We start from the raw sequence: 47,668 nt of genomic DNA on the forward strand, positions 1-47,668 counted from the left end.
ACGCAAGCGGCTGTCATAGACTGATTTGTCCAAAGCAGACGGATTTGACTGTTCCCATTCCTTCCATGCTTCTTGGAAAAGCTCTTGGTTGCTATGCCAAAATTGACCTACTTCGGGGGCTCTTTGCAGCATTGCTACGCGCGCAGGGCGCTTGACAGCGCGTGTTAGCTCAAGTGCATTTTGTGTCATGTCGTTTTCAACTTTTCTGTGTTCAAGCCTGTTACTTTCGACCTGATAGATAATGATATGCCAAACCGATACAAACGGTGACATTTGGATAACAGAATTCGTAATTTCTATATAATGAGAGTTTAGGCGGTTATTACTGCGCCCAAGCGGCTGATTTGCCGATATGCTGGATGAGGTAGTCCATGAAGACGCGGACTTTTGCTGAAACGACGTTGCTTTTCGGGTAAATCAGCCAGAGCGCTGGATTGTCCGTGAGCGTGTATTCAGGCAAAATCCGCACGAGCGCCCCTTTTGTCAATTCGCCGTGCACGGCCCAAAGCGAGTTGATCGAGATGCCTGCGCCGTGCAGCGTTGCGCGCGTTTGGGTCAATCCGTCGTTCACAATCAGCCGTTGGACTGCGTCTCGTGGAGTAAACGCGGCTCTGGTCCCATCGGCAGACACCAACTCTCGTGGCTCAATGTCCCGAAATGCAACCAGACGGTGGGCCGAAAGATCACACGGCTTGGCTGGTGTACCGTATTTTTCCAAATATTCCGGAGCGGCACATAAAACCCTTGTGTCGTCAGCCAACTTACGCGCTGTCAGACTGCTATCTGCCAAAACAGAATTACGCAGAGCTAAATCATAGCTGCCCTCAATCAAGTCGAACTGCGAATCCGACAAGTGCAGATCAAGGGTGAGGTCTGGATAGGTATCCATGAAGGCCGGCAAAAGAGGTGCAATGTACATTTGGGCAAAGGTGCTGGGTGCCGCAAACCGCAGTGTACCGCTAACCTCAGCCTTGCCTTTGCCAAAAGCGGCTAGGGCGGCTTCCTCTTGAGCGATCATCTCTCGGGCATGGGGTAGAAAGTCTTGTCCCTCCAAAGATACCGACACTTTGCGCGTCGATCGATGAAGGAGTTCCGCACCAAGCAGGTTTTCGAGTTTTGCCAGCCGCGCACTTGCGACAGCCGGTGCCATGCCAAGGGTACGCCCTGCAGCGCTGATGTTCAGCGTTTCAGTGGCAAGGACAAAGAGGCGGAGGCTTTGCGTGTTCATATTTTATAGATTTCCGGAATACTGAATTCCATTATTGCCCGTTTATATACCTGAGAGAAGGTATAGGTCAAAGGCTGAGACAGATTGGAGACTGTGATGACCAAGAAAGCGACAGTAAATTACCACGTGCACAAACCCCAGCGTCAGGCATTCGAGCTGGATGCCGGCGGCATTGTTGGCAACCTTATTGCGCCGGAACTGGCCCCGACAGAGGTACAAGTACGGGATGCACGCACGCTACATTTTGATGATTCATTTCATGACGAAGCGGTCGCGTTTGCGCTGGCCCCAACAGAAGTAGTGTTTGCGGAAAGGAGCAACGATTGGCAAACTGTGTATGACGCAGAACTTACTGCACTCCTAACCCGCAAGCTCGATGCACAGGAGGTCATCGTCTTTGACCATACCATTCGTATTGACGACCCGGGAGCAGTGCGCAAACCCGCTCGGAACGTTCACAGCGATTACAGTGTGGAAGGTGCAGAACAACGGCTGATCGACATTTTGGGTGCAGGCAAAGCGGCAAAATGGAGCACGGGCCACTACGCCTTCATCAACATCTGGCGGCCGATTGAGACCCCGATCAACTCGGCCCCACTGGGATTTGTCCTGCCATCAAGCGTTGCACCTGAAGACTGGATTTTGCTCGATCTGATCTACCCTGACCGGAAAGGTCAGATCATGGGCTTGGCGGCAAACCCAGATCATCAGTGGATTTACATGTCTAAGATGACGCCGGATGAGGTCGCGTATTTCAATATCTTCGACAATCAAGGACGGCCCTCCGTCGGCCATTCCGCGTTGGATATGGTTGAAGACCCCAACATCACGGCCGTGCGCAAAAGCATCGAAAGCCGCACGTTGGTGCGCTTTGCCTGACACCATCAGGTCCACGAAACACAAGTAATGAAAAGAGATTCCTATGACCAAGACAATCCTCATCACCGGGTCAACTGACGGCATCGGCCTTTTGACAGCACAAAACCTTGCACAGACGGGACACAAAATCCTGCTTCACGGACGCGGTGCAGCCAAACTAGAAGCTGCAGCAGCCAAGGTCGGCGGTGATGTCGAGACGTTTGTCGCTGATCTATCGCGCATGGCCGACATTCAAAACTTTGCAGCCGAGGTGCGCGAAAAACACGATCATCTTGATGTGCTCATCAACAATGCCGGTGTGCTAAAAATTGCGGACGCCAAGACCGAGGCCGGCTATGACGCGCGCTTCATGGTGAACACCTTCGCGCCCTATGTGCTGACCCGTGCGCTATTGCCGATCATTCCGAAAGACGGGCGGATTGTGAACCTGTCTTCTGCCGCCCAAGCGCCGATTGATCTGGTCGCGATGCGTGGGGACAAGCAACTTGGACACAGTGATGCATATGCACAAAGCAAGCTCGCCATCACGATCTGGACCCGCGAATTATCAAAAGAACTTGCAGACGGGCCGGTTGTTGTCGCCGTCAATCCCGGATCCTTACTCGCTTCAAAGATGGTCAAAGAAGGCTACGGCATCGCAGGCAACGACCTTTCAATCGGAGCGGATATTCTGTGCGAGGCAACCCTGGGCACATCCTTCGCGGATGCTTCGGGCAAGTATTTTGACAATGACAGCGGCCGGTTCGCACAGCCTCATGCGGCGGCATTGGACGCGGCCCATTCGGCGCAGGTGATGCAAGGCATCGAAGATGCTTTGAAATCACTGAGCTGAACCTAGAGAGGCACATTTAGTCTCGGGCTTCTCACTACACCTAAACCTGAAACCCCAACCCGTCCGGCGACATGCGTTGTCCGGACACAAGAAAGGGCTGTCCAAATGAAATATGAGAACTTTCAAACCTTTGACATCAAGGTCGAAGAGGCCATTACGACTGTGTCCTTCGACTTTGGAACTGCAAACGTCCAAGGCCAAGAAATGTTGGCCGACCTCAACAGTCTCGCTACGCGGTTGGAACGGGACCGTGAGACGAAAGTCGTTATTTTTCAGTCTGCTAACCCTGAGGTAAGGTTGCGGGGGTAGGAATGATTTCGCCTTAGAACTAGTGGTGCTCGGCGAATGTGCTGTGCTGGTTCACGCTGCACCTCCGATCCAGGCGTTATTCATGACGTCAATGCCCTCAGACAGCGGTCCGCCTTTTCAAGAGCCTTGTCTGCCAAGGCCACAATGGCTCCCTGCGCCTGGCTGTCTTTGCTGCTTGCTTCTTTGTGCATGAACACCAGAGTGGTCAAAAGGCCCACAAGCCTTATTGCATCGGTGTGCAGGTCTCGCATCGATTCATAATGGGGATTTTGTTCCATATTGGGTCCTTCCAGTTTTTGGCGCCCATCTGGGACTGATTGCTGACATCGCGTGATTTGGGGTTTTTTTAGCCGCGGTATGCGTAAGCCATTCCGTCAACAGCTGTTGTCTGGAAGGTGGCACAGAGCGCATGGCTTTAGCGCCCACGTCCCATAGGGGAGCGAAACTGACGCGTATACCGCTATGCGCATCACTATCAAATGGCAGAACAAGAAAAGTCGGGAACTATGCCGGAGCCCTTAATGAATGCCTCGGTGCCATGATTTGCGAAGAGACCGTGATCTCTCACGAACACAGTCTTCAAACCGGCAGCTGCTCCTCCCAGGATATCCGTATGCAGCGTATCGCCAACCATCGCAATACGCTGAGGGAGGATCCCCGGTAGTAATTGTTTCGCGTCATTGAAAGCGTTGGCAAAGGGTTTTCCAAAAAATACGGGCATCACATTTAGAGCATCAGCCAGATGATGAGCATAGTAGCCAGGTTCCTTACTGAGCCCCGACTCACGGGGGGCAACAAGGTCAGGATTGGCAATCACAACCGGTCGTTGGCGATGTTGTATCGCGGCGTCGAGAGAGGCTAGAATTTTCGGGTTCAGCGCGGCACTAGACAGAAAGAGGAAACCATCAACGTCTTGGCCGGACCAATGTTCGACCCGCGCAGGTATGTCGGTGAACCGGTCCTCTGGTGCAGCGATTGCTCCCCAGCGACCTTCAGGAAGAACCGCATCCAGTCGGGACACAGCAACGTCGCGGCTGGAAACAACCTCATCAGCCGTAAAGTCGAAGCCAAGTGTGCGATAGCGATGCACCGCCGTTTCCCGTGTATAACTTGCGGCATTTGTCAGAACGATCAGGCGTTTACCGCGCATGCGCAGCTCACGGACGCAGGCAACCGCACCGGGAATAGCTGTTTCTCCCACGTTCAGAACGCCAAAGCTATCGAGCAGGAAGGCGTCGAATTGGTCCGCAATGTCCAACAGACCTGAGCACTCGCTGGTCTCTGTCGGAAACACCGCTTGCGGCATACGGTGACGAATGGATTCGTACCGGTCGAATGCGTCTTGCGTGCCCCAAGTGTTGTTGTAACTCATTCAGACAAAACCGTGTTGTTGGGTTTTGCCGTGCAAGAATGACAACGCTTGTTCAACGGCCAAATTCAGCCAATTAGTCATTGGGCGCCAAAAAAAGAGCCCGTCACCGAAACCAGATGCTTTGTTGATAGGGTTTCCCATGGTACGAGCGAGCCCTTTGTTATCGGCGCATTTTGTTGCCGTCTCCAGGGCCATGGCCACATTGTCCAGCTTTTGTTCGGTGGGCGAGAGGCCAGGTCGCTCTCCTTTACCAACAGATGTGACACCGGCCCGTGATTCCACCCACAGACCTGCGGTTTTCTGGATAACGCGTTTCGGGTTCACGATCGCGCTCAATAGACTGTATGACGCCCAGATCTCGCGCGGCAAATCTGTGGAGAACGCGGCGGGTGCCGCAGCTTTTTCCAACCGTTCGCGCCCGAGCTCTGCATAGTCAGAACCTAGCAGCGCAATCTCAAAGCTGCCGATGTTGGATGGTCTTGCGGTTGCGAAAGCGCGCGAAACTCCTTTGGCGTCACAGATCTTGGTCCAAAGGCCGTTATACACACCAAATCTCCTCATACGCTGGAATATCCACCTTCGATCATCATCAGGGCCCCATTTACCAAGTCAGATGCAGGAGACGCCAGGTAGAGCGCCATATCGGCAATCTCGACTGGCTCGCCAAAACGGCCTAGAGGCGTAGCCGCGATCATCGGACCGGACTTCTCAGGTGGGCTCCAGATCTTACGCCCCATATCTGTCATGACCACTGTAGGGCAGATCGCGTTGACTTGAATGTTGTGCGGGGCAAGTTCCGTCATCAAGGATTTAGTCAGTGCGTTCAACCCACCTTTGGACGCGGCATAGGCCGCATGGTCCGCTAGCGCGATGACCCCGGTCTGGGATGAGATGTTGATGATCTTCCCCGCTTTTGCGGCAACCATTTCAGGTGCAAATCCCTTGGCCAAAAGAAAGGGCGCGCGCAGGTTAATGGCCATTGTGCGGTCCCAATCCGCCGGATCGAAATCGAGGACGGAGCCAACAAGTGCAACGCCAGCCGAGTTTACCAAAATATCAACTCGGCCATGTATGGAATTGGCTTCTGCGACCAGCTCGTCGCACCCTTCCAGCGTAGAGATATCGGCCGGGATTGCAGCGCAACCGGTCTCGTCGGAGAGCGCGTCCAGCCGTTTTTGGGATTGTCCGGTTGCAATGACTTGTGCGCCCGCTTGCGAAAAGACCCGTACGATCTCGGCGCCTATGCCCGAAGAGGCTCCAGTCACCAATGCAACCTTTTCCGTAATCGAAAACCGGTCCTGCCACGTCATCTCTTACTCCAAATTCGTATGGTTGGCACGCATTGCATCCGGGCTCAGGCCCATCGTTTCCCGCAGATGCAACACGACCATCTCAAAAAACAGGAATTGCGCAGCTTCAAAGAGCGACCCCATGGGCAACACGGATTGAGCGGCACCTTGGTCGTTCGCCATTGTCTGCGCCTCCAGATACACGACGTGATCGACGCTTTCGGGCGCGGTGCCGTCTGGTTTTGCCGTCACGCACATCGTCGATGCGCCCGCGGCTGAGGCGACGCCGATCAGCCCATCGACAGTGGAAAACTGGCCCGGACCGGCGCTGACAATCAGCAAGTCGCCTTGTCCGACAGGCGGCGTGGTCATATCGCCCACGACATGCGCGTCCAACCCTAGGTGAAACAGGCGCATACACAGGGATTTCATCATCAAGCCCTCGCGCCCAACACCATACAAGGCGATGCGTTTGGCAGCCAGGATCGGGGCTGCCATGCCCTCGACTTGCTGCGGGATGGCGCGTTCCAACACGGCTCCGACTTCAGCGATGGCACTCGCCACTGCGTTCTTGAGAGTCATGAACTGGCTCCAAATTTGTCAGGAGATAACGCGGGTAACACGGCTGTGAATGCCGTTTCGGTTTGCCCAATATCATGCAAGAGATCAAAGATTGTGTAACGACGACGAATGAAGGCTGCGGCGAAGAGGGTGGTGCGCAAATGCTCAGGCGAGACGCCAATTTGAGAGGCATAGGCCGGCGCACCGGCCCGATGCAGCATGTCTGCCATCGCACGATGTCGATAGAGACGAGTTGTCAGTCTCTCCCGTAAGACCGGCCAGACATCGCGCAAGGATTCTAACCGGGCTGCATGAGCCTCGGGGAGTGCGTGTTTTGCAGCCAACTCCGCTTTCGCCTTCTCGGCGATTTTGGGGTCCGCAATCGCTTTGCAGAGCTGTGCGTTTCGGGTCGCAAGGTCAGGTGCCCGGTTTAGAGCATCATGGATGTTGATCGCGCCCAAGTCTTGTTCCAGTAACCAGTCAAACAGGGCCAACGACACAACGCACCCGACCGAGACGGCTGCCCCATGGCTGACTTTCTGGCCTTGATAACTGTGACCTTCCATCTCCCACATATGAGCGATCTGGTGATCGGCACCGGATGCGGGACGCGAACTGCCGTGGGCTTCCATCGCAAACCCGACCGCGGTCAGCCCTGTAAAGAGGCGTGCGATACAGTCCGGATCACCGGATTGGATACCCTCCGGCCCAGCCAACCAACCTGTCAGATGATGCTGCACCAAAGGCCATGCGATGTCGTCTATCGGCTCGATACCGAGAGCATCTGACAACATCCAGTCGCCGCCCGCTGGTACCTTGCCAGCCAGATCGCCGTATCCCCAAGCGTTCATTTCGGCTGGGGCTGCGGCAATGACGTCGAGATCTGCGAGCATGGCCACCGGCGCGCGTGTCGGGATGGTGACCTTAAACCCATTTTCGGTCAAAGGCGCTCCGGCACTGGTATAGCCATCCATCGAAGCGGCGGTTGCAATCGTGACATATCGGCGGTTGGTCCGAAACGCAGCGTATTTGGCAAGATCATTGATCACACCCGATCCGACTGAAACCGGAAAGAGGTTCTGGTCTTCTGCCAACGCGGCTCGAAATGGCTCTGCTTCTTCCACGGAAGCTTTAGGCAATGGCTCGATCGGTAAGATATGCGTTCGAACAGCGAAGCCAGCGGCCTCAAGCGCGTCGACAACCGGACGGCCCGCCGCCGTAAATCCCGCCTCGTCTGCACACACCAGCACACGTGGCATAGAGGTCATTCTTTGGACGAGTAGGCCGGACTGGTCCAATGTCCCCGAGCCTATGATTACCTCATCCGTCACTTCAGAACGTGCGACAGCGGGCGCAATCAAACCATCCATCTGGGACGTCCACAGTGTCATCCGCCTGTCCTCATGTGAGCGTCCGTCCTTGGGCGTCAAAGTGGTGCAATCTGTTTTCGCGGAAGGTCAGGTGAACAGAGTCTCCTGCGTTCAACTTATCCTCGCCATCGGTCTTGACAACGATCTGGGTGTCGTTCCGGGTCATCACGTAAAGATAGCTTTCGCTCCCGAGTTTTTCCTTTACCCGGATGGTGCCGGCGATGCCCGTATCGCCGAGTTGAACATGTTCCGGCCGTATACCAATCTTGATCGCCTTTGTGGGGGGGCTGATGGCCGTCCCCAGATCCTGGCCAATTGTCAAAATGTTCATTGCAGGGGATCCAATGAAACCTGCAACAAATTCCGAAGCTGGTGTGTGATAAAGATCCATGGGCGAGCCAACCTGCTCGATCTGGCCCGCGTTCAGCACCACAATCTGGTCTGCCATGGTCATGGCTTCAACCTGATCATGGGTCACGTAGATCATGGTTGCGTCAAGCTCCTTGTGCAACGCCTCAAGTTCAATGCGCATTTGCACCCGTAATTTCGCATCGAGATTGGAGAGCGGTTCGTCAAAAAGGAAAACCTTGGGGTTTTTCACTATGGAGCGCCCTATCGCGACTCGCTGACGTTGACCGCCGGACAGCTGCCCCGGCTTGCGATCGAGCAATTCAGATAGCTGCAGAACGCGGGCAGCCTCCTTAATTCGAACCTTGCGTTCGTCCGGCGCGATGCCGTTGACCTTCATGCCAAATTCCATATTCGCGCGGACCGACATGTGCGGATAAAGCGCATATGACTGAAACACCATGGAAAGATCGCGGTCGGCGGGTTCAATGTCGGTGACATCCTTGCTGTCAATTGTGATTGTGCCGTCGCTGACCGATTCGAGACCCGCGATCGTACGCAGCAAGGTTGATTTGCCACAGCCTGAGGGACCGACAAAGACAACAAACGCACCGTCTGCCACTGAAAGAGACACGTCCTTCAAAGCATGCAGGCTACCGTAATACTTATTGATTTTCGAAAGCTCTACAGTGGCCAATTCTGCATTCCCTTTGTTTGGCCTGCTTTGGCCCAAGTCGACCTTGCGTCACTTTCTGTTTGACATACACCAAGGATTTACAATTGTATGCAGGATGAACCAAAAGTATGTCAACCATTTCTGAACAGGGAGGTCACCATGAAATTGAAGACACTTATGACATCAACGGCGTTGGCTGCGACGCTTGCGACGGGGGCATTGGCTGACGGCCACGGATGGAGCCTAAAGGATGCGGCAGCACCCTATGCGGGAACCACCGTGGACGTGGTGTTTTTGCTACGCCCGGGCTACGAAGCGATCGAAGCCATGCTGCCGGCGTTCGAGGAGGAAACCGGCATCAAGATCAACATCATCAAGCATCCGTATGAGAATGCATTGGGCGAACAGGTCCGCGACTTTGTTGCGGGAGGGGATCTCGATATCGCCCTGATCGACTTGGTTTGGATCGGCAACTTCGCCGAGAATGAATGGATCGTGCCACTGGCCGACGTACAGTCAAAATTCCCTGACGCGGTTGACCCCGACCTCGATATTGATGACTTCTTCCCGCTGGTTCTGAATGCCTTTGGGGGATGGAACGATACGGTTTATGGGCTGCCGGTTGATAACTACTCGGGTCTATTGTTTTACAATAGCTGCATGCTCAAAGATGCCGGTTTTGATGGGCCGCCCGAGACATGGGCGGATTTGAAAGACGTCTACGGCCCGGCGCTGACGAAAGACGGAAAATATGCTTATGCATTGCAATCCAAGCGCAACGAGACGCAATCCGCCGACAGTTTTGCGCGGGTGATCTGGCCGTTTGGTGGCTCCTTTCTTGACTCTGACTTCAAATCAAACCTGTTGAGTGATGAAAGCCAGGCAGGTCTGAAGTTCCGTCAGGATTTGATGCAATACATGCCCGACGGAATCGTTGCCTACGACCATGCCGAAACCGTGAACGGCTTTGCCCAAGGCGATATAGCGATGATTACCGAGTGGTCCGCATTTTACTCCACTGTCGTCTCTCCTGAAACATCCGCGATAGCAGATTGCGTCGAGATTGCACCCGAGCCGACCGGTCCTGCAGGCCGCAAACCGGCGCTTGGTGGGTTCTCCATGGCGGTTGCAAGCCAAGCGGACGAGGCAGAGCAGGCCGCCGCTTATCTGTTCATTCAATGGGCCACGTCGAAAGCAAATGCGCGTGAGTACCTTGAGCGCGGTGGTGTACCGGCACGTCAGTCGGTCTATCAGGAAGCCGGTTTGGAAGAGTTCAAATTCGTGCCTGCCCTGGTCGAAAGTTGGCAGGACGGTGTCCCGGAATTCCGACCGCGCTTTGCGGAATGGCCTGAAATCACCGAGATCGTTCAAGAGTGGGGCACCAAGATGATGTTGGGAGAAGTCACAACAGAAGAAGGTGCCACTGAAATTGGAGATCGAATGGAAGCTGTTCTGGAAGAAGCAGGCTACTATTCGGGTGAAAAACCGCTCGCTCAATAAGCGAGAGCTGTTTACACTGTCCGGGGCCGTGATGAGCGGCCTCGGGCATTCCAGGTCAGGCCGGAAGGACCCCTCATGCGCGACAAGGTCTCGCGACGCACAATCTTCGCATTCATCGGGCCCGCCGTCGTGGCACTTGCAGCCATTGGCATCGTACCGTTGCTTTATGCCGCCTGGACCTCGTTGCACTTCTTCAACCTGACCAAGCTCAAGAAGGTCAAGTTCATCGGCCTCGAGAACTATTGGGATGTCCTCACGGATGAGGTGTTCTGGCAAGCCATGGGGCGGACATTCTTCCTGCTCGGTACCGCTCTTCCACTTCAGATCGGACTTGGGATGGTGATCGCACTGGTGCTGCATCAACCCGGTCTCACCGTGCTCAAAACAATGGCCCGCTTGAGCCTCGTTTTACCAATGGCGACCACTTACGCTGTGGTTGGCCTGCTTGGCCAGGTCATGTTCAATCAGAAATTCGGCGTCGTAAACCAACTGATGGGTGGCGCCAATATCAATTGGATCGGCGACAGCTCTAACGCTTTTGCCATGATCATCTTCTGGGATGTGTGGCAATGGACACCCTTTGTTGCGCTCGTTCTTTTGGCCGGTTTGACCATGGTGCCCGATGAAGTCGAAGAAGCCGCACGGTTGGAAACGAAAAGCCGTTGGACGGTACTGCGGTACGTGCAATTGCCTTTCCTTGTGCCGGGACTTGTTGCGGTGTTGATCCTGCGCACAGCGGACACACTGAAACTCTTCGACATGGTGTTTACACTGACACGCGGCGGACCGGGGGCGTCAACCGAGTTCATATCTTTGATGATCCAACGTGTCGGTTTTCGTGGCTTTGACCAGGGATTGGCCTCCGCACAAGCGATCATCTTGTTGATCATCACAATTGTTCTGGCGCAGATCTACATCCGCGTCTTCTACAAGGAGGTCTGAGATGGCAACCGCTGCGCAAAGACCGCTCTGGGGGCAGATTGTCCTGCTCAGCCTCATCCTGCTAATCTGCGTGTTTCCGTTCTACTGGATGGTCACCACATCGCTGAAAACCCACATTGTCGCCCTGCAATCCCCACCAGCGTGGATCTTCGAGCCAACGCTCAACAACTACCGCGAAGCTCTATTCGAGGACGGTGTTCTGAGGACATTGATCAACTCGTTGGTGATCGCTGTCTGCACCACTTTACTGGCGGTGCTATTGGGGGTGCCTGCAGCCTTTGCCCTCGCGCGTTTCGAGTTTCGGGGCAAGAAAGATCTGTGGTTCTGGTTCATCACCAACCGAATGGTCTCGCCCATCGTGCTGGCTTTGCCGTTCTTTTTGATCGCGCGCAATCTTGGCATGCTCGACAAGCACATCACGCTCATCCTGATTTATCTGACTTTCAATTTACCTATCGTGATCTGGATCGTGACCGATCAATTTCGCGGTATTCCTTACGATCTTGATGAAGCAGCCCGTCTTGAGGGGGCATCGCAGTTTACGATCATGACCAAGATTTGCTTGCCCCTGGCGATGCCCGGTGTCGCTGTGTCGTCAATCTTTGCGTTCATCTTTTCGTGGAACGAATTGATGTTCGGCCTGATCCTGACCCGTTCAGAAGCTAAGACCGCTCCTGCCATGGCAGTGAGTTTCATGGAGGGCTACAACTTGCCTTATGGCAAGATTATGGCGACTTCGACCTTGATCGTCATTCCGGTCTTGATCTTTGCCTTGTTGGCGTCAAAGCAGCTTGTGCGCGGTTTGACCATGGGAGCCGTCAAATAAGGATCGCCGTAAATGTCGCGCCAGTCAAAAACCGAAATCCTCGACGCAAACGAGCAGCTTCTGGTGCGGCTGGCCTGGGCCTGCGAGGTGCAGGGCATGACGCAAGCTCAGGCAGCGGAGCAGTTCGGCGTCACACGCCTCCGGGTCAACAAGTCTCTTGCAGAGGCCAGGGAGCGGGGTATCGTTCGCGTCACAATAAACTCTTCATTCGGGCCTTGTATTGAACTCGAAGAGACGCTGCGCAATCGGTTCGGATTGGATACAGCGACCGTCGCACCAGTGGGCGGTGAGGATTTTAAGCTATACACCGTGCTCGGCGCGGCTTTGGGCCAGTTTCTGAACCGTTTGCTGGAACGCCCTGAGATTAAGCTCTTCGGCATGTCTTGGGGCAATACCTTGAACATGGCAACACGGTACATGGAGCCGATGAACCGTCCAGACCTTGAGATCACATCGGTGATGGGCGGACTGACCAAAGGGTCGGACGTGAACAGCTATGAGATCACCACGCGGTTGGCGGATCTTTGCAATGCGCAGCACAGCTATTTCACTGCGCCTGTCTACGCCGCGAGCATGGCATCGCGCGAAATCCTGGAACAGCAGCAAGAATTCAAAGGCTCTATCGAAAAAATTCGTGCCGCGGACGGCCTTGCTCTCGCGGCAGGGGACATGAAAAACTCGCTTTTGCTGGCTGATGGTCTGCCGCAGGATATTGAGCCCACCGAACTGGAGAGCGTCGGGGCTGTCGGGGATATAATGGGTTATTTTCTGCGCGCTGACGGCGGTCTTATCGACCATGAAGTCAACGAACGCGTTCTTGGGATCAAGTTGACCGACTTGGACGATCTGGCAAACGTGATCGTCGCCGCGGGTGGTGTGCAAAAAGTGCCGATCATGCGCGCAATATTGTTGCGCGGCTGCGTTGATCACCTTGTGACGGACGAGCACACCGCGCGCGGTCTGATAGCGGTATCGCCATGATCTTCGCCGGCATTGATCTGGGCACGTCGGGGATCAAGATTGCGCTGGTCAATGAGGATGGCCTGTGCCTTGCCTCAGCGGCACGACCTTCACCGGTTGATATTCCCCAAGTCGGGTGGAGCCAGCAGGACCCCGATCAATGGTGGGCCCTCAGTCAGGACATCTTTGACGAACTGGCCACATCCCATCCGGACAAGATGGCCCGTCTTAAAGGAATCTCGCTATCGGGTCATATGCTCGGGCCCGTGCTGCTGGATAAGGCAAACCGACCCACGACGCCGTGCATTCTTTGGAACGATCAGCGCGCCATTTTGGAATGCGCCGAGTTGTTGGAGAAAGTGCCGGATATTGGTTGGCGCACGAACGGGCACCCGGACCCGGGTCTTGGTGCACCCAAGTTGCTTTGGTTGGCAAAACATATGCGTGAGGCGTTGGACGCGGCGGATGTGCTGATGTTGCCCAAAGACTATGTCGCCCTGCAACTAACCGGCGAAAGAACGACAGAGTACAGTGATGCATCCGGGACGATGCTCTTGGATTGTGCCTCATCAAAATGGGACGATGAATTGCTAGCTGCCGCGGGCTGGGACCGGGCCCGCCTGCCGCAACTGTTGCAGTCTTGTGACGTGGCCGGGCAGTTGAAACGCGACCTTTGCCAACGTTGGAAGACACCCCAAACGGTCTTGATTGCCGCTGGCAGCGGGGACAACTACGCGGCGGCGCTCGGTGTCGGAGCAGCAGTATCTGGGAACGCGGCGCTCAGCATTGGAACTTCAGGCGTTTTGTGCGCTGCAGATGACGTTTTTCACCCCGCGCCAGCGAAAGCTATTCTGACTACGCCGCATGCTGCGCCGGGCCTGTTTTTGTCGATGGGCGTGGTCATGTCTGCCACACAGTCGCTTGACTGGCTGAGCCGACTGACATCCGTTTCTGCGCCTGATCTGGCAGCGATGGCCGAAGTCCGCGCAGCAAAAGGAATTGCAGATTTGCCGGTGTCGCGGCCCTCGATTACGGGGGTGCGCACACCTGACAACAGACCCGACGCCCAAGCCTTTATCGGCGGCTTGACAGCCGGACATGATGCATCGGACATGGCCTATTCAATTCTTGAAGGCGTGGCCATGCAATTCTACGCAGCCTACACCGCGCAAAAAGCGGCCCAGGTTCCGATAGACACCATCGCCGCGGTTGGGGGCGGCACGCGTTCTGTGTTTTGGGTGTCGCTGATTGCGACGCTTTTTGACACTGAGATCAACATCCCCGAACAAGGGGATATCTCTGCCTGCCTTGGAGCTGCGCGCATGGCGCAGGCCGCAGTTGATCCTGCCAATCGCGATGCGATCTTATCGCGAAGGAATAAGACCAAAGCCACTGCAATCCAAGTGGCGTCCCTGCGAGAGCCACTCCTTGAAAGGTATCAACAGCATCGCACATTGCCATTTTCAGTCGCCTGAAAGAGGCCGTCTGTTTTTATCCATCCTTGGAAAAATCAATCGATCGTTTCCTTCGATTGTCGGTCGGTACGTTCCGCGTTCAAGCCGACGAGGGAATGCCGCCAAAGATGGGTAGGAACAATTTACTCGATTTCGACGCGTTGGCGCAAACCACCCGTGACCCTGTCATAGATCAGGATTTCATCTGAATCCGTGACAATCGCAAACCAATCGGGGCCTTGGGTGAAAGAAATGGGTTTTGCACCGTCCGGCAATTCGATCTCTGTTGGCAAAGTTGGTGGTTGGTCGTTGAAGCGGGTGACAATCAAGATGATGATCAGTAGAACTCCGCCAATCATCGTCGCGGTCAATACTGTCACCAACCGTCTCAGAAACCGCAGATTTGCGGGTTCAACACCGTCTTCTTCAGGTCTTACATCCGGATCTTTCATGTCACTTCGCCACATCCAATTCAGCATCGACGAAGCACCGCCGCCGCGCCTTGATAAGGCGCTCGCGCGTGATGTTCCAGTGGAGGCTGCGCTGTCGCGTACCCGATTGGGACGATTGATTGAAAATGGTCATGTTTCTGTGGGCGGCGTCGTCATTCGAGACCCCAGATCGCGCGTCCAAGCGGGCGCTCAGGTTTCAATTACAGTGGAAGATGCACAAGACAGCCACATTTTGCCCGAGCAGATCCCTCTGAATGTAATTTTTGAAGACCATGACCTGATTGTTCTCAACAAACCTGCTGGCATGGTTGTTCATCCGGCGCCCGGTACGCCTTCTGGTACACTGGTCAATGCGTTGCTAGCGCATTGTGGCAACGATTTGTCCGGTGTCGGCGGCATGAAAAGGCCCGGTATTGTTCACCGGATCGATAAGGAGACCTCTGGCCTTTTGGTCGTTGCCAAATCGGATGCTGCGCATCACGGATTGGCAGCGCAATTCGAAGCGCATTCGGTGGAGCGCTATTATCGGGCGCTGGTCTACGGAGTCCCGGATGCGAACGATCCGCGATTGCGCGGTGTCAAAGGTGCAAGTTTTGAAGCCGGTAACATCTTGAAAATTACAACACAGTTGGCGCGCCACAAGACCGACCGCCAACGCCAAGCAGTGTTGTTTCATGGCGGGCGTCACGCCGTAACGCGAGCGCGAACGGTTGAGCGTTTCGGATCACCCCAAGTGATCGCGCTTCTCGAATGCTGGCTCGAAACCGGTAGGACGCATCAAATCCGCGTTCATCTGAGCCATGCTGGTCATGGGCTGGTTGGAGACTCCACCTATGGTGGCAAACGCAAATTAGCCGCCAAGGCGCTGCCAGAAAATACATCGGATGCCGTGCGCACTTTCCCGCGCCAAGCCTTGCATGCGGCTGTCCTGGGTTTTGATCACCCAATAACCAAAGAAAAAATGCGTTTTGAGGCGCCGCTTCCCAAGGATATGAGCGGAATGCTGGAACTGCTGCGCGGGCTGACATAAATTGCAAGCCTGCGTGAATGCACTGACATATGAGAGGTTAACGCTAGCTCACACCGTCAAGCATTCGTTAATCCTAAACTTGTAGTAATTCCCTTAACTTTTTCCAGGCACAGACTTGAACCGATCAGTTTAGTGCCCATATCGATGTTAAGCCCTTAAACATTGGGAGGCGCACATGGCTAATTATGCAAATTTACCGGCCCCTACACCGGAAGGCGGATTGAACCGCTACATGCAAGAAATTCGTAAATTCCCTCTTTTGGAACCCGAAGAGGAGTACATGCTGGCAAAAGCATGGGTCGAAAAAGAAGACACCGCTGCGGCGCACCGAATGGTGACGTCTCACCTGCGATTGGCGGCAAAAATCGCCATGGGATACCGGGGTTACGGTTTGCCTCAGGCAGAGGTGATTTCAGAAGCCAACGTCGGTTTGATGCAGGCGGTGAAACGGTTTGATCCTGAAAAAGGTTTCCGTCTGGCGACCTACGCAATGTGGTGGATTCGTGCTTCAATCCAGGAATACATCCTGCGGTCTTGGAGCCTCGTAAAGCTGGGCACGACTTCGGGTCAGAAGAAACTTTTCTTCAATCTGCGCAAAGCCAAGAACAAAATCGGCGCACTGGAAGAAGGTGACCTGCACCCTGACAATGTGGCGCGCATTGCAACAGATCTTGGAGTGACGGAAGCAGAAGTTATCTCAATGAATCGGCGGATGTCGGGCGGTGACGCTTCGCTGAACGCCACAGTTGGTTCTGAAGGTGAAGGCACCATGCAATGGCAGGACTGGCTGGAGGACGAAGATGCGGACCAAGCTGGTGACTACGAGGCGCGCAATGAGTTGGAAACACGCCGCGAATTGCTCGCGGATGCCATGAACGTTCTGAACGAGCGTGAAAAAGATATTTTGACGCAACGTCGTCTGTCCGACAAATCCGTCACGCTCGAAGATTTGAGCGCTGAATACAATGTCAGCCGCGAGCGGATTCGACAGATTGAAGTGCGCGCATTCGAGAAGCTTCAAAAGAAAATGCGCGATCTCGCAAAAGAAAAAGGCATGTTGGCATCTGCCTGAATTAAATTTTGTAATGTTAATCCCCGGAGGCTTCGGTCTTACGGGGATTTTTTTCTTGGGACATCCGCTATTCGCAACTGCCGTTGATTGCGCTAACCTGCCAAGAAATGGGAGGTGATTTCAATGAAACCATTGCGTTGGGGCATATTAGGTGCGTCGAATTTTGCGGCCAATTTCATGGGCCCAGCAATCCACGCGGCAAAAGGGGCTGAGTTAGCTGCGCTGGCGACGACTGACCTTAACAAGGCCGCGCCATTTCAAGCTTTCGCGCCCGGATTGAATGTCCACAGTACCTACGATGCGCTTTTGGCAGATGAAACGGTGAATGCAGTTTACATTCCTCTGCCCAACCATCTGCATGTCGAATGGTCGCTGAAGGCACTGAAGGCTGGCAAACATGTTCTTTGCGAAAAGCCGATGACCATGCAAGCCAGCGAATTCGATCAACTGATGGCGGCACGCGACGCATCCGGGTTGTTAGCGGCAGAGGCATTCATGATCGTGCATCACCCGCAGTTCGTACGCGCAAAGAAGCTTCTGTCAGAAGGCGCAATCGGCAATTTACGTCATGTTGACGCTGTGTTTTCCTATTTCAATACTGATCAATCCAATATCCGAAACCAATCCGCTGCCGGTGGCGGTGGATTGCCCGACATTGGTGTCTATACATTCGGGTCCGTACGGTATGTGACAGGACAGGAACCCCAATCGGTGCCTTTTGCCCATATCGACTATGAAAACGGTGTGGATACTTTCGTCCAGATGGCCGCGACTTTCCCTGGTTTCACCTATTCCGCAGTGATTTCGATGCGCTTGTTCAACCGCCAAGAGGTTGTCTTCCATGGAGATGAGGGCGTGTTGCGCATGACGTGCCCTTTCAATGCCGCCGTGCACGATCAGGCGGAAATATGTTTGGAGACCGGTGGCCAAATCCGGATCGTGGAACGATTCCCGGGCGTGAATCACTATGTGTTGCAGGTGGAAGCTTTCGGCGCATCGGTCGCAGGCAACACGCCCTATGCGTGCCCGCTGGAATTCAGCCAAGGCACGCAACGGATGATGGACATGACTTTTGAAGCAGGGGGTAGACCGGGCTAAGCCCTAATCTTCCATCGCTTCCAATTCGTCGATGAAGCCTGAGATCATCGACAGGCCCTTGTCCCAGAATGCCGGGTCAGACGCATCCAGTCCAAAGGGTGCGAGCAATTCCTTGTGATGTTTTGAGCCCCCGGCTTTGAGCATTTCGAAATACTTGTCCTCAAACCCGGTATCGCCCTCGGCATAGACCGCATAGAGCGCGTTCACCAGACCATCGCCAAAGGCATAGGCGTAGACATAGAATGGCGAGTGCACAAAATGCGGGATATAGGCCCAAAAGGTTTCATACCCGTCCATGAATTCAAAGGCGGGCCCGAGGCTTTCGGCCTGCACCGACATCCAGAGAGCGTTAATGTCGTCCGGCGTCAATTCGCCGTTCCGGCGCGCCGCATGAAGTTTGCATTCAAAATCGTAAAACGCGATTTGGCGGACCACCGTATTGATCATGTCCTCGACTTTGCCCGCCAACATCACTTTGCGTTGAGCCGGGTTTTCGGCGCCATCAAGCATTTTGCGGAATGTAAGCATTTCACCAAAAACGCTTGCTGTTTCCGCCAGTGTCAGGGGTGTGGAGGAAAGCATCTCCCCTTGTTCCGCAGCCAGAACCTGATGCACCCCGTGGCCCAACTCATGCGCCAAAGTCATGACATCGCGTGGTTTTCCAAGGTAGTTCAACATCACGTAGGGGTGGACGTTGGTTACGGTTGGATGGGCAAAAGCCCCCGGTGCCTTGCCAGGTTTCACAGCCGCATCAATCCAGCCCTTGCTAAAAAAGGGCTCGGCGATTTCGCCCATGCGTGGATCGAAGGCGTTGTAGGCATCCATGACCATTTTTTCAGCCTGATCCCAATTGACCACGCGGGTGTCTTCCATCGGCAAAGGCGCATTCCGGTCCCAGATCTGCATTTTGTCGAGGCCGAGCCACTTGCGTTTCAGCTCATAATAACGGTGGCTGAGTTTGGGGTATGCCTCGACCACGGCATTGCGCAGGGCCTCGACCACTTCGGGCTCTACCTGGTTGCTCAGGTGCCGCCCCAGTTGCGCGGTTTCCATACCGCGCCACCTGTCCATGATTTCTTTTTCCTTTGCCTGCGTGTTGTGTACGCGGGCAAAGGTCTTGATGTTCTTGCCAAATACACTGGCCAATTCACGCGCCCCGGCTTCTCGTTTGGCGCGCTCGGGGTCGGTTAACAGGTTCAGCGTGCCTTCGATGCTGAGAGTTTCCCCATCCACTTCGAAAGTAAGACCCGCGATGGTTTCGTCAAAAAGACGCTCCCAGGCATCTCCGACGACTCCCAGATCGTGCAGAAACTTCTCCATCTCGTCGCTGAGCTGGTAGGGTTTCATGGCACGGACCTTATCAAACACCGGTTTGTATCGCGCAAGACCTGCGTTCCGGGCATAGAGTTGATCCAGGTGGCCATCATCCAACCGATTGATCTCAAGCGTGAAAAACACAAGTGGCGTAGTGAAATTGGTGATCTTTTCCTGCAGATCGGACATGAATTTGGCCCGGTCTGCGTCAGTGGTCAGCTGGTAGTAACGCAGCCCGGCAAAGGACATGATACGCCCGGCGATCTGATTGATTTTCTCGTTGCGCAGAACACAATCGAGAAAATCCGCGGCGTCGAGGTCGGCCAGTTTACCTTCATAGTCCGTCGCAAAACTGGCGCAGGCCTGTTCGAGCCAATCCAGATCGCGTTTGAGCTCAGCGGCATTCTCGCCGGTGTAGAGGTCATCCAAATTCCATTCCGGCAAGTCGCCCAAAGGATCCGAGGTACCTGATCCTTGTGCGTTGGCATCGAAAAACACGTGATTGAACATCTCTTGGCTCCTGAAATTCTCATCGACATGCCAGAGCATCAGTTGACCCGAAGCGGCATGTTTCACGTCAGGTAAAGGTGCTGCTCAGATATCGCAACAGGTCAGGTATAAAATCGATAGGAAACTGGCGCGAATCCGGTAAACTCTTTGGGTTAGTAGCCATATTAATTTGTCAAAGTCATTCTCAGGGGGAGGAATTGAACTAATGCAAAATCAACCACTACTCATCGCAGGCGGAAGCTTGTTGATCGGCGTTATGCTGGCTGTTGCCGTGAGCGAGTCACGCGCAAAGTCAAGAGTTTCTGCGGCGCTGGAGCGGGTACAGGAGTCCAGCGCGGCCACGCTGGCAGAGACGACGGAAAGCATGAATGCGCGAATCGACACGCTTGAAGCGAGTCTCGGTGAAAGCGCTGCCACGGTGAATGCTTCCATCGAAGAAAAGCTGGCTGTTTTACAGGAAGAAGTTGGTAGCAGAATCGATGCCGTGGCTGATGCCGCGACCTCGCAAGCGCAGGAATGGGAAGCGGCGTTGAGTGCTCTGTCATCAACACAAGATGGTGACACATCAGCAATGCAGAACGACGCGACAAGCGACTTGCAAACATCGGATGTTCTCGGGGTCGGCCAGACGGCAATTTTTGCGGATGGTGCTGTGCGGGCTTTTGTATCAGCCATGGACCTTGATACCAGCACAGCGAAGTTGAGCGTGAATGGAGCAGGCATGTCGGTTGGTATCGGTGAAACCGCTGCCGTTGAGGGGGCGGACTGTGTGGTTGGTATTGCCTCTCTGGATGCAGAAGGTGTGACGGTTGCATCCGATTGCGGTATGTCCGTCACGGCGGAAGCGGCAGACGTGCCACCGGCGCCCGACACGGGTTTCAAGCCCGGCGGCCTTGCGATTTTGGCGGATGGCGCCTTGCGGGTATTTGTCTCCGGGTTAGCCGATGATGGATCGAGCGCGCGCATTGCGATCAATGGGGTAGAGACGCAAACCGTGGCGTCTGGAACTTCCATTGAGGTCTCCGTGGGCGAACAAACCTGTCAGCTGGCGGTGACAGGGGTTGGCAATGGCATGGTCGGGATGGACGGAAACTGTAGCTGAACATTACCCGTAAACTGCAAGCATCTGCTTGAGGTCATCCAGCGTGTTGGCCTCTTGCAGCGGTTTATCCTGTCGCCACCTCGACATGCGCGGAAAGCGCAGAGCCACACCAGACTTATGTCGTGTGCTGGCTTGAATGCCCTCGAATGCGATCTCAAAAACATGATGCGGTGTGACCTGCCGCACCGGGCCAAATCTTTGCACCGTGTTTTTGCGCACCCATTTAGTGATCTCACGGAACTCCGCATCTGTGAGACCGGAATAGGCTTTGGTGAAGGGCACCAGATCGTTCCCGTTCCAAACCGCGAAGGTGAAATCCGTAAACAGATTTGCCCGCCGCCCGTGTCCGGCCTGCGCGTAGATCATCACTGCGTCGAGGGTTAGCGGGTCCAGTTTCCATTTCCACCAATCGCCTTTTTTACGACCGACACGATAGGGGCTGTCAGCGCGTTTGAGCATCAAACCTTCGGCATTTTCCTCTCGTGCTCCGCGACGCACTTCTGCCAGATCAGTCCAGTTCTCAAAGATCAGCTGTGGTGACAGCCGTACCGGTGCGTCGGCGGGTGGCAATGACGCGCAGGCGGTTTCCAACTGGGCACGGCGTTCCGAAAACGGTTTTTCTCGCAGGTCTTGCCCACCCCATTCCAAAATGTCGTAGGCATGCAAAGTAACCGGTGCCTCGTTCAGCAATTTTTTGGGGACCGTCTTGCGGCCAATGCGTTTTTGCAGTGCGTTGAAGTTGTCTGGTCCATCTGCGCCGGGATGCCAGACCAGTAACTCACCATCCAGTACAGTGCCGGGGGGTAAAAAGTCGACTGCGCGGGCGAGTTCCGGGAACCGATCTGTCATCAATTCTTCGCCGCGCGACCAGACGAAATGCTGCCCGTCTCTCAGAATGAGTTGCCCCCGAATGCCATCCCACTTCCATTCCGCGCGCCACTCAGATGTTTCGCCCAAATCCTCTGGCACGCCATCCAGCGCATAAGCCAGATAAAATGGATAAGGACGTGAAGCGTCCGCCGAGCTGTCCTCGGCCTCGACCAAGGCGTGCCAAGTGGTTTCATCCGGGTGCCAGTTGCCCATCAGACGATGGGCCAGCTCAGCCTCCGGTTTGGACGTGGCACGCGACAGGGCGCGTGTCATCAGTTTTTGACTGACACCCATTCGAAACCCGCCCGTGATCAGCTTGTTGAACACAAATCGTTCTGTCCCGCCCAATTCGGACCATGTTTGAAGTACAAAGGTCTTGCGGGCGGTTTCCTCTTGCTGCGACAGATCGCGCAGAGCATTGATCCAGTAGTTTAGGCTTTGGTGACTTGTGGTTTCATTGGGTGGCAAGACCAAAGCAATGGATTCCGCCAGATCGCCCACAATTGGGTAGCTTTCTTCGAATAACCAGAGCGGAATACCGGCGGCTTCTGCCGCCCATTCGCGTAGTTTAGTGGTTGTCACGGCGCGTTTTGGGCGCCGCCCAGAAAAGAGCGCCATGGTCCACATGCGATCCTGCTCCGGCGCATCTTTGAAATAATCCGCCAGAGCAGACACTTTTACCGTCGTTTTGGTGCTTTGATCGATGGCGTTGAAAAGGGCGGCGAAACGTTTCATCCCGTGACTTCTGTGTCCAGTGTCTCGCCTTCGAATTCGGTCGGAACCACCTGTGCTTTCCACCCGTTTTCGTTAAGGTATCTGGCAAAAATATCCGTGTAACCATGTGTCACATATATGTTTTCCGCCCCCGTGAATTTGATTGCGCTTAACAATCCATCCCAATCGGCGTGATCCGAGATGACAAAACCCCGATCGCCTGCGCGCCGCCGCCGGACCCCGCGCAACTGCATCCAGCCACTGGCAAACGCCGTTTCTTGCGGGCCGAATTTGCGCGCCCACTTGCTGCCCAACGCCGAAGGCGGTGCCAGGACCAGCGCGGATTTGTGCTCCTTCGGGTTGGTATCTGGCGTCACCGGCACGGTATTTGGCAATGCCAGACCCTGTGACCGCAAGACCTTGTTCGTCGATTCCACTGCGCCATGTGTCAGGATCGGTCCGATGTCGCCATCCAGCATCGTCATAAGGCGCTGTGCTTTGCCGAGCGCATAGGCCCCTAAAAATGCGGTCTTTCCCGCCTGCGCACAAGCCGCCCACCACGCGTTCAGGTCCGTCGCAACTTTGGTTTGGGGCTGCCATCGAAACACAGGTAAACCAAACGTGGATTCGGTGATAAAGTGGTGACATCTCTGAGGTTCAAAGCTTTCTGATAGCCCGTCATTCTCGGTCTTGTAGTCGCCAGATGCGACCCAAACTTCTCCCGCTACTTCGACACGGATCTGGGCAGAGCCGGGCACATGTCCCGCAGGATGAAACGAGACTGTTGCACCACCGATTTGCAAAAGCTCGCCAAAGGCAATGCCCTGCGTAGTGATAGCGCCAAGCCGGTGTTTCATCACTGGTAGTGCGGCATGAGATGCAAGATAACTGCGATGCCCGCTACGCGCGTGGTCAGCATGACCGTGGGTGATCAAAGCGTGATCCACCGGGCGCCAGGGGTCGATGTAGAAATCGCCAGCAGCGCAGTAGATCCCTCGATCGGTACATGAGAGGGCAGGCGTGGTACTCATGCAGACCAGTTTAGCGCGCTTGCGCCGATTTCCCAGAGCGAACCACTTTGTTCAGCCGTGACCACCGCTTTTGAAGAGAGTGGCCATGGCGTCAAACAGGGGCGAGACTTTCTCAGCGCTTTCCATCAGGACTTCATGTTCTCCGTGTTCGATGATTTCCAATGATCCGCGTTTCCATTTTGACATCCGACTTTGGATGGCAGCGACGTCAACGATCCGCTCGTTTGTGCCCAAAAAGGTAATACAGGGCAGGCTTGGGGACTGGCGGCTGGCGAGATGCCGGGTTTCCAACAAAGCTTCACGCAGCCAAACAAAACTCGGACCACCAAGAGCTAATTCGGGGTGACTTTCGAGTTGCTGTCGCATTTTGTCGAATTGGTCAGAATCGCGTGTGAGCAGGTTGTCATCAAACCCGTCGGTCAAAACATGATGCTCAATCTTGGTGCCGGGGGGCAGACGGTGACCTTGACCGACCTGCGGCATCAGATGACTCAGCACCCAGGCCATTGGCCTTAAATGCGCGGCAAGTTTTATGCCCCACATGGGCGCGGAAAACGTGATCGCCTGCACCGGGAGCCCTTCCATCGCCGCACGTAGACCGATGGCGCCGCCCATGGAATGCGCCAACAAGAAAAACGGCCGTGGCATATCAAGCTCGCGCGCGGCGCGCATCAATGTGTCCACATCTTTCTGGTAGTCACTGAAATGGGCGACATGCCCGATGAGCGGGTTGTCCAATAGTCGGTCAGCCAGCCCCTGACCACGCCAGTCGATGGCCATGGTCGCCAGGCCCCGTTCACCGAAGTAGGTGGCGCATTGGTCGTATTTCTCAATAAATTCGGTACGTCCGGGAAAGATCAAGACCGTTCCCTTGGCTGTTGTGGGCCGCCAATGCCCGATACGCACGCGGACCGCGTCAGATGTTTCCGCCCAATGCGCGGCCCCGCCTTCCACGCCATAGGCGATATCGGTTAAAAACGGGGCAGTGGTGAGGGGCATCAGGCGAGGGCAGAGGCCAATTGCATTGCCATTCCCATGTCGCCATCCACGCTGAGCTTACCGCTCATAAAAGCGCTGGTGGGGTTGGTGTCACCCTCAAGTATGGATTGGAAAGTGTCAGCATCTGCCGTCAACGTCACGTCTGCCGTTTCATCGGCGGCACGTGCGCCCGAGCTGTCCATCATCACGCAACCCTCGCCAGAAATGTCGAATTTTGCTGTGCCACCAAAATCCGCACCTGCCAGTTTTTCGTTAAGAACTGTTACAGCCTGGTTCACAATATCGCTCATTTTTGCATCCTTTTACCGATCTGACAGCATGAGCACTGGAATTGCGCGGCACGCCTGTTAAATTCCCCTGAGTTATGACTGTGAATCTCCCTTTCCTCAAACATATCGTTACGGCATTGGCCGCCTTGTTCGTTTATGTTGCGGCTGTGCACGCGCAGCCGACCGAAGACGCGCTTCTGCAACAGCTGCAAGAGGCGCCCGAATCGGAAGCAGGCCGCTTGGATCGAGAACTTAACATTCTCTGGGGACGCTCTGGATCCCCGGCAATGGATTTGCTGTTGAAACGGGGCCGTGAGGCGCTGGAAGCCGAAGAAAATGAACAGGCCATCGAGCATTTGACTGCCCTCACAGACCACGCGCCCGATTTTGCGGAAGGATGGCATGCACGCGCTACGGCCTACTATCAATCCGGACTGTATGGGCCTGCATTAGATGATTTGCAGCGCGCATTGATCTTGAACCCCAACAATTATAACGCGATATTTGGACTGGGGGTCATGTTTCAGGAGTTTGGCGATCTTGAGCGCGCGGCTGAGGCTTTTGGACAAGTATTGGCCTTGAATCCGCATCATGAGAACGCCAAAACGGCAATGCAGCAGCTCAAACAGAGCGGGATTGGGCGTACCCTCTGACCCCAGACAGGCAAGGACATCGCCGTGACAGGTGAAACCCGCGTTGTGGCCGTCTTGGGTCCGACAAACACAGGCAAGACGACCTATGCCATAGAGCGCATGCTGGGTCACCGCACCGGAATCATCGGCTTACCCCTGCGTTTGCTCGCGCGAGAAGTCTATGATCGCGTTGTTGCTGCGCGGGGGCCGTCGGTGGTGGCGTTGGTTACCGGTGAAGAGCGGATTGTTCCACCCAGAACGCAATATTGGGTTTGTACCGTTGAGGCGATGCCCGAAGGCATGGGGTGTGATTTTCTTGCGATTGATGAAATCCAGCTCTGCGCCGATCCCGAGCGGGGGCATGTTTTTACGGATCGCTTGATGCGCGCGCGGGGCTTGCACGAAACACTGTTCCTGGGGGCCGAAACCATGCGAGGACCCATCCGGGAGCTTGTACCATCCGCCCAATTCGTACAGCGCGAGCGCATGTCAACTTTGACGTACTCTGGTCCGAAAAAGATAAGTCGAATGCGTCCTCGCAGCGCGATAGTCGGGTTTTCGGTTGAAAATGTATATGCGATCGCAGAACTCATCCGCCGGCAAAAGGGCGGGGCTGCCGTTGTGATGGGAGCGTTGTCGCCCCGTACGCGCAACGCACAGGTCGACATGTACCAAAACGGCGAAGTCGATTTTCTGGTGGCTACGGATGCCATTGGCATGGGGTTGAACTTGGATGTCGATCATGTGGCTTTTTCAAGTCTCGTAAAATTTGACGGGCGCCGGATGCGACCGTTGGCGCCCAATGAATTGGCCCAAATTGCCGGGCGCGCAGGGCGCGGCATGAAAGATGGCACATTCGGTGTAACAGGAGAGGCGCCCCCTCTCGAAGAGCCGGTGGCGCAGTCGATCATGGATCATCGCTTTACACCGCTGAAAAAACTCAATTGGCGCAATCACGCGCTGCAATTCGGAACCATCGACCGGCTGATACAAACGCTGGAAAGCCCTCCGGATCATGAAATTCTGGTCAAGGCGCGGGAATCCGACGATCTAAGTGCACTCAAGGCGTTGGCGCAGATCGCGGAAGTCGCGGCTCGGTGCACGGATGGCACTTCGGTCAAACTGTTATGGGATGTGTGCCGAATACCAGACTTTCGAGGAATCAGCCATGCGGAACACTCAGGCCTGTTGGAGAGCATTTTCAACTATTTGCACGAGTCAGGACAATTGCCCAACGACTGGTTGGCCCGGCAAATAAAAAGAATTGATCGAACCGATGGCGATATTGATGCGTTGTCCAAGAGATTGGCGTTTATCCGCACATGGACATATGTTGCGCAGCGCAAAGGCTGGACAGATGATGAAAGCCATTGGCGCGACGCGGCGCGTTCTGTAGAAGATCGATTGTCAGATGCGCTGCACGAGCGTTTGACCCAAAGATTTGTAGATCGGCGCACATCCGTGCTTTTGCGCCGACTCGGCCAGAAGGAAGCCATGGTGGCAGAAGTATCGAATACGGGCGAAGTGACCGTCGAAGGCGAATTTGTAGGTAAACTGGAAGGCTTTCGTTTCAGCCAGGACAAAGGCGCCGGTGTTGCAGAAGCGAAGACTATCAAGACCGCCGCCTTGCAAGCATTGGCGCCGCAATTTCATTTGCGGGCCGATCGGTTTTACAATGCACCAGACACAGAGATTGATTTCACCGAACAGGGTGGGTTGATCTGGGGCAAAGATGCTGTAGGCAAGCTGGTTGCTGGCGCAGAGGCGTTAAAACCGCAGGTCGAGGTTTTTGTCGATGATGTCGCAGGTCCGGACGTGGCGCAAAAAGTACAGCGCCGTTTGCAGCATTTCATCGATCGCAAGATCGCCTCTCTCTTTGAGCCGCTCCTGACGTTGAGCCGCGACGAGGCACTGACCGGGTTGGCACGTGGCTTTGCCTTTCAAATGGTCGAAGGCCTTGGCGTGTTGCCGCGCGCCGCCGTCGCCGATGACGTCAAAGCGTTGGATCAGGATGCGCGCGGTGCGCTGCGCAAACACGGTATTCGGTTTGGTCAGTTCACGATTTTTATGCCTTTGTTGCTGAAACCCGCTCCAACACGGCTTCGGCTGGTTCTGTGGTCTTTGATCCAGGGTGTTCAGGACTTTCCAGAGGCGCCGCCACCGGGCTTGGTCACAATTCCGGCCGATACCGCAGCACCTGCCGGAGCGGACACGATGGCGGGTTACCGAATATCGGGCGAACGCGCGATTCGAATCGATATGTTGGAACGTTTGGCAGACATGTTGCGATCAGAGAATTCGCGTGCTGGTTTTGAAGCCAAGGCGGATATGCTCTCCATCACAGGTATGACCCTCGAGCAGTTCGCCGATTTGATGCAGGGCCTTGGTTACAAGGCCGCCAAAGCTGAACGCGCCAAAGTGAAAGCTTCAGTCGCTGCCGCCACGACAACCGATGCGGATACCGCAAGTGAGAAACCAGATGCTGCAGCGGTTGATGCGACGACCGTTGTGTCCGTGGACGAAAAAACAAAGCCTGACGCGCCCACTGAATCGCCAGTTTCGGTCGCGCCGGAACCGGCAAACGCGGCGTCTATTGACGGTGACGTGGATGAAGCAACGGCGGAACCGGAAATGGAGGTCTTTTATACCTTCACTTGGGGTCGACCTGCACGCAATACTGGTCAGCCAAACCGCCGGTCTGGCAATGAACGTACGCAAGGGAAAAACAAACCGGCTGGCAAGGGTAGGCGAGGTGGGCCTCACAAAGACAAAGAAAAAGGCAAAGGCGGACAGAAATTCTCCGCCAGGCCCCCGAAGCCCGAGAAAAAAATCGACCCAGATAACCCGTTTGCCGCAGCGCTCATGGGGCTTAAGGACAACAAATAGTTGGCTGAAAAACTCCGCCTGGATAAGTGGTTATGGCATGCGCGATTCTTCAAAACACGATCGCTCGCCGCGGCGCGTGTCTCGGCCGGAGATGTCAGGGTCAATGGCGCGCATACTCAGAAACGCAGTCAAATGGTTGGACCCGAAGACGTATTAACCTTCGCTCAAGGGGATGAAATCCGTGTGATCCAGATCGAGGGCATTGGCCATCGGCGCGGCCCGGCACCAGAAGCACAGGCGCTCTACACAGATTTGTCCCCACCCGAGCCGCGATCAAAGGACAAATCGCCCGAAAACCCGTCTTTTGAAGGAAAAGGTCGCCCGACCAAACGTAATCGTCGCATCCTTGATCTTTCTAGGGCCCGCTCTCTTGAATGATCCGGGTCGCTGATTTAGCTACCCTCCAGAGCTAGCCGAAAAGAGGGTCCGATGACCTATATCGTGAATGACAGTTGCATCGCCTGCAAATACACCGATTGCGTTGAGGTTTGTCCAGTTGACTGCTTTTACGAAGGCGAGAACATGTTGGTCATTCATCCCGACGAGTGCATCGACTGCGGTGTATGCGAACCCGAGTGCCCTGCAGATGCGATCCGACCGGACACAGAACCGGACATGGAAAAATGGGTGGAATTCAATCGAAAGTACTCTGAGATGTGGCCGGTCATCATTACCAAGAAAGACCCTTTGCCCACTGCCGAAGAAAGAGATGGCGAAACCGGGAAACTTGAAAAGTACTTCTCGGAGGCCCCCGGCGAGGGCGGATGAGAACAATCCCGGCGATTCGACACGATTATTGATCCTCCAGCTGGATTAAACCGTTCATTGCGAGCGATTTTTCACAGGTTTACGCTGCGTCCGCTTTTTTGTTGCGTTGTTTTGTGTTATGTTTCTGTCACAGAGAAACAATGGACGAGCATATCGCCGCTTTTTTGGGAAGAGAGCGGCAAAGGAAAATCGACTTAATCACACTTTGGGGGCAAGGCCGCAAGGCTGCCGCTTGGTGTGCTTTTGACTGTCGAATATTTCGATTTGCGCGCCAGGTTGGTAAGGAACACTGAATGACCAAATCGAAGAAACTTGATTTTCGCCCGAACGAATTTGTTGTTTACCCAGCGCATGGCGTTGGTCAGATCATATCGGTCGAAGAGCAGGAAGTGGCGGGTATCTCGCTGGAACTCTTTGTGATTTCGTTTGAAAAAGACAAAATGACGTTGCGGGTGCCGACACATAAGGCAACCGAAATCGGGATGCGTGCGTTAAGCTCACCAGATGTGATCACGCATGCGATGAGAACGCTGAAAGGCAAAGCAAAGGTCAAACGCGCCATGTGGTCACGACGCGCTCAGGAATATGAGCAAAAGATCAACTCCGGTGATTTGATCGCTATTGCGGAAGTCGTGCGTGATCTGCACCGTACGGATGATCAGCGTGAACAGAGCTATTCGGAGCGTCAGTTGTACGAAGCGGCACTTGAAAGGCTGACCCGCGAAGTTGCTGCGGTTGGTGGCGGTGATGAACTGGCCGCTGCCAAGCAGGTTGGAGACGTGCTGGAAAGCCGCGTCGCCGCCTGAACACCCACATAGTTTTGACAAAAACCGCTCCGGGTATCGGGGCGGTTTTTTACGTCAACACAACTATGAAACAGGCCAAAATGCCAAGCTCGGATATTTGCTGGGTAGCGCCTAACACGTCGCCCGTTTGACCTTTGATTTTGATATGTGACAGCACACCAATACAGGCTGCTATAAGCAATGCGGCCAGCAGTCCAAGTAACGCGGGCGCGCCGACACAGGCTGCTGCGAGTGTAAACGCAGTGCCGAGGCCTAAAATCGTTGGGCGTTCACCCGGTCGACCCACGCTATGAGATAGGCCGGTTTGCCGCGCGTGTGGCAGTGCGATCATGAGGCAAGGCATTGCGCTGCGAGACAATGCGGCCACTGCAACGATCGGTAACAGGCCCAGTGGCAGTAGCGTGGCGTAGGCGCTCCAACGCAAACCTGTCACAATGATCAGCGCGAGTAGACCATATGTACCCAAATGGCTGTCTTTCATGACTTCGAGGCGTCGTTTCTGGTCAAAGCCGCCCCAAAAACCGTCGGCGGTATCTGCCAGACCATCCTCGTGCATGCCGCCAGTCGTCAGCATCAATGCAGCCAGCAAAACGCCTGCTGCAAAAGCGGTTGGCAGTCCGAGTGCGGTGAGAAGAAGCGCACAGGACACCGCGATACTGCCCAAAATGGCACCGATCAACGGATAGGCCCACACGGCGCGCGCCGGGTTTGCGAAGGCTGCTTGCGGCAAACGCGGCAGCGGTAACCGGCTGAGCAACAGGCCTGCGACCAAGATGTCCAGAAGCCAAAAAGGTAATCTGTCGGTTTTCATGACTTGGGATGCCGTTCGTGACTTGTGAGTATCGGTTCATTGGGTAATGAGGAGTGTGGGACGTTGCAACTGAGGTATTACAATGACAGCAGCATTTTCCGATTTGGCCGGGTTTCGCGCCCTCTTAGCAACGCTGCCCAGCAGTGACGCGGTAGCTATCGCTGCAGCTCAAGCACGCAATGGGCAGTTGACCAAACCACCCGCTGCTTTGGGCCGACTTGAGGATTTGGCAATATGGTACGCTGGGTGGCGCGGAACTGATCGCCCCCTTGTTTCATCGCCGCAAATCATTGTTTTTGCGGGAAACCATGGCGTTGCGGCACAAGGGGTTTCGGCCTTTCCTCCTGAGGTGACGGCGCAGATGGTGCTGAATTTTGAACATGGCGGCGCGGCCATCAACCAACTGGCGCGCACCTTTGGCGCCAAACTGGACGTACATGCACTCTCTCTGGATCGGCCCACAGCCGACTTTACAAAAAAACCAGCGATGACCGAAGAGGAGTTGTCTGCCGCGTTGCTGACAGGGTGGCAAGCGGTTGACGAAACTGCAGACGTGTTGGTTACCGGGGAAATGGGCATAGGCAACACCACATCAGCGGCTGCACTAGCCACGGCGCTTTTTGGCGGCGATGCGGGCGATTGGACTGGGCGCGGTACCGGCGTGGATGACGCTGGTCTGGTCAACAAAACCCGCGTCGTGTCCGAAGGTGTGGCCCTTCACGGTGGGAAGGGTGATGGATTGGAAATGCTACGTCGTTTGGGTGGGCGCGAATTGGCCGGGATGGCGGGGGCCATCGCGCGCGCGCGCCATCTGCGCATACCGGTCTTGCTGGATGGATTTATTTGCTGTGCCGCTGCAAGCTGTCTGGAAAAGACGGTTCCAGGTGCATTGGATCATTGCGTGGCCAGCCATCTGAGCGCCGAAGGTGCGCATGTTCGGATGCTCGATGCACTTGGCAAAGAGCCGCTTTTGTCACTTGGATTGCGATTGGGCGAGGCTTCTGGTGCAGCATTGTCGCTTGGCGTTTTGAAGGCGGCGGTTGCGTGTCTCAGCGGCATGGCAACCTTTGCCGAAGCCGGTGTCTCAGATAGCTGATCAAAAAGCCTGACTCTCGAAAGATCAAAGGGCGCTGTTGTCAATCAAGCGCTCTTTTTCTCGCTGTCGCGGCTCAAAAACGCCGTTTCCAGTTCCTTTTGCAATTCCTTTGCGCGGGCAAGGTAAGCTTGATTTTGGCTGGTGGGGATGTCGGGATCCCACAGCTGCGCCAGTTCCTGCACGGAATGCCGGTCGTGGTGGTAGAAAATACGCTCTGCTTCCGCCGCTTCGTAGTCGCTGAGTCCCATGTTTTCAAGCACGTACCGGCCTGCCCGCAAGGAGCCATCGAAAAGCTCGCGTACAATGTCATTTGCTCCCGCCTTATACAGCCGGTAAACCTGCGTTCTGTCACGGGCACGCGCCACGATATGCAAGTCAGGGCGGTGCTTTCGCGCATATTCGACCAGTTTGAGCGCTGATTTCTGGTCGTCCAGTGCCACCACAAGAACGCGAGCGGTTTCAAAGCCGGCAGCCCTCAGAATTTCTGGACGTGTGGGGTCGCCCAGAAACCCTTTGAAGCCAAAGCGGCGCATAACCGCGATCGTTTCCATGTCGTGGTCCAACACCACCGTGTTAAAGCCGTTTGCCTGAACCAAGCGGTTGACGATTTGCCCGAAGCGCCCTATCCCCGCAATGATGACGGGGCCTTCGATGTCAATCTCATCGTCGGGCTGTTGTACGTGGGTATCCTTGGTCCATTTGGATAGAAGGTCATAGAGTATGAACAACAGTGGTGTAATCAGCATTGAAATTGAGATCACGAGCAGGAGTGTTTCTGCCACGTTCCGCGGAATAACCCCTTGAACCACGGAAAAGGAAACAAGTACGAAGCCAAATTCGCCCGCCTGGGCAAGCGCCAAAGTGAAGAGCCAGTGATCCTTGCCCTTGATCTTGAACGCGCGGCCAAGGACATAGAGTATTAGCCCTTTGATCAGGATGACCAACAGGGCCATAGCGACAATACCCAACACGTTGTCAAAGAGCAGAGCGAAGTTGATGCCTGCGCCAACTGTAATGAAAAACAGACCCAAGAGCAGACCCTTGAAGGGTTCAAGGTCGGTTTCCAACTCATGGCGGAACTCGGAGCTAGCCAGAACTACTCCCGCCAGGAAAGCGCCAAGGGCAGGGGAGAGACCTACCAGGGTCATCAAAAAGGAAATACCGACAACGATCAGCAAAGCCAGCGCTGTATACATTTCGCGCAAGCGGGCCGCGTGAATGTAGCGAAAGAGCGGGCGCGTCAGAAAAATTCCTGCCAGTACTACTGCCACAATCGCGCCGATTGTGGCGAGTGTGACCCCCCAACCGGGCAACCCTTCGATCAGAGACAGGCTCTGGTGTCCGGTGTCATGTCCCTGAGCTTCCGCGCGCTGTATGGAGCCGTCTGTCGACAGCTGCAACGGGATGGTACCCGCCAATAGCGGCAAAAATGCCAGGATCGGAATGACTGCGATGTCCTGCGTCAGGAGTACGGAAAACACCGAGCGCCCTCCGTTGGTTTGCATCAGTCCTTTTTCCGACAGGGTTTGCAGAACAATCGCTGTCGAGCTCAGAGACAAGGCCAGGCCGATGGCCAAAGCGACACCCCAGGGCTGGTGATAAGCCATGGAAATGCCCATGATCGCCAAAGTGCTGAGGACCACCTGCAAGCCTCCCAGACCAATCAGGCGGTGACGCATGTCCCACAGGGTCCGGGGTTCCAGTTCCAAACCAATCAAAAACAGCATCATGACGACGCCAAATTCGGCGAAATGCTGGAGGTCTTCTGTTTCCGCCCCGACGAGACCCAGTACCGGCCCGATCATGATCCCAGCGGCGAGATACCCCAATACCGATCCCAGACCTAAACGTGCCGCGATGGGCACTGCGATCACGGCGGCAGCAAGGTAAATGGAAGCTTGGAACAGGAAACTTTCCATCTAAAAGACTTCTCCTCCTTTTAGGACTACGTGGGCAGAGGCCCGTCGGATTTCAATTGATCCATGACGATCTGGCTATGGACTCGCGCTACAGCAGGATGCGGTAGCAATATTTCGTGAATCAGTGCATTCAGTGCTGGCAAGTCAGCGCAATACACACGCAGAAGATAGTCCGCATCACCCGTCATTGTCCACGCGCTCATGATCTCCGGCCGGGTATTTACGAGCCGGGCGAAACTCTTGGAATGTTCGGGCCCATGCATGTTCAGGTGAACTTGAACAAACCCTTGAACAAATAGGCCCAGGCGCGCCGGGTCAAGCCGTGCGACATAGGCGCGAATGTATCCTTCGACCTCCAACCGCTGCCGTCTGCGACCGGCCTGACTGGGCGATAGATTGAGTGTTTCTCCCAATTGTTGCGCCGTGAGGTGAGCGTTCCTTTGCAAAGCTTCAAGAAGGCGCGTGTCGATATCGTCCAACATGATGCACTTTTCCCGCATGAATATCGATAATAATGCGTACTATGCGCGAAAATTACTAATAAATTAGCCGATTTTGCGCAAATAACTCACCGAAAGAGGTGTAATTTGCATATTAATCGTGCGGATGACGCGCGAATCCCCTTTTTGCAGGATTTTCCAATGGGTCCTTTTCCGCACGATGCCCCGAAATCGATCATTTCATCCGACAACCCGGTTGGTACAGATGGGTTTGAATTTGTGGAGTTCGCGCATCCTGAGCCGCAGGAGTTGAGGGATCTTTTTGCACGTATGGGTTACGCGCATGTGGCCAACCATAAGACCCGTCAGATCGAACTCTGGCAACAAGGCGACATTACGTATGTGCTGAATGCCGACCCAGACAGTTTTGCAGCTCGCTTTGTGGAGGAACATGGACCTTGCGCGCCTTCTATGGGGTGGCGCGTTGTGGACGCCCAGCAGGCATTCGACCACGCAGTTTCCAAGGGTGCTGCACCGTATGAAGGTGCGGGAAAGGCCTTGGATGTACCTGCGATTGTGGGGATTGGCGGATCATTACTTTATTTTGTGGATCAGTATTATGACACCAGCCCTTACAATGAGGACTATGATTGGATTGCCCAATCGAAGCCAGCCGGTGTCGGATTCTATTATCTCGATCACCTGACGCATAATGTGCACAAAGGGAACATGGACAAGTGGTTCCGGTTCTACGGCGACCTGTTCAATTTCCGTGAAGTCCGGTTTTTCGATATCGAAGGTAAATTCACAGGGTTGTTGAGCCGGGCCTTGACGTCGCCGTGCGGTCGCATTCGTATTCCAATCAATGAGGACCGTGGCGAAACCGGGCAGATCGTATCCTATTTGAAGAAATACAATGGAGAAGGTATCCAGCACATCGCGGTCGGCTCGCATGATATTTATGACAGCACCGACGAGATTGCCGCGCGGGGTTTGAAATTCATGCCCGGTCCACCAGAAACATATTACGCGCTGAGCCATGATCGCGTCGTTGGGCATGAAGAGCCGATCAACCGGATGAAAAAAAACGGAATTTTGATTGATGGCGAAGGCATTGTCGGCGGTGGCGAGACCAAGGTCTTGTTGCAGATCTTCTCCAAGACAGTCATTGGCCCGATCTTCTTCGAGTTTATTCAACGCAAAGGCGATGATGGTTTCGGGGAGGGTAATTTCAAAGCTTTGTTTGAGAGCATCGAACAAGAACAGATCGATTCAGGTGAGCTGGCAGCTGAGTAGCGGCGGCTTCTCGCCTGCTTAGCGGCGTGGCACATTAATGGAGGCCGCATTCCTCGGGGGTCTTGTGACCGCGCTTAGGAAAGCAGGGCTCAGCTTTTGGGCATTTTGAGGACGATATTTCGCCCGCTTTTCTGATACCGCAGCTCACCTTCACCAATCGCTGAAATGCGACCGCCATCGATGCGGTCACCGACCTTTACTTTCTTGTACCGCCCGTTTGCCAAACGCACCAATGCGCGCCGTTGAGAAGGCGCGCCATAGACACCGATCAGGTTAACTTTTCTAAGGTTGATCGCATTGCTGACCGTTGCTTCGCGCGTGACAGATGCGCTGGAGGGGATCTTTGGTTTGACGATGGTGCGTGGGGCGATGCTGGCAGCGCCTGAGGCGGCAGAAGACGCCGCCGCCTTTTGCGAGCGTGCCACAATCTGGTTCAGATTGCTCGGTCGCATGATCGGGCGCACTGTCACAACAGATCTCGTATTGGCGTCTGTTGAGTTCTGTTCAGACAAGGGGCGCGCGTTGTTTTCCAACGGCACAAGGCTGGCGGATGCCACACTGGCATCGGCGGTCGTAACCCGCGCCGGCCGTGGCGGCGGACGGATTTCTGCAAGCTTAGACCGAGCCGGGTTGTCTGGGAGCGCGCCCTCTTTCTTTTCGACAATGCCTGAGTCATTCGGACGAAGACGTGGCCGGACAGTCACGAGTTTTGGGAAAGCTGAGGCGGCCGTTTCTTCACTGGCGATGGTAGCTTCAGCCGCGCCATCTTCTTCAGGGCGGGTAGGGTCGACTGTCGACGGTTGCGTACTACCGGCTGCGATCGTTCCTGGTGCGATGCCGGCCACCAAGTCACGGTTATTGGGTGTGGGCGATGCTCCTGGAGCCGCAGGGGAACTAGGCGCATCAATGACAATGTCGCGATTGACCGCTTCGATTTGAGGCAAGGCGACGGCATCATTAGTCGGCTCAACTGGGTCGATATCAATGACGTAAAGATCTTCGAGATCGACTTGGGGAGCTGGGTGATGCACTTCGGGTGCAAGAGGCCATATTCCCGTGACCGCATATCTTGCGCGAAAATCATCCGGAGTTTGCGGCGCCGTTTGGGTTTGGCCGTCATCCTTTAAGAGAGGCGCGCGCAATGCATTTAGCACGGCTTCGTCTTCATCCGAGAGACTGGGGTCAAGAGACACCACGTTCGGCTCGTTGGCGGTTTTATCCGAGCTGTCCCTTGTTTTCGGATTGGGCTCCAACACGGGCGGCGCTACCTGAATAGCCGTCAACTCAACGGCGTTTTCGTCGCTGCTGCCAAACAAACCTGCGATGGTATCTGGCAACTTTCCGGAAGCGAAGGTGCCGACGCCAACCGACACCACGACAACCATCGCGGTCAATGCGAGGATCAGTGGAGAGGGCCCGCGCCCCTTGGAGGATTTCGTGCGTTCGCCAAAGACGGTCAGACGTTCTGCTTCATCTGCAAAGGTCTTTGTCGGCTCAGGGTTGATTAGTTGAGAACCAATACGAACAGATTTTGGCTTTGGCGTAAACGGTTCTGGATCCGGTTCCGCAAACCCACCGATCAATGGCGATCGTTGTCGAAGAGCCGGCTTGTCAGATGTTCCTAATTGACGTTGTCGTTTGCTGGCGAACTTAGGTGAGGTTGCATTGGTTCGGTGCATTGAATTGTGCGGAGCTGCAGCGCTTGGCATCTCTGGTGCGGCTTTGCGCAGGCTATCCATGGCATCGCTCAGCTTTATCCGTTTTTCTTCTTCGCTTGCCTTTCCTTTGGACTTTTTTACCCGCGCTCTGGTCATTTTGGTCTTGGCGGGCACAACAGCCTCGGTCGCGTCGGTTTTAGCGACTGGACCATCTGGAATGGACAGATCGCCGATCACGACAATGGCAACGCCATCAGGTTCCACAGTGGTGCCATCTGCCAGCAGCGCGCGTGTGGCTTTGGTCGGCCCGAAATATGGTTCGCCCAGGTAGGCGTTTTCGTGTGGGGTTGCGACGAAGCAAACAGGGTGAAACCTGTGCTCTTCTGCAAAAGCTTCCGCCTCAGCGAGTGTGGTATGCGCAACGGCTGCAACATGGCTTACATCACCATCACAGCTCACATCAAAAGCCAGCTCATCAATACTGTAAGGCGTGGATTCTTCGAGGGCAAAAGCGGCCATATCGCGCCGCTGGGCCATGTCCATATCCGGCGTATCGATGCTCACATAACGGACATGTTGGTTCGGGATAACGACTTTGCAGCGAATTCCATCAGGCGAAAGCGCAGAAGCCGTTTTGCGCAAAACCGCAAGGTCCGATTTAAACGTGGCAGAACGTAGCGAGACCTCGCCAACCAAACGCCATCCACCCGCCGCCCGCAACAGCAGCCGGATGCAATCAGATGTTAAAGACAACGCAAAATTTGGTTTCATGACTTGGATTTATCAGCCCGTTGACGTCTTGGACAGATGGTTAACACTCGTTTGAGTATACAGCAGGTGCTTGCAGAGGAAAAGTGAACATGGTCTTAAATGCTTGCTCTGGTGGTACCAGAAGTGTCAGGTAACCTCTGTTCAAGGAGAATGGCGATGAAACTTGTTCTGCAAGCAGTGATGGTTTGGATCTGTGTGACATGCGCGGTCGCGGCGCAAGATATGCGCGTGATTACCACGCAGGGATGGGGAGCCGTCGAAACCGCGCCCGATATGGCGACGATACGGGTTGGCGTGACCCACGAAGACCCAGAAGCTACGGCAGCAATGGCGGCAACTTCGGCAGGTGTCAGTGCGGTTTTGGCGCGGCTCTCGGACGCTGGTATTGCGTCACGCGATGTGCAAACCAACAACATCTCTCTGCAACCGGTGTGGTCAGGCCGGGGTGCCAATAATACGGCACCGGCAAAAATAACCGGTTTTGCCGCCAGCAACACCCTGACCGTGCGGGTGCGCGATCTAGCGGCGCTCGGTGGCATTCTTGATCTTATCGTGAGCGACGGCGCCAACACGTTCAATGGTTTGTCTTTTGGCTTGCAAGAGCCAAAACCCGCAGCGGATGCTGCCCGCGCTGAGGCGGTTCGCGATGCGATTGATCGCGCTCAGCAATTGGCGGACGCCGCTGGCGTGACGTTAGGACCGATTCAATCGATCAGCGAGCAGGGTGGCATGGCGCGGCCCCAAATGATGGAAATGGCCGCCGCGCGCCAGATGGACGCGCCTGTCGCGGCCGGTGAACTCACTGTCACGGCGCAGGTCAGCATCGTCTTTTCGATTGCCGAGTAGGACGCGGCTCAAAACTTTGGAAAAGCGGCGCTCGTAGAACGCCGCCTTGTTGCAGGGTCAGCTTGTTGCTTTTGCCAAAGCTTGATCGAGATCTGCAATCAAGTCATCCGCATTTTCTGTTCCGATGGACACCCGCACAACACCGGGGCCTGCACCTGCGGCCTCTTGCTGTTCCGCCGTCAATTGTCGATGTGTGGTTGATGCCGAGTGGATCACAAGGCTGCGGGTGTCTCCTAGGTTGGCCACGTGACTGAAAATCTCCAGTGCATTCACAAATTTCACGCATGAATCGTAGCCCCCCTTGATGGCGAAGGTGAAGAGCCCCCCAGCGCCTCGTGGGCAGATCTTCGCGACGCGCGCATTGTAGGGCGACGACTTCAGTCCAGCGTATGTCACATAGTCAATGCGCGGATCTTTCTCCAACCAAGCTGCGAGCTTCTCGGCATTCTCAACATGGCGATCCATTCGCAGCGAGAGCGTTTCCGTGCCCATCAAGGTATAATGTGCCGCCTGCGGGTTCATGGTCATGCCCAAATCTCGCAGCCCGATGGCGATGGAATGAAAAGTAAAAGCCATCGGCCCAAAGGTCTCATGGAATTTCAAACCATGATAGGCGGGTTCAGGTTGGCTGAGTGAGGGGAATTTGTCATTCGCAGACCAATCGAACTTGCCCGAGTCCATGATACAACCGCCCGTTACAGTGCCATTGCCTGTCAGGTATTTGGTCGTCGAATGGACCACCAGCGTGGCGCCGTGTTCAATTGGGCGGCAAAGATACGGCGTCGCGGTGGTGTTGTCCACAATCAGCGGAATGCCAGCTGCGTCCGAAATCTTGGATACCGCGTCCAAATCGGTGATGTAGCCGCCCGGATTGGCGATGGCTTCGCAAAAGATCGCCTGCGTGTCGTCATTGATCGCGGTCTTGATCGCGTCAAGGTCGTCGAAGTCAACAAAGGTTGCCTCCCAGCCAAACCGCTTGATCGTGTGTGAGAACTGAGTGACCGTTCCCCCGTAAAGTCGCGTTGAGACAACAATGTTCTTGCCCGGCGCCATGAGCGGAAACAGCGCCATGATTTGAGCAGCATGCCCGGACGAACAGCATGCGGCACCAACACCACCTTCCAGCGTGGCGATGCGTTCTTGCAGCACGGCAACCGTCGGGTTTGTGAGCCGGGAATAGATGAAGCCCACTTCTTGCAGGTTAAACAGTGCTGCCGCATGTTCTGCGTCCCGGAACACATAGGCTGTTGTCTGGTAAATGGGTGTTTGCCGGGCACCGGTTGCCGGATCAGGCTGCGCGCCTGCGTGGATTTGCAAAGTGTCAAAGCCGTAGCTGGGGCCGTCTGTCATGGGGTTCCTCCTGAGGACTTGTTTGCGCATATCGTTAGGCCAAGGGGGCCATGCATACAAGGGCAGGCGGCTTAAGTTACCGGTTCAGCGCATCCAGAAACCGTTTGATTTGATCCGGTTGCGAATGGTCGCTTCGCGGCGGGGCAGGTCGTCCTGATCAAAGAGCGCGCGTACTTTGGCGCCGCGACCTTGATAGACATTACGTTTTATTGGGTCGTGCTGCTTGAGTATTTTTTTCAACTTGTTGGGGGCAGCGACTTCTTCGAGAACTTTGATCACATTGTCATTTTCTCGGGCATAGAGCAGCGGAAACATCCGGTAATGACAGGTCACAGATCCATCCAGTAGACCGGCTGGCAACGTGTCGCGTCCGCCTCCCAAAGCGTGAATGACGAGGGGCAAGGCAATTTGGTCCAGCCAGGGATGTAATTCCTGCGCGCATAGGGCCGCAGGCGGGTCGTCGCGGATCGCCACCGAGTATTCCCGAAACAGATTACCGAAGCCATGCGGGCATTCGTAAAAGAAATAACCGGCGTTGAAATAGAGATATTTTTCCCAATGTTCGTCCGGCTGATCCGGGTCCAATGAGGTGGCGAAATCCAAGCCGAACTTTTCGTAGAGCGCGCGCCAAATTTCTGAATAACTGGGTCCATACAGCTGAGGTTTAGGCCAAGTGCTCTCTCGCCGCATAGAAGCAGTCGGCCGCGAAAAATCAAATGGCACGGTGGTCAAATCACCGGTGACAAGAGTGTCAGTGTCAAAAAATACGAAGGGTTCCCCTTTGGGCAATGCGGTGAGCATCTCGATCTTGTTGCCATAGGGATAGTCCGCGCCAAAGTGACTGCAATCAAAAGGTATGATTTCAGCGCCGAAGGATTCAAACATTTGTAAGGCCGCCGGATCTGACACGCGCGGGTCGCGCGACCAAAGGGGGCCGGGATTTGGTTGGGTAACAAGCAATCGACCCGAAAAATTTGGACTGCAATGCCGCAGTGAAGCTGCGAACAACAAAGCTTCGTATGTCAGGCGCCCCTTTTGGGCGACAATAACAACATTGAAACAGTCGTTCGGATCTTGAGCCGTTTTGACCATCTAAATTTGCGCCTTTCAGCTTTTCGACAACCATAGGTATAATCCCATTGTGCCTAAAGCAAATTGCGGTGTGAGGCACTCGTTCTTCGGAGCATATAGATGTTACCGCTGCATTCGCCCGGCTTTGGATAAAGCGAGACTACGCCTTTGTGCAACTGCCTTAGAAAAATGCTTTGCCACAATGACTTAATACCAACTCAAATTCTCGGCGGGTGGAGTGAATGAAATTGGCTCCATGCTATTTTCTTTCTCCAGTTGGTAAGTGATCTTAGCTAAGAAGAGGCTACCTTCAGGGGGTTGCCGTCTTGACCTTGATTGCGGGAGTGTCCTTGTTTCGCTTGCGCGGGCTGATATTTGATATGATGTCGTGACAAACGATATAAGCCACGAATTGTTGGATGTTTTTGAAATTAATAGGAAATGAGCCAAATCGAGACGGGCCAATGCAACACTTTTTCGATATCGGCCAAAAATGGTGCGTTTGACGGTTTTACAACCCGCATTTTCAGTGCACATTTCACCGATCGCTGAGACATTGTAACCCAAAAACAATTTGTTGAGGGTGCCGAAGTTGCGATCCTCGGTTTTTGAAACTGTGAGCATTTAGACGCGGCAGTTACTGTTCTACGCTGGAGAGGGACTTTCCCTATACTAACGATCCTGTAGCCCACTTTGTTTGGGGTGGAAGCCCGTTTGGCAGAACTAATGGCATTTTCGACCGGTATAATTGCCTGCCTTACAGGGTTAATTCACATCTCCGCAAAATGACCGAATAGGGCAATTTGTGCCTCTGTTGTTCCATTGCGTTGCTGCCATCTTCTTGAAAAGCGTGGCGCCATAAGGCTGCGTGCACCTTTGCAGATGATGCTGTTTCTATTTGTTCTTGTCTTAGGCATGGCTCCAATAATCGCTCCGGCATAGAGGCACTGGAAGGCGACCACAAACCTTACCCATTGTCCCACAAAGCTCAATCCCTCCTATTAGTCGTCGCAAGGCTTGAGTTCCATCCGGGATTCGAAAGTTCTTTCCATCGGTGTAGTCAATTGGACATGCTCGTCCCGCAAGTCAGAGGCGAGGCGTTCGTTGACTTCAATGAAGCGGCTTTGCTTGAAGCATCCTTTGCGTTTTCAAGTCGAAAACTGGGTAATCTTAATTGGCGGATGTTACTCCGCTGTGCGCAGAACAGCTTTTTCTTTCAGTTGCCGCTTGGCTGATGGATATTCAGGTCAAAAATGAAACGTCGTGATCATGGAAGCTACTCGTCTTTCGAACAAAGGACTTAAAACGACGCCAATTCCGATCTATGCTGCGCCCCGCATTTAGTTGGAGACGTTCATCGCGTAGTTTGCTGCGCGCTCATGAATGCACGGGTTGTGTCGATCAGATTTTCCAGCTCGGTTCATAACCACTGTACATGAATTTTTCGCGATGCTGCGGTGCGCTTTTCACTTCGTACTTTCGCCGCGCCTGCAAAATTCTAAGCGGACCGAATTCATAGCGATCGGTACCTTACGTCGCTTCTGAGGTGTGTCGCGGAACGGGTACGAACGCTAAATCGGTCATTGGAGAAAATTGGAGAAGGATACAGCGAACGAAGTCTCTGAGCACATTTTTTAGCAATTCGTAAGATCCTGAAAACGACAGTTTCTCTTCACTGTTGTTGTCGAGCAGGAGCAGCCGTTATCGGCGGAAAGTCGAAGAGCTCCTCCGGGTTGTCTACTAAGGCCAGGTGCCGCGCAGCATCATTCGGGAGCCAACTCAAACTGGTGTCCAAAAGCCTTGCATCATTTGGGTAGTCCGCAGTTGTCTGGGCAAAGTTGTGAGGGAAATTAGTGCCCCATATGATGCGCTCTGGTGCGTAGTCAGCAATGGCCCGGGCGATCGCAGCAATGTCCGCGTAGTCAGGGCCGCCAGAACGCGACGACTCATAACAGCCTGAAAACTTGAACCAAACGTTTCCGCCGTCGATCAGGCGCTTGACCATGTCCACCTCGGACCCGTCGGGTTGAGCGCCCCGGAAGAACTTTCCATGGTGGTCGAGCACCCAACGTGACCTTATGCGCGAAAGATTTTCGAAATGGTCCACTATGTCTGAACCGTTGAACTGCACCGCAAGCATCCAGCCAGCATCGGCGGCCTTTGCGTCAACACCCGACAAACCGTTCAATCCGACTGCCCCGCCGGGTAAATCCATGATGCGCGCGCCGCGAACCCCGCAAAGATGCAGTGTTTCGATCTCTTGGTCGGATGTGCTTGCGTCTATGACCGCGACGCCGCGTGCGCATGTTCCCATTGCCTCCAGGCAGGAAAGCAGGTTTGAATTGTCGAACTGGTGCGCATTTCTTTGAGTCACCACCAGGCGCTCGATACCGAGCCACGCCATCACTTGCTGGTATTCACACGGCCCCGGCAGTGCAGGCGGCAGGTCTGGTCCCCCCGGTTGCGCAGGAAAACCGGGGAGATAGAGGTGGAGTTGTGTGTCAATGGCACCGGGTGGCATCACCGTCTTTGGCTTTGATCCGGTGTAGCGTCGTTCGATCATGTGATGTAGCTCGCACTCATTTCGGTGCCTTTTGCCGCCAGCCGTTCATATGCAACCAGAACGCCGTTGCGCGTAACAGGAGCGACGCTTGGACCCAAGGCTGCCACAGCCAGGAAGAGACCATCGCATGATTGCCCATCCGCCACATTGTCGGCAATCGTGTCAAGGATACGCTGCGGCAGTTTCTGACAGCCATCCATTGCGATTTGCCACGTCCTGTGGCGGATGGCAGGGTTGGCATAGCGGGCCAGAAACTCATCTGCATAATACTGCAAATCGACACCTTCGGGCGGCTCAAGCGTTGGAATGATCTCGCTTGCCCAGACCTTGCCTACCAAGGCGTTTAAGACCGGGTTGACGACTGTGTCGGCGATGGTTTCGTGACCTGCCAGATAGGCCACCGCCGAGTGCGTGCTATTCAGCATCCTGATCTTCATGTACTCAAATGGCGCAACATCATTGACCATTTGCACGCCCGCGATTTTTTCGAATGCGGGGCGGTCATCGTCAACAAAGTTGTACTCGATCACCCACTGAAGGAAGGGTTCATAGAAGACCGGCACTTGATCGAGATTACCCGTCTCGGACGCCAGGGTTGCGATGTCGTCTCTTGTCGTTGCGGGTACGATCCGGTCGAACATGGTCGAAGGGAAGCGCGCTTTGTCGGCGATCCAAGTGGCCAACGAAGGATCAATCAACTCGACCAGCCCGATCACTACATCGCGTGTGATCCGGCCATTGTCTGGTAAATTGTCACAACTCAGGACCGTGAAGGGCCTGAACCCGGCACGACGGTGCTCCTGTAGCCCGCGAACGACAAAACCAGCGGTGCTGCGTGGTGTTGCATTGTTGGCGTCGTGTCGCACATCAGCGTGATCCTGGTCCAATGCGCCGGTGCTCGGAATATGGCAATAGCCCTTCTCGGTCACTGTTAGCGACACGTTGCGGGTCGTCGGACACGCCACACGTCGATCATCTTGACCTGCACCTCAAAGACTAAACCCTGTCACGGGAAAAAAGGTTAAGCCGCCATTCGTCCAGGTCGCAGCAAAAGGCGTGTTTGAGCCCAATCTGTGAGTTCGGTTTTCTCGCCACACGCGCTCGCCGCACAACTTATGCTGCAACTGCTTAAATTACTGTGCCGCAATTCAGCGAGTAAACCAGTCATTCATACGGGCTACTGCAAGGAAGACAGCCCTTGTACACAAGGCGGACAAAGGTCTCTCGAGTTCCTTCAGACCAATCTGCTTTTCAATAAATCACCGGACTTTAACAAGATCGGATAGCCAACCATTGAAAATGCCGTATTGACCTGCTTCAGGGCGCGCAAGGTTTCTTGGTGGATGTTGCTGGTTTCGATACTTTCGGCCAAACCTTCACGTAGGCGGCCAATGTGATTGCGCTGTAGCTTCTGTTCAACCTTACGGACCTTTTCCTTTGCTGCAACAAGCTCGCGGGCCTCGGCAGGATTCTGGTTCATCATGACGTTCAGCGCCAATTGTACATTGCTTTGAACCCGGTCGGAAAAGTCGCCAATTTCGATCCGACCTTGGGGGGAAAACTGGAGCTTCTGTGCGTCGAGCCGCTTGGCCAGTTCCAGCATGACCCTTGCGATCGCATCAGACGCGGAATCAAGGCTCGATGAAATCGACGCAAGCTCCATTGACCGCCGGCCAAATTCTTCATCCAGCCCAGTCTGACCCAGCTTCGCGAGGTAAAGCTTCACATCAAGGTGCATCTGTTTGATCGTCGCGTCTTGATCGCTGATCGTTCTCGCAGCTGCAGTGTTCCAAGTGTCATAGAGCGGTTCGACCGAAATCAGCATATGTTCGATTTTCTGGCCCATCCCGAGCAGCTCTCGCGCGGCACAATCGAGGCCACGCTGGGGCCGTTCCAACGCGGTTGGATCGAGAGCTGAGACCACCGCAAGCGGGTTATCCTCAGAAACCTTGTCCGGCATCAAAGGCATCAGCAAAGATGTCAGCACCCCGACAAAGGGCAAGGCGATGACAGCAAGCACCAGATTAAACACAAGATGTGAATTGATGGATTGGCGGGCCGGTGTCGCCCCTAAACGATCCAGCAGATCGGGCATTGCCGATATTAAAAAGGTCACCACAATCGCACCACCGCCACGCAAAACAAGGTTTGCAACGATCATGCGGCGCGATGACAAGGGGGCCGACAACGTTAGAACGTAGGCAATGAGAGCACCGCCCAGATTTGCACCAAGGATCATGGCGACGGCTGCTGGAACTGGTAAAACGGCCTGTGCAGCCAACGTGACGAACAACAGCACCGCCGCCACGCTAGAATGAACGATCCACGCAAACCCAGCACCCAAAACAAATGCTGTCAGCAGATCCCGTCCAAGATAGGCCATGACAGTCTGTGTGGCGGGATTATCAACCAACGGCCCAGTCGCCGCACGGATCATATCCAGAGATACAAAAATCAGGGCAAGTCCGATCAGAATGCGGCCAACTTGGCGGGTGCTTCCATGGGCACGTTGAAAAATCGCAACGCCAACCAGCAACAAAATCGGGATCAGGATCGGCTGACGCACCATCAAAAGCTGCGTCACAACGGCCGAACCCACATCCGCGCCCAGCAAAATTGCCAAACCAACTGCTGTCGCCAGCCCACCTTTGGCCACAAAATTCGATACCAAAACTGCCACCGCAGTCGAGCTTTGCAGGAATACCGCAGCCCCCATCCCCGTGGCCGCCGCCAGCAGGCGGTTCTTGGCGGAATGACGCAACCAGAACCGTAAGGGGGCCGCAAAGCCGCGCTCGACCCCTGTTCGGACCAATCGGACAGCCCAGATCAGCAGCGCTGCTGCCCCGGCTATTTGAATCAGGAATTGAATCGGGTGTGGGTCGTCCACAGGCCACGCTTTCTGTCAGAGAAATAGGTTAGAACGGAAATGGGCCGGGACCGGTATCAGGTCCGATCCGAATGGTTTGAAACCCACCGTCCCAAGTATGCAACACGCACCCGTCCTCAAGGGTCATAAACCCCACGGGGGCGTCAGGCCGGCGATCATAGGCGAACGTAGAACACGGTGATGGGGCAGAAATTGCGATATGGCCCCCCACATCCGCAACCATCATAGAATGGATATGACCGCAGACAATCCGCAACGGGCCAGTGTGGTCGGACACAACATCGCGAAAGGCCGCACGGTTGGTCAGGCCGATGTCGTCCATAAAATTGATACCTGACCGAAACGGTGGATGGTGAAGCGACAACAACGTAGGCGTCTCATTGCCTTCCGCCAGCGCGGTTGTCAAAAACTCCAAAGACTGCGCGGAAAGCGTGCCTTTGCCCGATCCCTCGACCAGTGTATCCAGCCCAATGATCTTGAGGTCGCCAACCTGCGTAACCCAGTCAAGGGGCCCATCCTGCGTAAACTGGTCAGCAAACGCCGCCCGCATCGGTCCGCGGGCGTCATGGTTTCCGGGAATTACCAGTAGCGGCAAATCAAGCGGAGCAAGTATAGCTTTGAACCGCTCATAGCTTTGCGCGCTGCCATCATCGCTCAGGTCGCCGCTGATCAAAACAACATCGATCGCGCCGATCTGATTGCGGACAGACTGGATCCTATCAATCAAGCGCGCCAAAGCCGCAGCAGTATCCAACCTGTCTGAAACTAGCGCGCCTTCACGCACAATATGCGTGTCCGTGATTTGAAGGATCGTGGTCATTTGATCCCTGCACGCAGGAACGCTTGTACGAACTGGCGTTG

The 47,668-nt window shown here is 54.8% G+C and carries 45 protein-coding genes (1 of these 45 only partly in view); 20 read left to right on the forward strand and 25 right to left on the reverse strand.

The genetic code is table 11. The features are described 5' to 3' along the window. Both AB8B75_RS16660 and AB8B75_RS16665 read right to left on the reverse strand, forming a co-directional pair. On the reverse strand, positions 1 to 189 hold the 5' end (the start) of the coding sequence (locus AB8B75_RS16660) for a hypothetical protein (protein ID WP_405363928.1). It extends 225 nt beyond the left edge of the window; 189 of the gene's 414 nt are visible here — the first part of the coding sequence; it begins with the start codon at positions 187 to 189; its stop codon lies beyond the left edge, outside the window. A 133-nt stretch (positions 190 to 322) separates the two neighbouring features. After that, on the reverse strand, positions 323 to 1,228 hold the full coding sequence (locus tag AB8B75_RS16665) for a LysR substrate-binding domain-containing protein (RefSeq protein WP_405363930.1): 906 nt from the start codon (positions 1,226 to 1,228) through the stop codon (positions 323 to 325). A gap of 96 nt (positions 1,229 to 1,324) precedes the next feature. Between AB8B75_RS16665 and AB8B75_RS16670 the strand changes: the two genes are divergently transcribed. From AB8B75_RS16670 to AB8B75_RS16680, 3 genes are all read left to right on the forward strand, one after another. After that, complete coding sequence (locus AB8B75_RS16670; RefSeq protein ID WP_405363932.1) at positions 1,325 to 2,107, forward strand: CmcJ/NvfI family oxidoreductase; 783 nt, start codon at positions 1,325 to 1,327, stop codon at positions 2,105 to 2,107. 43 nt (positions 2,108 to 2,150) lie between these two features. Then, a complete protein-coding gene (locus tag AB8B75_RS16675; RefSeq protein WP_405363934.1) occupies positions 2,151 to 2,939 on the forward strand; it encodes an SDR family NAD(P)-dependent oxidoreductase in 789 nt (262 codons plus the stop codon). A 105-nt stretch (positions 2,940 to 3,044) separates the two neighbouring features. After that, positions 3,045 to 3,248 carry a hypothetical protein gene (locus AB8B75_RS16680; protein ID WP_405363936.1) on the forward strand — a complete coding sequence of 68 codons (204 nt, stop codon included), beginning with the start codon at positions 3,045 to 3,047 and terminating at the stop codon, positions 3,246 to 3,248. An 80-nt stretch (positions 3,249 to 3,328) separates the two neighbouring features. Here AB8B75_RS16680 and AB8B75_RS16685 read toward each other — a convergent pair whose 3' ends face one another. The 7 genes from AB8B75_RS16685 to AB8B75_RS16715 all read right to left on the reverse strand — a co-directional run bounded on the left by AB8B75_RS16685 (position 3,329) and on the right by AB8B75_RS16715 (position 8,885). Then, positions 3,329 to 3,526 (reverse strand): hypothetical protein, encoded by a 198-nt coding sequence (locus AB8B75_RS16685; RefSeq protein ID WP_405363938.1) that lies wholly within the window; start codon positions 3,524 to 3,526, stop codon positions 3,329 to 3,331. A gap of 197 nt (positions 3,527 to 3,723) precedes the next feature. Then, positions 3,724 to 4,620 carry an HAD-IIA family hydrolase gene (locus AB8B75_RS16690; RefSeq protein ID WP_405363940.1) on the reverse strand — a complete coding sequence of 299 codons (897 nt, stop codon included), beginning with the start codon at positions 4,618 to 4,620 and terminating at the stop codon, positions 3,724 to 3,726. Beyond that, positions 4,621 to 5,166 carry a hypothetical protein gene (locus AB8B75_RS16695; protein ID WP_405363941.1) on the reverse strand — a complete coding sequence of 182 codons (546 nt, stop codon included), beginning with the start codon at positions 5,164 to 5,166 and terminating at the stop codon, positions 4,621 to 4,623. It abuts the gene before it with no gap. Positions 5,167 to 5,177: 11 nt separating this feature from the next. Continuing rightward, complete coding sequence (locus AB8B75_RS16700) at positions 5,178 to 5,930, reverse strand: SDR family NAD(P)-dependent oxidoreductase (protein ID WP_405363942.1); 753 nt, start codon at positions 5,928 to 5,930, stop codon at positions 5,178 to 5,180. A gap of 3 nt (positions 5,931 to 5,933) precedes the next feature. Further along, on the reverse strand, positions 5,934 to 6,491 hold the full coding sequence (locus AB8B75_RS16705) for an SIS domain-containing protein (protein WP_405363943.1): 558 nt from the start codon (positions 6,489 to 6,491) through the stop codon (positions 5,934 to 5,936). Beyond that, positions 6,488 to 7,861 (reverse strand): sn-glycerol-1-phosphate dehydrogenase, encoded by a 1,374-nt coding sequence (locus AB8B75_RS16710; protein ID WP_405363944.1) that lies wholly within the window; start codon positions 7,859 to 7,861, stop codon positions 6,488 to 6,490. The genes AB8B75_RS16705 and AB8B75_RS16710 overlap by 4 nt, the downstream gene beginning before the upstream one ends. A gap of 10 nt (positions 7,862 to 7,871) precedes the next feature. Beyond that, entirely contained in the window at positions 7,872 to 8,885 is a 1,014-nt protein-coding gene (locus AB8B75_RS16715; protein WP_405363945.1) for an ABC transporter ATP-binding protein, read from the reverse strand. A gap of 138 nt (positions 8,886 to 9,023) precedes the next feature. Between AB8B75_RS16715 and AB8B75_RS16720 the strand changes: the two genes are divergently transcribed. The 5 genes from AB8B75_RS16720 to xylB all read left to right on the forward strand — a co-directional run bounded on the left by AB8B75_RS16720 (position 9,024) and on the right by xylB (position 14,567). Further along, the gene (locus AB8B75_RS16720) at positions 9,024 to 10,364 is read left to right on the forward strand and encodes an ABC transporter substrate-binding protein (RefSeq protein ID WP_405363946.1); all 1,341 of its coding nucleotides are present in this window, start codon (positions 9,024 to 9,026) and stop codon (positions 10,362 to 10,364) included. Positions 10,365 to 10,439: 75 nt separating this feature from the next. Continuing rightward, on the forward strand, positions 10,440 to 11,306 hold the full coding sequence (locus AB8B75_RS16725; protein WP_405363947.1) for a carbohydrate ABC transporter permease: 867 nt from the start codon (positions 10,440 to 10,442) through the stop codon (positions 11,304 to 11,306). Between the two features lies 1 nt (position 11,307). Next, positions 11,308 to 12,132 carry a carbohydrate ABC transporter permease gene (locus AB8B75_RS16730; RefSeq protein ID WP_405363948.1) on the forward strand — a complete coding sequence of 275 codons (825 nt, stop codon included), beginning with the start codon at positions 11,308 to 11,310 and terminating at the stop codon, positions 12,130 to 12,132. Between the two features lie 12 nt (positions 12,133 to 12,144). After that, positions 12,145 to 13,113 (forward strand): sugar-binding transcriptional regulator, encoded by a 969-nt coding sequence (locus AB8B75_RS16735; protein ID WP_405363949.1) that lies wholly within the window; start codon positions 12,145 to 12,147, stop codon positions 13,111 to 13,113. Next, entirely contained in the window at positions 13,110 to 14,567 is a 1,458-nt protein-coding gene (gene xylB, locus AB8B75_RS16740) for a xylulokinase (RefSeq protein WP_405363950.1), read from the forward strand. Before AB8B75_RS16735 ends, xylB begins: the two co-directional genes overlap by 4 nt. A 122-nt stretch (positions 14,568 to 14,689) precedes the next feature. On the opposite strand, the gene AB8B75_RS16745 is transcribed toward xylB, so the two are convergent. Continuing rightward, positions 14,690 to 14,998, reverse strand: a complete 309-nt coding sequence (locus AB8B75_RS16745) for a DUF6476 family protein (RefSeq protein WP_405363951.1) — start codon at positions 14,996 to 14,998, stop codon at positions 14,690 to 14,692. On the opposite strand from AB8B75_RS16745, the gene AB8B75_RS16750 reads away from it, so the two are divergent. The 3 genes from AB8B75_RS16750 to AB8B75_RS16760 all read left to right on the forward strand — a co-directional run bounded on the left by AB8B75_RS16750 (position 14,997) and on the right by AB8B75_RS16760 (position 18,198). Further along, positions 14,997 to 16,028, forward strand: coding sequence for an RluA family pseudouridine synthase (locus tag AB8B75_RS16750; RefSeq protein WP_405363952.1), 1,032 nt, complete (start codon positions 14,997 to 14,999; stop codon positions 16,026 to 16,028). The two genes, AB8B75_RS16745 and AB8B75_RS16750, sit on opposite strands and share 2 nt — an antisense overlap. Before the next feature lie 175 nt (positions 16,029 to 16,203). Beyond that, positions 16,204 to 17,100 (forward strand): RNA polymerase sigma factor RpoH, encoded by an 897-nt coding sequence (rpoH, locus tag AB8B75_RS16755; RefSeq protein ID WP_405363953.1) that lies wholly within the window; start codon positions 16,204 to 16,206, stop codon positions 17,098 to 17,100. Positions 17,101 to 17,223: 123 nt separating this feature from the next. After that, positions 17,224 to 18,198: a Gfo/Idh/MocA family protein gene (locus tag AB8B75_RS16760; protein ID WP_405363954.1), complete on the forward strand. Its 975-nt coding sequence runs from the start codon at positions 17,224 to 17,226 to the stop codon at positions 18,196 to 18,198. Positions 18,199 to 18,201: 3 nt separating this feature from the next. On the opposite strand, the gene AB8B75_RS16765 is transcribed toward AB8B75_RS16760, so the two are convergent. Next, positions 18,202 to 20,022 carry a M3 family oligoendopeptidase gene (locus tag AB8B75_RS16765; RefSeq protein WP_405363955.1) on the reverse strand — a complete coding sequence of 607 codons (1,821 nt, stop codon included), beginning with the start codon at positions 20,020 to 20,022 and terminating at the stop codon, positions 18,202 to 18,204. A gap of 205 nt (positions 20,023 to 20,227) precedes the next feature. On the opposite strand from AB8B75_RS16765, the gene AB8B75_RS16770 reads away from it, so the two are divergent. After that, a complete protein-coding gene (locus AB8B75_RS16770; protein ID WP_405363956.1) occupies positions 20,228 to 21,124 on the forward strand; it encodes a hypothetical protein in 897 nt (298 codons plus the stop codon). Positions 21,125 to 21,127: 3 nt separating this feature from the next. Here AB8B75_RS16770 and AB8B75_RS16775 read toward each other — a convergent pair whose 3' ends face one another. The 4 genes from AB8B75_RS16775 to AB8B75_RS16790 are packed head-to-tail and all read right to left on the reverse strand — an operon-like array spanning position 21,128 to position 25,028. Then, on the reverse strand, positions 21,128 to 22,729 hold the full coding sequence (locus tag AB8B75_RS16775; protein ID WP_405363957.1) for an ATP-dependent DNA ligase: 1,602 nt from the start codon (positions 22,727 to 22,729) through the stop codon (positions 21,128 to 21,130). Beyond that, the gene (locus tag AB8B75_RS16780) at positions 22,726 to 23,739 is read right to left on the reverse strand and encodes a ligase-associated DNA damage response exonuclease (protein WP_405363958.1); all 1,014 of its coding nucleotides are present in this window, start codon (positions 23,737 to 23,739) and stop codon (positions 22,726 to 22,728) included. Before AB8B75_RS16780 ends, AB8B75_RS16775 begins: the two co-directional genes overlap by 4 nt. A gap of 51 nt (positions 23,740 to 23,790) precedes the next feature. Continuing rightward, positions 23,791 to 24,738, reverse strand: a complete 948-nt coding sequence (locus AB8B75_RS16785; RefSeq protein ID WP_405363959.1) for an alpha/beta fold hydrolase — start codon at positions 24,736 to 24,738, stop codon at positions 23,791 to 23,793. Next, positions 24,738 to 25,028, reverse strand: coding sequence for an SCP2 sterol-binding domain-containing protein (locus tag AB8B75_RS16790; protein WP_405363960.1), 291 nt, complete (start codon positions 25,026 to 25,028; stop codon positions 24,738 to 24,740). The genes AB8B75_RS16785 and AB8B75_RS16790 overlap by 1 nt, the downstream gene beginning before the upstream one ends. A gap of 74 nt (positions 25,029 to 25,102) precedes the next feature. On the opposite strand from AB8B75_RS16790, the gene AB8B75_RS16795 reads away from it, so the two are divergent. The 5 genes from AB8B75_RS16795 (at position 25,103) to AB8B75_RS16815 (ending at position 30,099) form a co-directional block, all read left to right on the forward strand. After that, a complete protein-coding gene (locus AB8B75_RS16795) occupies positions 25,103 to 25,660 on the forward strand; it encodes a tetratricopeptide repeat protein (protein WP_405363961.1) in 558 nt (185 codons plus the stop codon). A gap of 24 nt (positions 25,661 to 25,684) precedes the next feature. Further along, complete coding sequence (locus AB8B75_RS16800) at positions 25,685 to 28,525, forward strand: helicase-related protein (protein WP_405363962.1); 2,841 nt, start codon at positions 25,685 to 25,687, stop codon at positions 28,523 to 28,525. Next, positions 28,526 to 28,903 carry an RNA-binding S4 domain-containing protein gene (locus tag AB8B75_RS16805; RefSeq protein ID WP_405363963.1) on the forward strand — a complete coding sequence of 126 codons (378 nt, stop codon included), beginning with the start codon at positions 28,526 to 28,528 and terminating at the stop codon, positions 28,901 to 28,903. It begins immediately after the preceding gene. Between the two features lie 51 nt (positions 28,904 to 28,954). Continuing rightward, entirely contained in the window at positions 28,955 to 29,293 is a 339-nt protein-coding gene (gene fdxA / locus AB8B75_RS16810) for a ferredoxin FdxA (protein ID WP_405363964.1), read from the forward strand. Between the two features lie 293 nt (positions 29,294 to 29,586). Further along, the gene (locus AB8B75_RS16815) at positions 29,587 to 30,099 is read left to right on the forward strand and encodes a CarD family transcriptional regulator (RefSeq protein WP_187429634.1); all 513 of its coding nucleotides are present in this window, start codon (positions 29,587 to 29,589) and stop codon (positions 30,097 to 30,099) included. A gap of 49 nt (positions 30,100 to 30,148) precedes the next feature. Here the strand turns inward: AB8B75_RS16815 and cobS are convergent, their stop codons facing one another. Then, complete coding sequence (cobS, locus tag AB8B75_RS16820) at positions 30,149 to 30,910, reverse strand: adenosylcobinamide-GDP ribazoletransferase (protein ID WP_405363965.1); 762 nt, start codon at positions 30,908 to 30,910, stop codon at positions 30,149 to 30,151. Between the two features lie 82 nt (positions 30,911 to 30,992). Between cobS and cobT the strand changes: the two genes are divergently transcribed. Next, positions 30,993 to 32,006: a nicotinate-nucleotide--dimethylbenzimidazole phosphoribosyltransferase gene (cobT, locus tag AB8B75_RS16825; RefSeq protein ID WP_405363966.1), complete on the forward strand. Its 1,014-nt coding sequence runs from the start codon at positions 30,993 to 30,995 to the stop codon at positions 32,004 to 32,006. Positions 32,007 to 32,050: 44 nt separating this feature from the next. On the opposite strand, the gene AB8B75_RS16830 is transcribed toward cobT, so the two are convergent. Both AB8B75_RS16830 and AB8B75_RS16835 read right to left on the reverse strand, forming a co-directional pair. Beyond that, a complete protein-coding gene (locus AB8B75_RS16830; RefSeq protein WP_405363967.1) occupies positions 32,051 to 33,925 on the reverse strand; it encodes a monovalent cation:proton antiporter-2 (CPA2) family protein in 1,875 nt (624 codons plus the stop codon). Between the two features lie 26 nt (positions 33,926 to 33,951). Further along, positions 33,952 to 34,407 (reverse strand): Lrp/AsnC family transcriptional regulator, encoded by a 456-nt coding sequence (locus AB8B75_RS16835; RefSeq protein WP_405363968.1) that lies wholly within the window; start codon positions 34,405 to 34,407, stop codon positions 33,952 to 33,954. 159 nt (positions 34,408 to 34,566) lie between these two features. Here AB8B75_RS16835 and hppD point away from each other — a divergent pair, with 159 nt between their 5' ends. Further along, positions 34,567 to 35,661, forward strand: coding sequence for a 4-hydroxyphenylpyruvate dioxygenase (gene hppD / locus AB8B75_RS16840; protein WP_405363969.1), 1,095 nt, complete (start codon positions 34,567 to 34,569; stop codon positions 35,659 to 35,661). Between the two features lie 89 nt (positions 35,662 to 35,750). Here the strand turns inward: hppD and AB8B75_RS16845 are convergent, their stop codons facing one another. Then, on the reverse strand, positions 35,751 to 38,090 hold the full coding sequence (locus AB8B75_RS16845; RefSeq protein WP_405363970.1) for a hypothetical protein: 2,340 nt from the start codon (positions 38,088 to 38,090) through the stop codon (positions 35,751 to 35,753). A gap of 156 nt (positions 38,091 to 38,246) precedes the next feature. On the opposite strand from AB8B75_RS16845, the gene AB8B75_RS16850 reads away from it, so the two are divergent. Beyond that, a complete protein-coding gene (locus AB8B75_RS16850) occupies positions 38,247 to 38,936 on the forward strand; it encodes an SIMPL domain-containing protein (RefSeq protein WP_405363971.1) in 690 nt (229 codons plus the stop codon). Between the two features lie 57 nt (positions 38,937 to 38,993). Here the strand turns inward: AB8B75_RS16850 and AB8B75_RS16855 are convergent, their stop codons facing one another. The 6 genes from AB8B75_RS16855 to AB8B75_RS16880 all read right to left on the reverse strand — a co-directional run. Then, complete coding sequence (locus AB8B75_RS16855; RefSeq protein WP_405363972.1) at positions 38,994 to 40,286, reverse strand: O-acetylhomoserine aminocarboxypropyltransferase/cysteine synthase family protein; 1,293 nt, start codon at positions 40,284 to 40,286, stop codon at positions 38,994 to 38,996. A gap of 84 nt (positions 40,287 to 40,370) precedes the next feature. Further along, complete coding sequence (locus AB8B75_RS16860) at positions 40,371 to 41,378, reverse strand: hypothetical protein (RefSeq protein ID WP_405363973.1); 1,008 nt, start codon at positions 41,376 to 41,378, stop codon at positions 40,371 to 40,373. Positions 41,379 to 43,029: 1,651 nt separating this feature from the next. Further along, positions 43,030 to 43,920, reverse strand: coding sequence for an amidohydrolase family protein (locus AB8B75_RS16865; protein ID WP_405363974.1), 891 nt, complete (start codon positions 43,918 to 43,920; stop codon positions 43,030 to 43,032). Next, a complete protein-coding gene (locus tag AB8B75_RS16870; RefSeq protein WP_405363975.1) occupies positions 43,917 to 44,861 on the reverse strand; it encodes a mannitol dehydrogenase family protein in 945 nt (314 codons plus the stop codon). Before AB8B75_RS16870 ends, AB8B75_RS16865 begins: the two co-directional genes overlap by 4 nt. 293 nt (positions 44,862 to 45,154) lie before the next feature. Then, a complete protein-coding gene (locus tag AB8B75_RS16875) occupies positions 45,155 to 46,807 on the reverse strand; it encodes a Na/Pi cotransporter family protein (protein ID WP_405363976.1) in 1,653 nt (550 codons plus the stop codon). 28 nt (positions 46,808 to 46,835) lie between these two features. Further along, the coding region (locus tag AB8B75_RS16880) for a phosphodiesterase (protein WP_405363977.1) at positions 46,836 to 47,668 on the reverse strand (833 nt) is incomplete at its 5' end.

The organism is Roseobacter sp., from assembly GCF_045106495.1.
In the GTDB taxonomy this organism is placed as follows: domain Bacteria; phylum Pseudomonadota; class Alphaproteobacteria; order Rhodobacterales; family Rhodobacteraceae; genus Roseobacter.

Excerpts from the sequence above, each read along its gene's own strand:
- AB8B75_RS16665 (WP_405363930.1), bottom strand. The coding sequence starts at position 1,228 with ATGAACACGCAAAGCCTCCGCCTCTTTGTCCTTGCCACTGAAACGCTG.
- AB8B75_RS16670 (WP_405363932.1), top strand. The coding sequence starts at position 1,325 with ATGACCAAGAAAGCGACAGTAAATTACCACGTGCACAAACCCCAGCGT.
- AB8B75_RS16675 (WP_405363934.1), top strand. The coding sequence starts at position 2,151 with ATGACCAAGACAATCCTCATCACCGGGTCAACTGACGGCATCGGCCTT.
- AB8B75_RS16680 (WP_405363936.1), top strand. The coding sequence starts at position 3,045 with ATGAAATATGAGAACTTTCAAACCTTTGACATCAAGGTCGAAGAGGCC.
- AB8B75_RS16685 (WP_405363938.1), bottom strand. The coding sequence starts at position 3,526 with ATGGAACAAAATCCCCATTATGAATCGATGCGAGACCTGCACACCGAT.
- AB8B75_RS16690 (WP_405363940.1), bottom strand. The coding sequence starts at position 4,620 with ATGAGTTACAACAACACTTGGGGCACGCAAGACGCATTCGACCGGTAC.
- AB8B75_RS16700 (WP_405363942.1), bottom strand. The coding sequence starts at position 5,930 with ATGACGTGGCAGGACCGGTTTTCGATTACGGAAAAGGTTGCATTGGTG.
- AB8B75_RS16705 (WP_405363943.1), bottom strand. The coding sequence starts at position 6,491 with ATGACTCTCAAGAACGCAGTGGCGAGTGCCATCGCTGAAGTCGGAGCC.
- AB8B75_RS16710 (WP_405363944.1), bottom strand. The coding sequence starts at position 7,861 with ATGACACTGTGGACGTCCCAGATGGATGGTTTGATTGCGCCCGCTGTC.
- AB8B75_RS16720 (WP_405363946.1), top strand. The coding sequence starts at position 9,024 with ATGAAATTGAAGACACTTATGACATCAACGGCGTTGGCTGCGACGCTT.
- AB8B75_RS16725 (WP_405363947.1), top strand. The coding sequence starts at position 10,440 with ATGCGCGACAAGGTCTCGCGACGCACAATCTTCGCATTCATCGGGCCC.
- AB8B75_RS16730 (WP_405363948.1), top strand. The coding sequence starts at position 11,308 with ATGGCAACCGCTGCGCAAAGACCGCTCTGGGGGCAGATTGTCCTGCTC.
- AB8B75_RS16735 (WP_405363949.1), top strand. The coding sequence starts at position 12,145 with ATGTCGCGCCAGTCAAAAACCGAAATCCTCGACGCAAACGAGCAGCTT.
- xylB (WP_405363950.1), top strand. The coding sequence starts at position 13,110 with ATGATCTTCGCCGGCATTGATCTGGGCACGTCGGGGATCAAGATTGCG.
- AB8B75_RS16750 (WP_405363952.1), top strand. The coding sequence starts at position 14,997 with ATGTCACTTCGCCACATCCAATTCAGCATCGACGAAGCACCGCCGCCG.
- AB8B75_RS16745 (WP_405363951.1), bottom strand. The coding sequence starts at position 14,998 with ATGAAAGATCCGGATGTAAGACCTGAAGAAGACGGTGTTGAACCCGCA.
- rpoH (WP_405363953.1), top strand. The coding sequence starts at position 16,204 with ATGGCTAATTATGCAAATTTACCGGCCCCTACACCGGAAGGCGGATTG.
- AB8B75_RS16760 (WP_405363954.1), top strand. The coding sequence starts at position 17,224 with ATGAAACCATTGCGTTGGGGCATATTAGGTGCGTCGAATTTTGCGGCC.
- AB8B75_RS16765 (WP_405363955.1), bottom strand. The coding sequence starts at position 20,022 with ATGTTCAATCACGTGTTTTTCGATGCCAACGCACAAGGATCAGGTACC.
- AB8B75_RS16770 (WP_405363956.1), top strand. The coding sequence starts at position 20,228 with ATGCAAAATCAACCACTACTCATCGCAGGCGGAAGCTTGTTGATCGGC.
- AB8B75_RS16775 (WP_405363957.1), bottom strand. The coding sequence starts at position 22,729 with ATGAAACGTTTCGCCGCCCTTTTCAACGCCATCGATCAAAGCACCAAA.
- AB8B75_RS16780 (WP_405363958.1), bottom strand. The coding sequence starts at position 23,739 with ATGAGTACCACGCCTGCCCTCTCATGTACCGATCGAGGGATCTACTGC.
- AB8B75_RS16785 (WP_405363959.1), bottom strand. The coding sequence starts at position 24,738 with ATGCCCCTCACCACTGCCCCGTTTTTAACCGATATCGCCTATGGCGTG.
- AB8B75_RS16790 (WP_405363960.1), bottom strand. The coding sequence starts at position 25,028 with ATGAGCGATATTGTGAACCAGGCTGTAACAGTTCTTAACGAAAAACTG.
- AB8B75_RS16795 (WP_405363961.1), top strand. The coding sequence starts at position 25,103 with ATGACTGTGAATCTCCCTTTCCTCAAACATATCGTTACGGCATTGGCC.
- fdxA (WP_405363964.1), top strand. The coding sequence starts at position 28,955 with ATGACCTATATCGTGAATGACAGTTGCATCGCCTGCAAATACACCGAT.
- AB8B75_RS16815 (WP_187429634.1), top strand. The coding sequence starts at position 29,587 with ATGACCAAATCGAAGAAACTTGATTTTCGCCCGAACGAATTTGTTGTT.
- cobS (WP_405363965.1), bottom strand. The coding sequence starts at position 30,910 with ATGAAAACCGACAGATTACCTTTTTGGCTTCTGGACATCTTGGTCGCA.
- cobT (WP_405363966.1), top strand. The coding sequence starts at position 30,993 with ATGACAGCAGCATTTTCCGATTTGGCCGGGTTTCGCGCCCTCTTAGCA.
- AB8B75_RS16830 (WP_405363967.1), bottom strand. The coding sequence starts at position 33,925 with ATGGAAAGTTTCCTGTTCCAAGCTTCCATTTACCTTGCTGCCGCCGTG.
- AB8B75_RS16835 (WP_405363968.1), bottom strand. The coding sequence starts at position 34,407 with ATGTTGGACGATATCGACACGCGCCTTCTTGAAGCTTTGCAAAGGAAC.
- hppD (WP_405363969.1), top strand. The coding sequence starts at position 34,567 with ATGGGTCCTTTTCCGCACGATGCCCCGAAATCGATCATTTCATCCGAC.
- AB8B75_RS16845 (WP_405363970.1), bottom strand. The coding sequence starts at position 38,090 with ATGAAACCAAATTTTGCGTTGTCTTTAACATCTGATTGCATCCGGCTG.
- AB8B75_RS16850 (WP_405363971.1), top strand. The coding sequence starts at position 38,247 with ATGAAACTTGTTCTGCAAGCAGTGATGGTTTGGATCTGTGTGACATGC.
- AB8B75_RS16855 (WP_405363972.1), bottom strand. The coding sequence starts at position 40,286 with ATGACAGACGGCCCCAGCTACGGCTTTGACACTTTGCAAATCCACGCA.
- AB8B75_RS16860 (WP_405363973.1), bottom strand. The coding sequence starts at position 41,378 with ATGGTCAAAACGGCTCAAGATCCGAACGACTGTTTCAATGTTGTTATT.
- AB8B75_RS16865 (WP_405363974.1), bottom strand. The coding sequence starts at position 43,920 with ATGATCGAACGACGCTACACCGGATCAAAGCCAAAGACGGTGATGCCA.